The following is a 57,671-nucleotide window of genomic DNA, read 5'->3' as shown; positions in this document are numbered from 1 at the left end:
GAAAAAGCAAAAGAAGAAGCCAAAGCAGAAGAACAAGATGAAGCAGAAGAGACAGAACCTGAAGAGGAAGAACTCGAAGAAGCTAGTCCTGAAGAGGATGAAATTGCCTCCGAAGAAGTGGAAGAAGAAATAGAAGAGACAGATGTAGAAGAAGAAGAACAGGAAGAAGAAAGTTCATCGGCTGCTATCTGGGTAGTATTAGGAATAATTTTAGTTTCAACAGCAGGTTTCTTAGTATGGAAATTCAAATTTTAAAAATAAATATTTATGTTGAAAGGGAGACAATAAAATGAGTAATAAGCTTAAAAAACTTTTATTTACTTTAGTAATTACTTTATTAGCTTTACCTTCTTTTGGAGGTAGTGTGTTAGCAGCAGATAGTGAAGAAATCAACTTTATTATTTTAAAAGATAAAGAAAATGATACTTCATCAATGAGTACCTATCTTTCTGCACCAGCTACTATATCAACAATAGATGGGATTACAAAAGTAGAATTTAACTTTACTGGTGCCAGTATGATTAAAGAACTTAGTGTTCAGGATTATGATTCTAAGATTTCAAGAAATGAAGATGGAAAAACTGGAACTCTTGAACTAACTGTAGATGGTGAATTACCAGAGTATAGTTATATGGATATGGTAATTGATACAGGTAGTTTTGGACCAGGTGTAATGGAACACACTGTAAGAGTATTCTTTGGCGTTGAAGATATTTCAGAAGTTTCTCCAGAACTACTTGAGTCTACACTCGTACTGAATAATGAAACCGAAACTCCAAAAGAAGAACCAAAAGAAGAAGAAAATGAAGACAAAGATCCAGTAGAAGAATCTACTGTAGTTAGCCTGCCAGACAACGCTACTTTTATCAAACTAGTTTCAAAATCACCAGCAGTTAGTCGTCAGTTTGACAACCCTGCGATTGTCTTTGAACATGATGGAAAAACAATGATTCAAATGAGTGGTACAGGTGGACAATTTATTGAGTCACTTACTATTAATGGAGAGGAAGTAACATGGGGAGATAAGAATAAAGATGGTTCTTTCTTTTTCCAATTCGAACATCCTGGTAACCTTTCTAAAGCATTAGATTTTGGAATGGTAATTGTGCCTCCATTTGGAGACAAAATGGAACATGAAGTCGATTTAGCATTTGATGAAAATATAAAAAGAGATTTTCGTAAACCAGAAGTAATCGAAGTATCACTGGGAGTTAAAGCACCTGTAAAATACTTAGACACTGTTAATATTAATAATGGAGATGCTGTGTTATCCCTTCCATATGAATTACCTGAAGGTGTTGAATTAAAAGTAACTTCTCAAGATCCAACTAATATCGGTAATTTAGAAGTTGCTGGTGGAGTATATGAATTTGATTTTACTAATCTTGGAAATTTCAAAGGTCAATTTTCACTAGTAATGGATTATGATGCAGAGAAATTTAAAGATAGAGATATTGATATTTATTACTATGATGAATCAGATAAGACTTGGAAAAAACAAAATGCTACTGCTAGAAATGGAAAAATTTCATTTAACCCAACTCATTTCTCAACTTACGGTGTGTTTGCTCCCCCAGTTGAAGAAGAGTCTGAGTCAGATAATGATTTAGTCCCAGATAAAGCGACTCAGATTGAATACACTATCTTACAAAGCAACAGTGATGAAGTATCTGCTTCAATGAACTTTATGGATAGTACTGCTGTTCTTTTAGAAAAGAACGGAGTTAAATATCTTCAAATCAGTACAGAAGCACAAAGTGGACAGTATATTAAATCACTTAGAGTTAAATTAGGAGATAGCTACCAAGAGATGGTAGTTGTTGAAAGAACAGATGATGGCCGAACTATTTTCCAATTGAAAGTAGAAGGGGAATTATCAGATGTTATTTTGCTAGACATGATTATTGATGTTAAAGGTGTATATGAAAACCAACATCACTATGCTCGTTTAATATTAGATCCTGAAACTTCAGTTGAGCTAGATGCAAGTAACTATCTATTAGTTGCTTCAACAAACGATAATGGACCAGACGGTGAAAACGCAGTTGATCCAGAAGCAGCTGTGAAAGATTTAAATGGAACTGAAGAAGGGGGCGACCAAAATACAGATGTACCAGAAGTTGATGAAACTCCAGTACCAACTGTAATTGATGGTAACCCAACGAATAACCCACAAACGGGTGAAAATTCAAATCTATTATTATTAACTTTATTATTAATAGGTTCAGGTTCTGTAATAGCATATACAGTTAGAAAACGCTTGGTAGCATAATTAAATAAACAATGTGAGTCTTACTGTTCCTTAGAACAGTAAGGCTCCACATTTTATTTCAAAATCTCACCTCTTAAAAACAAATTCTTCAATCTAACCCTTCAAGCCTAACCGCAATTTTAGTATTTTATTGGCGCCTTGAGAAGGAAATATAATATACTTCTATATAAATTAAATACTTACATATTTGAAAGGGGGATTATCATGAAAAAGAACTTATTTTTATTACTCTTAGCATGTATGCTTATTATCTTAACTGCTTGTGGTTCTGATGATAATTCAGGAGACACTGAAACGAAAGTAGAGTCAACGGACAGTGAAGTTGTTGAATTAGAGGCTGAAACAGACGCAGACATCATCGCAACAACAGTAGCGCTTGTGGAAATCATGGATGCTTTAGAATTAGATTTAGTTGGAATTCCAACATCTTATAAAGACATGCCAGAGCGCTATGAAGGACTTCCGGAAGTCGGACTAGCGATGGAGCCAGATTTAGAACTAATCATGTCACTTAAACCAGACGAAGTTTTAACAGTAACAACACTAACAGAATTCGTTGAGGAAAAATATGCACGTACAGATTTACCAGTCACATATCATGATTTTGAAAGTGTGGAAGGTATGTATGAAGGAATCAATATCTTAGGTGAAAAATACAATCGAGTAGAACAGGCTGAAAAATTAACAACAGCTTTTGATGAAAAGATGACAGAAATTGAAGCAAAAATTGAGGGGCTAGATTCACCAAAAGTACTTATTTTACTAGGAGTACCAGGTAGTTACCTTGTTGGTACAGAGAACTCATATGTTGGTGATCTTGTAAAAAGAGCTGGTGGTGTGAATGCAATAGAGGATTCTGATGTCGAATTCGTTGCAGCAAATACAGAGAACCTCCAACAGGCAGAAGCAGACGTAATCTTACGTATGGCTCATGGTATGCCTGAAGCAGTTGTAGAAATGTTTGACCGTGAATTCCAAGAGAATGATATTTGGAAACATTTTAAAGCTGTCCAAAATGACAGAGTTTATGATTTAGAAGAAACACGATTTGGAACAACGGCAAACTTAGCTGTGGTCGAAGCAATGCAAGAATTAGTGGAAATTCTCTATCCTGAACTAACAGAGTAAACGATGACGAAAGAGGTTTTTAATGATGTATAAAAAGTTAATAAGTTTTATCGTCGTCATTGCTTTACTATTTATCGTAACGATTTATTCGATGATTACAGGGAGTATTGATGTCACTGCCTGGGAACTTATCAAAGGACTATTCACTGGGACAAATGATAATGTAGAAATAATAAAAGATTTACGCTTACCACGAATCGTAATTGCACTATTTGCTGGTGCGGCACTTTCCGTTTCTGGTGTGCTTTTACAAGCAGTTATGCGTAATCCACTTGCAGAACCAGGGATCATCGGTGTATCTTCAGGTGCAGGGTTCATGTCGATTATCGTTGTCACATTTTTCCCGACACTGTATTTCTATACGCCATTATTTTCATTTATTGGTGGGGCATTTGCCTTCTTGCTCGTTTATATGTTCTCATGGAAATCCGGCCTCAATCCGCTACGAATGATCTTAATAGGTGTGGCAATCAACGCGCTATTTACTGGATTAAGTGAATTAGTTAGCTCAATGAATGCAAGTAGCATGATGTCAGGTGTTTCTGTGACTACATCAACATTAACGATGAAGACATGGAATGACGTACAAATTATTGTAATCTATGGATCGATTGGTTTAATCCTTAGCATGCTTATCTATGCTTGGTGTAACCATCTTGGCTTACGTGATAAAACTTTACGAAATTTAGGGTTTAACGTAAACCGCGCACGCTTCATTATTTCGATTGTAGCAGTACTACTTGCATCAGTCGCAACAGCAATTGTTGGTATGTTTACGTTTGTTGGATTACTTGTCCCACATATTGGTCGCTCACTTGTGGGGAATGATCATAAATTACTTATCCCATTTTCAGCTCTTGCCGGTGCATTACTAATTATTACGGCAGATACGTTAGGTCGTACAATTCTTTCTCCAATTGAAATTCCAGCATCGATTATTGTTGCTGTGATCGGTGGACCATTCCTAATCTTCCTACTTAGAAAGAGTGATCGCATTTATGGAAATTAAAGATATATCGTTTTCCTATCAGGATAAAGTACAACGCCTACATGATATTGCAGCTGATATTCGTGAAGGCGAAATTACGACGATAATTGGTCCGAATGGTTGTGGAAAATCAACACTGCTCGGAGTTCTTACAAATAATTTAAGACCTCAAGCTGGTAGTGTTATTTTGGATGGGAAAGCGATTCACCAATATAAACCAAAAGAGCTTGCTAAGCGACTTGGTGTGGTACATCAGCAGAACTCGGCGCCAGCAGATATGACAGTAGAAAAACTTGTTCATTATGGAAGACTGCCACATAAATCAACTTTTGCTGCAGATACAGAGGAAGATGAGAAAAAAGTTAAATGGGCGATGGAACGTACAGGCGTTTATGAAAAACGTCATGAACCGATTGATACGTTATCAGGTGGGCAACAACAACGTGTGTGGATTGCAATGGCACTTGCGCAAGATACGCCTTATCTATTTTTAGATGAGCCTACTTCCAATTTAGATATTTATTTTCAATATGAAATTCTAGAATTAGTGAAACAGTTATGTGAAGAGCATGGACTTACGATTGTTATGGTCCTTCATGATATAAATCAAGCGATACAATATAGTCATCAAGTAATTGCAATGAAAGCAGGAAAAGTCGTTGCGAATGGTAATCCAAAAGAAATTGTTACAAATGAGTTAATCCAAGAAGTTTACGGTGTCAATGTTGTCGTGAAAAACGATGCAGATGTTGGCACATATATTGTTCCAATCGGGATATAATCGAATCAGAAGGAACGGGGTGAATTTTCATGAGTAATAAAGCAAAAAGAATTTTATCTACCGTCATTACAGTGATTTGTTTAGGGGTATTTATTTATGCAGGGTATGGACTTGTAACAACAATACTCGATTACTCAAAAAACGATCGCCTAGTATCTGATCTTCAAGATACATTCTATAACAGTGTGGCCGATGAGCCGACAACAGATGCAAATGGTAAAAAGAATATTCGCTCTGGATTTGATGCTTTATTAAATGAAAATGATGAGCTTGTTGGTTGGTTAACTATCGAGGGTACCGCAATTGATTATCCAATTGTTCAAACTGATAATAATCATGATTATTTACAACGAGACTTTTATAAAAATGATAATATTTTAGGTAGTATCTTTATGGACTTTCGTAATGATATTGAAGATACAGATGATAGAAACACAATTATTTACGGGCACCGGACAAAAAACGGTACGATGTTTGAAGGATTAACTAAATATCTAGACCAAGCATTTCTTGACGAACATCCGACATTTACTTTTGATACGTTATATGACAGTTATGAGGCTGAAGTCTTTGCTGTTTATAATACACTGACTGATTTTAATTATATACAAACGGATTTTGCAAATACGGAAGACTATGATTCCTTACTAAGTAATATTAAAAGTCACTCACTAGTAGAAACAGATGTAGAAGTTGGTCCAGACGATCGAATTATTACTTTATCAACTTGTGATTATGCACTAGATGATAATGATGGAAGACTAGTAGTTCAAGCAAAACTAGTGAAGAAAGGTCAATCAAAACAAAATGATTTGGCTAATGCTGAAAATTAATACTCCAAACGCGCATGATTTTGTGCGCTTTGGGGTATTTTATTTATAATCTATTTGAAGTTAGTTAGCAAATGACAGAATATTCAACGGAATAACTTGTATTATGTCGCCAAAAATGATATAATCGATTAGTTGTTATTTTGTGAAGTTAAACACAAATAACTCGATTATAATATGGAATAGGGGTTGGTATTTATGGGATCTGTGAAAGAGGCAGATCGTAGTGTAGAAGATATGGGTGATGATTATTCATTAGGTAGTGTACCTCGTCACAAAAGAAATATGGGTTGGTTGAGTATAACAAACATCACGTTTGGTATTGCAACTGCCATCTTCTATTTTCAAATGGGAAGTGTAATGGCACTTCAATTTGGTGCAATTAATGCAATTATTTCTGCTGTCTATGCAACAGTAGTTGCTGGAATCTTAGGAACATTTATTGCTTACTTATCAGCTAAGTCAGGAATGAATGTGAACTTACTTTCCAGAGGCGGAGGTTTTGGTTACATTGGTGCATCCTTAACTTCATTTATTTATGCCACGAATTTTATTATGTACTGTGCACTAGAAGGTATGATTCTAGTGGCAGCTGTCCACGCATTTTTTCCGTCTATCCCTTTATGGGTATTAATTATTTTCTTCGGAACGCTTGTTATTCCACTTAACTGGTTTGGAATTAAACAACTAGACAAGCTACAAAAGTGGTCTTTACCACTATTTTTCATTTTCTTAGTAGCTGCAATCGTAATGGCTGCACTTACACCATCAGAATATGATGGCGCATTCTGGACATATATGCCTGAAGGGGTCCAATTTGGTGGAACAGCATTACTATTATGTATTGGTATGCAACATGGAATTATGGGCTTAACTCCACTATTAGCATCAGACTATGCACGTTTTTTAAAGCCTAGACATATGAAGTATGGTATCTTTGCTATCGGATTTATCCCACAAATATTCTGTTTTGGTGTTATGGGTGGTTTAGGTATTTGGTTTGGTGTTCGTTTAGGTGAGCCAAATCCAGGTGTTTATATTGTACTATTGCTTGGTGTTTGGGGCGTCTTGTTCACAATGCTTACTCAAGTTCGTATCAATATTACAAATATCTATAGTGGATCATTATCGTTAGCGAATTTCTTTGAGAATGTCTTCAAATTTAAACCTGGTCGTCGTTTCTGGGTAGTTGTTACAGGTGTTGCGGCAATTATCTTAATGCTTATCAATATCGTTGAACACTTAGATACAGTTATGACATTCCAAGGGGTCTTCCTGATGACTTGGGCTTCTATTCTAGTAACAGATGCTCTCGTTGTTAAACGTTGGCTGAAAATTGGTCCAGGCTATTATGAATCGAGCCAGCGCAATCTTTATAAATGGAATCCAGTTGGAGTTGTCTCTCTAATTGTAGCAAGTGGACTCGGAACTATAGCAGCTCTAGGTGCCTTTGGTGAATTCCTACAAAGCACAGCAGCATTCTTTGCATTAATCCTAGCAGCGATTCTAACAGTAGTACTCGCAATCGCAACAAAAGGAAAATACTACGTAAGAAGAGAAAACAAAGACATAGACAAACGAGATTATATCGTTTAAAACTTTGCAACATGGGGACGGTTCTCGTGTTGCAGTGTAAAAATTAAGAAAACCCCTGCTTCCAATAAGGAAGCAGGGGTTTTTAAGTTATAATTATTGTAATAAAGCACCACTTGGTTGTGGTAACTCATCGATATCAATCAGGTTCATCTTGCAGAAATGTACAAAGAATTCTTCAGCAAGCTTTGCTTCTTCTGGATCTTTTTTCAAACCAGCAATATCTCGCAACATTTGTGCAGTCCAGATATTATCGAAGTAACGATATTTACCAGTGTTCCAAGTCATACGGTGTGGATATTTTTCGTTAATATAATAGTTCCAGAAAAGAATTTGTTCAGATTCTTCTTCTGTTAATTTTAATTTGAATTTAGCGTGAGACGGAACAATTCCATCTTCGGAAAGTTTCCCAATAAATGTTTCACTCACCATGTAAAGACCGAGTACGCGTCTCTCACCTTCGTCTTGATCAGCATCACGCTCTGTAAGTACAACAGCACTGTTTTGATGTAGTCGAACTGGCTTATTAGGCTGTCCTTCGTTCTTACCACTCTTAATTTCACCAGTGTATACTTCCCAGTCAGTAAAGACATTCTGATCCTCTTCATCAAGCCAGAAAACAAACTGCGAGCTCGGATGGAGTTTATGATTTTTCATTAATTTCTTATGTTCATCGCGACGTTTCTGTTCAAGGATTTGAATTTCTCTTTCCTTTTCAGCTTCTTCTTCAAGACGGGCTTTTTCATCTTCAATTTCAGTAATAACTACTTTTAAAGTTTCTGCAGCTTCTCTGTCTTTTAACGTCAAAAATTTACCAAATGCATCTGGATAAACAAATTTCTTGCTCTCTGTTTCAAAGTTAATCGTTATAAAAGAGTCGTCTTGATCGACAATACTACCCTTACCAAAGCTTTTATGCTCGACTTCTTTATCAATTAAATTCACCATAACACTCTCCTTGTTATACTAACAATGATAGGTTCGAATCCGATTTTATCGCATAAGTTCCAGATGTTTTTCCAAAGTCTGATATGATGACTGGATACATTTTGTAGAGAACGATAAATTAAAAAGCTTTAATCATGAATAAAAAAACCGCCCCATATTCTAAGTGCAAAGAAAATGCGCCGGAAACCATATATTGTCGTAAAATTATTAGTAATGCTATTATATCATTAAAGTTGAGAAAAGACAAGTTTGCTATTGACATTGCTAAATTTGCTGTTGTATAATTAGGCGTTTGTTTTAATATGTTAAGCTACGGACGAAAGAATTCACGTATCTCTTACTTCAACTCGCGCATGTCCAGCAACAATCCGAGCGCTCCCAACGTCAATTAACGCGTCCTCAACCCTAACCCGAGCACCACTAGCCCCAATTCACGCACCTATTTCCCAATCCCGTAAACACCTTGATTAATTAACCCTGTAATGAACTCCGCCATTTGTCTAGGCGATTTTTCCGTTTCTCCATTTAACCATTGTTTAATAACTTGCACACTGCCACTGATAATAAACGTACTCAAGTAATTTGATAGTTCTTCATCTAATTGACCATAAACATTCCATTCTTTCGTAATGAATCCTTTGGCAACTTCCATTACCTTCAATTGAAAAGAAGAGTCTCCACTCACATTTAATAGAACCTGAACTTCATCTTTTTTCGTCGAAAGATACTCAATAAGTTTTTCCGTCATGAGCAACACTTCATCTTTTTCATTAAAATCATAGGCACTCAAATAATTATTCAAATCACTAATCATTTCTTCCTCTATTTCTTCAAGTAGATGATATTGATCTGTATAGTGCGCATAAAATGTAGAGCGATTTATATCTGCATGCTCACAGATTTCCTTCACCGTCACATTTGAGAACTGCTTTTCTTTCAATAATTGTAAGAGACTCGCTTTTAACGCCATTTGAGAATATCTAATTCTCCGGTCAATTTTCTTAGAAGTCATTTTTAATCCTCCTCTTTCTATGATTTCCAACGTTTTTATGAATAATGTATAAAATGCTACTTTTTTTAAAGAACTGTCTGTTGATAAACCAACACCGTGTCTTATATAATGATATAGTGATATTTTAGATTTGTCGAGACTTCTAATAAGAGTTTTTAAAACGAGCTAATACATTCATAGTTTACGAAATGAAAGGATGAACGAAGATAGATATTGCAGCAAGAATTATTAAACATAGAAAAAAAGTAGTCATCGGTTTCTTTGCGATTGCTTTCATTAGTGTGATTGCGCAGTTCTTCGTATCTGTTAATTATAATATGGTCGATTACTTACCTGAAAGTGCACAATCTACGGAGGCACTGGAAGTAATGGAGGATGAATTTACAGGTACAGTTCCAAATACAAATGCGTTAATTTATGACGTGACGATTCAAGAAGCATTGGATTATAAAGAACAGATTGCTAGTATCGATGGAATTGAGGAGATTCTTTGGCTTGATGATGTGATCGACTTAACCATTCCAATTGAAATGGCTGATCCCGATACAGTAGAAACCTATTATAAAAATAACCATGCACTTTTTTCTTTTACTGTAGCAGATGAAAAAGAGGGGCCAGTGACAGATGAAATCTATGAATTAATTGGGGAAGAGAATGCAATGGCTGGAGCGGCTGTTGATACGGCTACTCAGCAAAATATGGCATTTACAGAAACAATGTATGCAGCCGCATTGCTTATACCAATTATTATCATAATACTAGTTTTATCTACCTCATCATGGATAGAGCCAGTCTTTTTCCTAACGGCAATCGGAGTATCTGTACTCATTAACTTAGGAACGAATATTTTTATCGGGGAAATTTCTTTTGTAACCCAATCTGTAGCGCCGATTTTACAATTGGCTGTTTCACTAGATTATGCGATTTTCTTACTTCATAGTTTCTCAGATTACAGAGAGAAGGTTGCAGATCCAAAAGAAGCCATGCGCTTAGCAATGAAGCGTTCCTTCCCAGCAATTATGGTTAGTGCATCGACGACATTCTTCGGTTTTATTGCACTAAGTTTCATGGAGTTTGAAATTGGATCTGATTTAGGATTTAACTTAGTAAAAGGTATTGTCTTTAGTTTTATTAGTGTCATGGTATTCTTACCAGCACTAACGATTATGTTCTATAAATGGATGGATAAAACAAAGCATCGTCCATTCATTCCGAAGTTTAATAGAATTGGTAAAGGTATCATGAAGATTAGAATTCCAATTACTTTACTAGTCTTTATTATTATTGTTCCAGCATTTCTTGCCCAAAGTGAGACGGATTTTATTTATGGTATCGGAGAACAGCCTGAGAACACTAGAACTGGCAGTGACATTGTAAAAATTTCGAATGAATTTGGAGAGAATACGCAGCTGGTTCTGCTCCTGCCAAAAGGTGATGTTGGGAAGGAAGAACAACTTGTTCAAGAATTAGAAAGGAAGCCAGAAGTGAAAAGCATTATGGCTTATGTGAACACAGTTGGTGCTGCTATCCCACCTGAATATCTTGATCCATCGATTGTGGAACAATTCTATTCAGAAAACTACAGTCGCCTTATTTTAAACACATCGACAGCTCCCGAGGGAGAAGAGGCATTTGGGTTTATTGAAGAGGTTTATGACACAGTAGAAAATTATTATCCAGATTTTTATGCTTTAGGTGAAAGTATTACATTATATGATATGCGAAATGTGATACAGGAAGATAATACGAGAGTAAATATAATAACAATTGTTACAATTGCGCTTGCATTACTTATCGCTTTTAAGTCGCTCTCATTCCCGATTGTACTATTACTAACTATTCAAGCAGCTGTATGGATAAACCTGTCCATACCATATTTCACAGATTCGCCACTCGTGTTTGTCGGTTATTTAATCGTCAGCACGGTGCAGCTTGCAGCAACAATTGACTACGGAATATTACTAACAGAAGATTACACACATAACCGGAAGCAAATGCCAGCATTACAAGCTGTCAAAAAATCATTAAATGATAAGTTTTTCTCAATTCTTATTTCGGCTTCCATCTTATCGAGTGTCGGATTTATTTTATGGTTAACATCAACAAATCCAATCGTATCTTCCATTGGATTATTGCTTGGTCGAGGTGCATTATTAGCGTTTATTCTAGTTATCGTGTTTCTTCCAGCATTACTCGTGATTTTTGATAAAGTAATAGAAAAAACAACTTGGAAACCAAATTACTATAAGGAGAAATGATAGGAGTATGAAAAAAATAACGATTATTAGTCTTTGTCTATTGTTAATCCTGCCGTCATTTCTAACATTTGCGGCTACTGGTTCAGATGATGAGGCAGTAGTAGCAAATACAAAGGAAGGGTCAGTTGCTTCAAAGGATGAAGTTGTTTATGCAACATTAAATCCAGATGGCAGCAGGGAAGAACTCTATATTGTGAATGCTTTAGAAGTTACAGAAGCAGGAATAGTAGAAGATTTTGGAGACTACACAAGTCTGAAAAATTTAACTGATTTATCACCCATCAACAAGACAGGGGAAAAGATAGAAGTAATTGCAGAAGAAGGTAGATTTTATTACCAAGGAAATATGGATACCGAGCTTTTGCCGTGGGATTTTAATATTGAGTATTTACTTGATGGAAAAGTAGTTGCGCTTGAAGAGTTAGCAGGAGTCGATGGAAACGTCGAAATTAAAATTAATTCTTCAGCAAATGAAGCAGTTGACGCCCGTTTCTTTGAAAACTATCTTTTACAAATATCGCTTTTACTAGATGCAGAAAAAACGATGAATATTCAAACTGAGGATGGAATGTTAGCGAACGCAGGTAAGGATTTTCAAATTACTTTTACAGTAATGCCTGAAGAAGAGGGAAATGTCTCTGTCTCTGCTGATGTCCAGGACTTTGAATTTAATGGTATTGATATTGCAGCTATACCTTCTAGCATGAGTATCGATCCGCCAGATACAGATGAATTAACAACAGAAATGCGTACACTAAGTGATGCAATTTCAGAAATTAATAATGGTGTAAGTGAAATGAAGGATGGAGCAGCCGAACTTCATCAAGGTACAAGTGAGCTTCGTGAGGGTTCAAAAGAATATCATAATGGAATTCTTGCCTTAGATAGCGGTTCAGATGAACTTGTTAGTGGTTCAGCAGCTATCAATGATGCACTAGAATTGATGAGTGATTCTCTTTCAACTGTGGATGACATTGATCTAAGTCAGTTAGGTTTAGTTATCGATGGTCTAAATGAAATCTCTGATGGCTTGAGAGAAGTAAGTGGTGGGCTAACTCAATTATTAACGGGTTATAATGAAGCTTACAGTGCACTGAATGGCGCGATGAATGCTATTCCGAACCATCAAATTACTGAGGAAGAAATTGGTGCTTTATACCTTAGTGGTGCAGATAAACAGACAATAGATCGATTGGTTGAAGTTTATTCAGCAGCATTAGTTGCAAAAGGTACTTATGATCAGGTGAAAGAAGCTTTCCAAGCAATAGACAGCACATTAGCAACAATCATCCCTAATCTAAATCAAATGGCAGATGGAATGGACCAAATCACTAGAGAATTTTCTACTGCCACTGAAGGATTGGATATTTCAGGTGGCATGCAAGAACTTACAGAGGGAATTGCCACACTCTCAACCGAGTATAAAACATTTAACCAAGGCATCATGGCGTATACGAATGGTGTAAGCCAATTAGCAACTAATTATCAACAGCTAGATGGTGGGATTGCTGAACTCAACAATGGAACTGGAGAGTTTGCTAATGGATTAAGTGAACTACATGATGGAACATCTGAGCTCGATGAAGCAACAAATAATATTCCGGAACAAATGACTGAGGAAATCGATAAAATAATTTCTGAATTTGATAAATCAGACTTTGAGGCCGTTTCCTTTGTTTCTGAGCAAAACGAAAACGTAAATTCTGTTCAGTTTGTTTTAACAACAAAAGGGATAGAGAATGGTGAAACGGAAGAAGTAGTGGATGTTAAGGAAGAAAAAAGCTTTTGGCAAAAGTTTTTAGATTTGTTTAGGTAAGTAATTTTGAAGTTTACTCGAAAATAAAAAGATGCGGTTCAATGAAAAAATTGGATCGTATCTTTTTTATACAAAATGGTAATTAAATTGTGTTCTACGTATAGATAAATGCGTTCTATGGAATAATAATGGAGATATCGTAAATGATAAAAGAAATAGAAAGTTTAAGGTCAAAGCTAATTCATTGACAGGTTACTATTAATAACTTAATATTAGTTTGTAACATAAAATTAACGAAAAGGATGTTGACTAATGACAAAAGTAGGTATCGTAGTAGGAAGTATTAGAAAGAACTCATTTTCAGAAAGTCTAGCAAAAAATATCGTTGAATTATTACCGGAAGGATTTGAAGCAGAATTCATCGAAATTGCTAATTTACCTTTATACAATCAGGATTCAGATGAAAATATTCCAGAAGTTTATACATCATTCCGTAACACAGTAAAAGCTCTTGATGCTGTTATCTTTGTAACACCTGAACATAACCGTTCAATTCCAGCAGCACTTAAAAACGCGCTTGATGTAGGTTCACGTCCGTATGGTTCTAACGTTTGGGATGGCAAGCCAACATTAATTGCGAGTCAATCACCAAGTAACTTGAGTGGATTCGGTGCTAACCACCACTTACGTCAAGTACTAGCATTCTTGAATATGCCAGTTGTACAGCAACCAGAAGTATATATTGCAAACATTCATGAGCTACTAGATGACAATGGAAAAATCTCGAATGAAGATACTGTTGGATTCCTTCAATCTGCAGTAGACACATTTGTTGACCTTGTAAAAAAATATTAAATCATAGCCAGTAGGGAGATTATTCTTCCTGCTGGTTTTTTAACTTTTAATATTGTCTAAGATTAGACACAAAAGATGAAATTTTAAGCGACAACGGAGTAATAATTTCTTACTTTTTTTTGTGAATGTGATAAAATGATCATTAGACTTTGAATTAAAGTAGGTGATTGTTATGAGTAAAGTGAAACGTTCGTTATATATAGTCCTAGGCTTGATTTCATTTGGAATCGGAGTTGCTGGAACAATCTTACCTGTGTTGCCTGGAGGTCCATTTTTCTTATTTGCATCCTATTGTTTTACAAAGAGTTCTGAGCGTCTAGATCGTTGGTTCAAGGGAACTTCATTTTATAAACAATACGTAGATAGATACTTTATTAAGAAGTATATGACAAAATGGGAAAAGATCCGCATCAACATTATTGCAGACTTCTTTATTATCTTATCTATATTTATGGTTGATATTCTTTTTGTACGAATTATGATGATAACTTTAATGCTAATTAAACATTACTACTTTATCTATAAAATCAAGACGATTAAGCCTGAGGAAATTGATTTGGTTTTAGCAGGTAAAAGTGTAAGTAATGTTGCAAAATAAAAACCATGGACAGCCGATTATTTTCGGTGTTACCATGGTTCTTTTATTTTAGTTTTTCGTCTAGCTCCAATGCCCAGCAACTATCAAACTTCACACTCCTCCATTACGATAAGTCAACATCGATTCAAGTTGAGGGCGCCCGACTAAGAACGGGCAAGTCCAACGTCGGATACCCATTCCATGGGCATGTTTCCTTTATCTCATTGCGAGAAGGAAGCTCAACTAAGAACGCCACATCACGTGGCAACGTTGAACCACCCCACGTCCTGTGGGGCGCAGTTTGGACGTTGCTAAACGGGCATTTTCGCTTTTGGGTTTAAAAAGCTGCTGTCCAACCACCATCAACAGTTAGGACTGTTCCGTTTACAAAGCTTGAATCCTCAGATGCTAAGAAAAGTGCAGCGTTTGCGATTTCTTCAGCTTCGCCTACGCGTGGGATTACTCCTTGTACAACTTTTGTACGTCCCATTCCGAATTCATTAATATTCTTCATAGAAGCAGAAATATTTGTTTTCACTGCTCCTGGTGCGATTGCGTTACAACGTATGCCACTTTGCGCATACATATAACCTGTGTTTTTAGTTAAACCTACAACTGCATGTTTTGAAGCGCCATATGTTGCTCCTGCATGGGCACCGTTTAAACCACCAGTAGATGCGATGTTTACGATATTTCCATGCCCTTGTTCTAAGAATAAAGGAATCGCTTTACGCATTGCACGCATAACACCCTTCGTATTTACATCAAAAATTAAATCCCAACGCTCGTCTGTTATATCTGCGACTGGTTCAAATCCATCCATAATACCAGCATTATTAACTAAAACATCTAATTTACCATATGTCTCTACAGCGGTATTAATCATCGCATCTACATCTTCTTGTTTTGCAACGTTTGCAGCAACAGCTTTAGCCACTCCACCGTTCTCTGTAATTTCTTTCACTACCGCTTCTGCACCTTCAAGGTTTAAATCAGCTACAACAACTTTTGCCCCTTCAGTTGCATAAAGTTTAGCAATTGCTCTTCCCATACCCGAAGCAGCACCTGTTACAACCGCAACTTTGTCTTGTAATTTCATAAAAATCTCCTCCTATTATTGATAAAGATAATGAACACATGTACAATAAAATTATACTAATAATAAATGTAGAACACAATCAACAGAAAATCTCTAGATGCCGAGTAATCATCATTTATCTTAAAAACGTCAAATAAAGGATGTAAAAAATGAAAAAAGATTTACGAATTATTAAAACAGAAGAGAGTTTGCGTAAAGCTTTACTAGAATTGTTGAAAACAAAGACACTTGAAACCATTTCCATTTCGGAGCTATGTAGATTAGCGCAAATTAATCGCGGAACATTCTATTTACATTACAAGGATATACATGGTGTATTTAGACATTATTTTGAAGTAATTGTAGATGATTTACGTAAGGCATACGAAGAACCATATTTGCGAACAAATTTTCAACTTAATCGAATGTCACCAGATATGATTAAGATATTTTCTCATGTGAAAAAGTATCAAGCCTTTTATCAAATTGTTTTCGAGGAAAGAATACCGATGACGTATTATTATTTGATATTTGATACCCTGCGTAAATTTATGGGGGAATCACTAGAAAAGAATGGGGAAATAGATAAAAATAAAGATGAACTTAAATTTCACATTAGCTACCATACAAACGCAATTATCGGGATTCTTGTGGAGTGGAACCGGGAAAGTTATCAAACAGAGATAGAAGACTTAAATGCATTATTAATCGAGCTTGTCACTACAACAGTGACTTTTAAAGAGGAAAAGGAGTAATATATGAATACAACGAGAACCGAAAAGCCAAAAATATTGATCTTAGGAACTTTTCATATGGGAGAAACAACAGATTTAATTAAAAGCGAAGTAGATAATCTTCTTTCTGATCACCGACAAAAAGAAATAATAAGTTTTACCGAGCAAATAGCGAAATTTAAACCAACAAAACTCGCAGTAGAAATGGAAAAGAAACATGATGAGGAATTAAATAAACAGTATAGGGATTACTTACTCGGAAGTATTCAATTACCATTAAACGAAGTATACCAACTAGGGTTTCGTATCGCTAAAATGCAGAATCACAAAGAGATATATTGCGTAGACTGGATGGAGGAAGGAGTTTCTACAAAATCAATAGGTGAGGTGTATAACTGGGCGAGAGATAATCAACCAGCTTTATTCAATGAAATATTTAAACGTTTAGAAGACGATGTCGCATCTTCTAAAAAAGGAAAACAAAGTATTTTAGAAATGTTTCGGGAACAAAATGAGTCAACTTTTATCAGAAAAATCCACCAAAGTCATCTAAATATCGCAAGGATACAAGGCGTCACAGAATACATTGGAATAGACTGGCTAATTTGGTGGTACCAACGAAATTTAATTTTGTTTTCAAACCTCTCTAATCTTGCATCTTCAAATAATGAGCGTATCTTATTTATTGTCGGTAGTGGACATGTTGAAATTCTAACAAATTTCTTTACTGAGAGTGAAGTTTTTCAAGTGGAATCGGTTGATAAATATCTATATGAATAGAATGAGGGAAGTCTATGGTAAGAAAGCTAATTTTAAAAATCACTTCAACCCTATTTTTACTAGGATTGGTAAGAGTGCTTATAGATACAAATTCATTTAGGGTAAATAACGTTCGTATGGAAACGAAGAAATTATCAACTGGAGAAAGCCTCAAAATTCTTCAGATAAGTGATGTTCACCATAAAAGAAAAAAAGTAATGTATAAACAAGTTATAAAAAAGGTGGATGAGTTAAAACCCGACATTCTCGTGCTCACAGGGGATCTTATCGATAGAAAAACAAGGAGTTTTTCCTCACTATTTTCATTTGTCGATCGTTTGATATCAACAGAAGTACCAATATACTATGTTGCAGGTAATCATGAATGGGATAATCCAGCAAAAGATTTATTTTTTACTGAATTACGTAAAAGAAATATTACGATATTAAATAACGATTCGATTACAGTAAAAATTAAAGGTGATATCGTAAATTTGGTAGGTATAGATGATGCATCAACTGAACGTGAGGATATTGGAAAAGCATTCTCGATAGTGAATGAGAAAAACTATACGGTGTTACTTTCGCACTCTCCTTATGTTCTAATAAAATATCCCGATTTGCCAGTAGATCTTGTTATAAGTGGTCATACACATGGAGGACAAATTCGCTTGCCTATAATAGGTGCAGTTGCGTCACCTGGAGAAGGGTATTTTCCTGTTTATGATAAGGGTGTATTCGAATGGAATACAGGGCAAACGTTATACATTGACAGTGGTTTAGGAACGACTTTCCTTCCGATTCGTTTTCTAAACCAAAGCCAGATAAGCTTAATAACGATTAATGGGACAAACCAGAAGTAAATCTAGTTTGTCCCATTTTTATTTTTAAATTATTCTTCTACTCTCTCGGCAAGCTTACTCGCAATCCAGCGTTCTGCAATTTCCTTCTCAATAGAATATATTTTTCCTGCTCGCAAAAGTTCACCATGATAAGACGTTTGCACATTCATTTTTACCTTAATCAACTCTCGTCACCTCTATCGTTAGTCTATCATTTGTATTGCAGCTTCTGCGAAAGCCTCACAGCGGTCAATGTCCTCATTAGAAGGTGTTAAATCAACCATTAAGCGTTCCGGAACAAGCTTTGCTCCTTGGAATTTTAATTTGTCTCCCATTAAATCGACCGACAAACAAAATTCGTCATAAGCAGTGTCACCAGAACCAAAGACACCAAACAACCTATCATTTAAATCAACGTCATCTAGTTCTTCGTAGAAATCTTCAGCTTCAAAAGGTATTTCTCCATCATCATTAGAATGTGTACCAATTAAAACGAGATCATAATCAAATAATTCCTCGACATCAATTGGGTCGAAGTCAAAAGTTTTAATAACAACATCATGTTGATTATATTCCAGATAACCAGCAATCGCTTCTGCCATTATCTCGGTGTTTCCAGTTGTAGATATATAAAGCATGAGCACTTTAGCCATGCAATTCCTCCTTTATTTAAATCATAAATAATTACCTGTACTGTTTTTCCTTTATTTAAAAAAATTGAGGAAAACTATCTATGAAAGTATAGTATAATGTGGATATTAGTTTTTCTATTACATAATAGTAGTTCTCAAGATTTAGGTCTAAACTCTTGTTTGAATTTAATAAATGACTTAAAATTATTGAGAATGTGCCGATATATATATAGTACATAAAAATGTCGTGTATTGCTATTGATGTACATAAGAATTCAGGGGTAAGCAAATTAGTTTATTAAATTACATATAGAAGAGAGAGAGAAGCAATGAAGAAAAAACCAATCAAACAGAAACAGGTGAGACAGAAAAAACAAAAGAAGGAAAAGAGTAAAAAGAAATTATTTAACAATGGCTTGCGTATGCAAATCACGCTTCCTTTTATTATTTTAATTATTTTTGCGATTGGAATTGTCGCCTTTGTAAGTTATACATTTAGTGTTCGCACAACAACTGAGGAACTATCAAATAGTGTTGAAAACCAAATAGTGAGTGTAAATGATACATTTAATCTTTACTTTACGAATATGGAAAATCATCTAACTCGGATGGGGAATTCTTCTACTTTGAGGCATTATACTGGGGAAACTTTCAATGATGTATACTCTGCTTTACAAGAGACAATTGATACAGACCCATATATTAAGACTGCCTACGCAGGATATGAGCAAGATGGAGAAGTTATTATGTATCCATATAACAGTGGGGCGGATGGATTGTATGCAATCGAAGAAGAATGGTATCAGAAAGCAGTAGCGGCAGAAGGTCAAATTATTTGGGATGAACCATTCATCGATGAACAAACAGGAAGATACTTTGTAACTGCGGCAAAAGCATTCTATGTTTCAGATGGGCTTGTTGGTGTTGCAGCAATAGACATTGAGACACATGCTCTTTTGCAAATTATGAATAACATTGCGATTGGTGACGAAGGGTATACAGTTACCGTTGACCAAGCTGGAAATTATATTACAAACCCAGTGGAATCCTTAATAGGTACGAATATTAGCGAAGAAAATTATTACCAAGAAATACAAACAGCTGGTGAACGGGGTGTCATCGAAACTTCTGTAGATGGGGAAGAAATCATTATTGGATTTATCCAAAATGACACAACGGATTGGATGCTTGGCGGAATTATACATAAATCAGAGTTTACGAGTAAGGCTAATGTAATTCTAATTCCAATCGCGATTGCATTAATTGGAGTAATTATTATTGCGCTTATTGCTGCAATGCTAATTTCTAAACGAATTATTAAACCAATTCACAAGCTACAAACGACAATGAAGCAAGTGGAAGATGGCGATTTAACAGCAAAAGTAGAGCATCAGCGTAATGACGAGGTCGGCGAGCTTGGTCGAAGTTTTGAAAATATGCTCATGCAAATGCGTCACATGATGAAACAAATCTCTGGTGTCTCCTATAAAGTATCTGATGCTGCACAAAATCTAGTAGCAAGCTCAGAACAAAATACTGCATCAGCAAATGAAGTTGCCAAAACCATGGAAGGAATTGCAACAGATGCTAGTAACCAATTTGATATCACGGAACAAAATCGTACAGCTTTTGAAGAATTAAATGAAATGATGACAGATATAAGTGATAAGAATAAACAAATGCAAGATAAAGCAATCGAAATGGACCGCTTATCAACCGATGGTGTGAGAAAAGTTCAAGATTTAGCTGTATCTTCTGCAGGAACATCAGAAATGGCATCTAAAGTTATGAATGCGATCCAACAACTAAATGAAAAATCAGCAAATATCCATTCAATCGTGGATAAAATAGCTAATATTGCGAGCCAGACAAACCTACTTGCACTGAATGCTTCTATTGAAGCGGCAAGAGCTGGTGAACACGGACAAGGTTTTTCAGTAGTTGCCAATGAAGTTGGTAAACTAGCAGAACAAACAACAGATGCATTGAAGGATGTAGCAAGCATTATCACTGAAATGCAGGATGAAACAGAGAACTCTGTGACATTAGTAAAAGGTACCATGGATCAATTTGAGCAACAGTCAGAAAGTGTTGGAGAAACAGGTGAAGCATTCCTGGCGATCTCAAGCTCAGTTAATGAAAATAATAAAATGATTGAGCAAATTATGTCATTAACTGATAAAATAGTAGCTAGTGAAAAGAAACTAATGGAGAATACGCTAAGGTTTGCTAGAATCAGTGAAGATACTGCAGCTGGAACAGAAGAAATCTCTGCTTCGATTGAAGAACAAACGGCTTCTATGGAACAGCTTACTCATCTAGCAACAGACTTAGAGTCATTTGCTATACGCATGCAAGAAGAGATAGATAAATTTAGAATTGAATAGATTAAAAAGAATACGAGTAGCTGTGAAAGGACGTGTCAAATGGAAACAAATCAATATTTGGATGTATTCCTTGATGAGAGTAGAGAGCATCTTCAAAGTGTAAACGATAATATTTTAGTCTTAGAAAAAAATCCAGAAGACCTTGCCCTCGTGAATGAAATATTTCGTTCTGCCCACACTTTAAAAGGAATGGCAGCAACGATGGGATACGTAGATATCGCTTCATTAACGCATAAAATGGAAAATGTTTTAGACTTAATTCGCAATAAAAACCTTAAAGTTACTACTGATGTCATTGATATTATTTTTGTTTGTATTGAATATTTAGAAGAAATGGTTGAAGATATTGGCGCTGGGAATGATGGAAAAAAAGATGTGAGTGCAGTTGTAGAAAGACTTGACCGCATTGAAAAAGGTGAAATCAGTCAGCCCAATAATGCGCAGGCAGAATCAGCAGCTACTGTAATAGATTCAGAGAAAAACGCTATTTCTATCGATCTTGATGAATTTCAAATGACGATCGTTGAACAAGCAGAAGAACAAGGTTTTCATGCTTATCAAATGATTGTACGTCTATCTGAAGATAGTATCTTAAAAGGTGCAAGAGCGTTTATGGTATTCGAAGCACTTGATGGGAAAGGCGATATTATCAAAACAAACCCAGCTACTGAGGAAATCGAAGAAGGTAATTTTGAAAAGGAATTCGAACTTATATTTTTAACAAAAGAACCAACAGAACAACTGAAGAAAAAAATCCTATCCATCTCTGAAATTACAGATGTCGTGATGGAGAATGTAAGTTTCCGTTCCAAAAATGGAGAGCGCTTAGAGGAAAAACCTTCAGATACAGAAAATACAAACGTTCCTAATCAAGATACTACACCAGCTACATCTACAAGCACTGAGAGTAAATCGAATGGTCATCAAGCCGCAAAAACAATTCGAGTGAATCTAGAGAGAATTGACGATTTACTAAATCTATTTGAAGAAGTGGTTATTGACCAAAGTAGATTAGATGTAATTTCAAATGATCTAAAACATGCTGAGCTTAGAGAAACAGTTGAACATATGAACCGTGTATCTAGTGATATGCAAAGTTTAATTCTTGCGATGCGCATGGTACCAGTTGAACAAGTGTTTAACAGATTCCCACGTATGATTCGTGGACTCGCACGTGATTTAAACAAGCAAATCAATCTTGAAATTCTCGGTGCAGATACCGAGCTAGATCGAACGGTAATCGATGAAATTGGTGATCCACTAGTGCATCTAATCCGTAACTCAGTGGACCATGGTATTGAAAGCCCTGAAAAACGTTTGGAAGCAGGAAAGCCTGCAGAAGGAAATATCATCTTACGTGCCTTCCACAGTGGAAACCATGTATTTATTGAGATTGAAGATGATGGTGCTGGAATTAATATCGATAAAGTCCGATCAAAAGCGATTGAAAATGGCGTGGTAACTCCAGAAGTTGCAGCTAACTTAACGGAAGCTGAGGTTGCAGAATTAATTTTAGCTTCAGGTTTTAGTACGGCTGACACCATCTCCAGTGTTTCTGGACGCGGAGTAGGACTAGACGTTGTTAAAAGTACAATAGAGTCATTAGGTGGCTCGATCTCTATAGAATCAAAACAAGGTATTGGTAGTATTTTCTCTATTCAATTGCCACTAACGCTTTCCATCATTTCGACACTGCTTATCGAATGTCGTGAGGAAACGTATGCTGTTCCGCTTTCTTCTATCATTGAAACAGTCTTACTTGATGATCATGAAGTAATGTATACACATGGTCAAAAGGTAATGGACTTCCGAGGACAAATTGTACCTCTACTTGAATTACAGAAGGTGCTCAATATTCCTGAGGACGAAAACGATGAAAACAGACAGAATGCTGTTGTCGTAATGAAAAAAGGCGAGAAGCTTACAGGACTTGTAGTTGATAAGTTCCTTGGCCAACAAGAACTCGTTCTTAAATCTTTAGGTGATTACTTAGGTGATGTCTTTGCAATTTCTGGAGCAACCATTCTAGGTGACGGACAAGTTGCTTTAATTATTGATCCGAATGCACTGATTAAATAAGTATAGGAGTTGTAAAAATGACAAATCCAATTAAATATATTTTATTTGAACTAGCGGAGCAGACATTTGCAGTAGAAGTACAACAAATTATTTCTATTGAAAAAATGCAACATATTACGTCTGTGCCCCGCACTTCAGATTTTATCAAGGGTGTCACGGAAATTCGAAATCAAACAACAGGAATTATTGATCTAAAAGAACGCTTGCATATGACGCCTACAGAGCAGACCGATCATACAAGAATCTTAGTGATTTCACTTGAAGATGTCCAAGTCGGTTTGATTGTAGACGCTGCAACAGAAGTGAAAGACATTGAATCTGAATTTATTGAAGCTGCACCACCACTCATTTCAGGAGTTCGTGATACATTCCTAAAAGGTGTCGCAAAAGTCGATGATAGATTAATTCTCATCCTTGATATTGAAAGAATCTTAGACTTAGAAGAAACTAATGAAATAAAAGAAGTACTAATTAATTAATATAAAAATACTCGAACCTGCTCAAAGCATAGGGTTCGAGTATTTTATTTTACCGCAGATTTTACTTTTACTCATAAAAATTAATATGTATATGCTCGGAGCAGTTCACGCACAAGAAAACTCCATATGCATTATTTCTTCAAACAGCTAAACATAGCGGAAGGAAAAACGTACGAAGACTCCAACGGGAATAGCATGAGGTGAAGACCCCGCAGCGAAGCGAGGCAGACTAAGTACGCCACGTCCTGTGGCAACGTCTGCATTAGCACGTCCTGTGCGTCGAGGCTGAGGTCATGCCCGTGGAAAGCGTAGTATGTTTTTCCCCGAGCGATGGTTTTGCACAAAACATATTACTGCGAAACTATCTAATCAACAATATACATAAATTATGAATTTAAGATATGCTGTAGATTAGTAATCAAGGTATTTAAGTATTGAACTTTTTCAAGTAATTAAATCTTAACTCTACAATTGCATCAGCACACAATCTGGCATATAATAGGTAGGGTGAACAATGTTATAAAATACTAAAGTAGGTTGATGGAATGCCAAAAGCAATTTGGTTGTTAGTAATTGCAACAGCAATAAACGTTACTGGTGGTTCTTTTTTATGGCCGCTAAATACAATATATATGCACCACGAGCTCGGACAAACATTAGCCTTTGCTGGGTTCGTTTTAATGTTGAATCAAGGAGCAGCAGTAGTCGGTAACTTGATTGGAGGCGCTCTTTATGATAGATTCAGCGCCTATAAATCTATTCTATCTTCAACTTTTATTGCGTTAACCGCAGCTATGATTCTTACATTCAATCATAGCTTGGTTCCTTATATCATTCTTTTAATCATCATAGGGTTTGCCAATGGGATGACTTGGCCCATCATGTTTGCGATGGCTGGTTCCGTTTGGCCGGATGGTGGAAGGAAAGCTTTTAATGCTGTATATGTCGCATAAAATCTTGGTGTAGCAATTGGTGCTACAACTAGTGGATTTGTGGCAAGTATTTCATTTGATTATATATTTGCAGCGAATGCTTTTTTTATCGCTACATTCTTTTTACTCGTTTTATTAACCTTTAAAAAAATGGATAGCTATAAAAATCCGCAAATGAATACATCCGTTATTGAACAAAAAGGGAAATTCAAATTATCACCAACATTGATCGCTTTACTAATTTTATGTAGTGGATTTCTCTTTGTCCATGTTTCGTATTCACAATGGATGACAACGATCGCGTCTTATACACAAGATATTGGAATTCCACTAGAGCACTATAGTACACTTTGGGCAGTTAATGGTTTCCTTATTCTTTTGTTTCAACCTTTGGTACAATGGTTTACGAACAGAGTTACCAATGCGAAACATCATATTTATATAGGAACGGCAATTCTTATGATTTCCTTCCTCGTTGTTTTAAAAGCAGAAGCATTTACGATGTTTGTTGTGGCGATGGTTATTTTAACAATAGGGGAAGTTATTATGTGGCCGGCATTTCCAACATTGGCAAATGAACTTGCACCAGCTGCACGAAAAGGCTTTTATCAAGGCTTGGTCAATAGTATCGCAACGATAGGAAGAATGTTAGGGCCAATCTTTGGTGGATTTATCGTTGATTACTATAATATTCAAATTCTATTCTTTGTTATACTGGGATTGTTGTTCATTCCATTTATAACAACAACACTTTTTGATAAAAATTTAAAAAAAGAATCAGATGTTGAAGGAGGATTATAATGGCTGAAATTAAGCTAATTGCACTTGATATGGATGGAACTTTACTTAATGACGAACACGAGGTTACCGAAGAAAATAAGTTAGCGATTGAGAAGGCTTTAGAGAAAGATGTTCATGTCGTTCTTAGTACGGGGAGAAGTTTAGAGCTTTGTTACTCTTATGCACAAGATTTAAAATTAACATCTTATATTATCCCTGCAAACGGTGCGGAAATTTACACAATGGATAAAGAATTACTACAACGCACAACAATAGATTCTGAAATAATGGAAAAGCTTTATAATATCGCGACTCAAGTAGATGTAGGTATGTGGATGATTTCAACGGAGGGGCTATATGGTGCATTCCGCGATGAGGCACCTGAGGATTTCTATGCACATGAATGGTTGAAATTTGGTTGCTACACGACAGACCAAAAAAAATTAGATCTTCTAGTAGAAGAATTCTCAAAATTTGATGCACTTGAATTATCGAACTCATTACCAACAAACATTGAAGTAAACGCTAAAGATGTAAGTAAAGCTCGTGCACTTCGCTATGTTTGTGAAAAACTTGGAATCACAATGGAAAACGTAATGGCATGTGGAGATAGTTTAAACGATATTAAGATGATTCAAGAAGCTGGTGTTGGTGTTGCGATGGCTAATGCCCAGCAAGCGATTAAAAATGTTGCGGATTATGAAACGACAGACAACAATAATAGTGGAGTAGCGAAAGCAATTGAGAAATTTGTGTTATAATACTTTCCTATTCTATAAGTAATGATAGATAAAAATTTGAAATTCTATTGGGGGGTTTATCATGGTTTCAACGAAAAAAGCCAGAGCTACTACAATGCTTGGAAGCAAGATAACGACAAAACAACTTACAATTACAGCTGGACTAATTGCAATAAATTTAGTGTTGAACCAATTTACCCTTTCGTTTGGGCCTCTATTAGAAGTTGGATTCGCATTTTTACCGATTGCCGTCCTAGCTTATTTATATGGACCACTTAACGCTGGTATTGCTTCCGTTGTGGCAGACACACTTGGATTTGTTCTAAGACCAGCAGGGTTTTTCTTTCCAGGTTTCACTTTAAGTGCTTTACTAATGGGGATCATTTATGGTCTATTTTTCTATAAAAAGGAAATTACACTTTTAAGGGTTGCCTTAGCTCTCCTAGTAACATCGATTGTATTTAGTCTAATACTTACACCGATTTGGTTAAATATTATGTTCGGAAGTGCATTAGTTGCTGTACCAAGAATTATTAAAACACTTTTATTATATCCAATAGAAGTAGGTTTATTGTTTGCGTTATTGAAGGGCATGCGTCCTCTAAAAGATAGATTAAATTAAGCGCCAACCGTATATTTTTATCACTTGTCATGCATGCTAGACATATTCTAAAGAAGAAGTTTTTTTGAGGGATGTGTTGATTTACAAATGAAAAAATATTATATGACGGGTCATACTGCGCAAGGGCAAGTCCAGCTACATGAGTCAAATATTCAAGGATTAAAAATAATAAATTTACCTTATGAGTCCTTAACTTTTAATACGTTGCTTCTTGAGCGCTTCATTGAAGAATATAAAGAAGAGACCAGCATTGAAGTGTTAAAGAGCTCTCTAAGTAATAAATTTCTTGAAGGAATAATCTTAAGAGACAAAGGCGTAGCACTTATATCAAAAGAGCAGCCCAAAATCTTAGAAGCATATCATGCGTTTGCGAAAGGATTAAAAGTGCATGATGATTTAGAAGCAATTTATATTAAAGAAATGCACTTTCACCTTGCAGATCAACGAGCAGAAAATCTTATCCATGAATTATTAAAAGATACGCCAAAAAAGAAACGCGATGCTTACACTTTTCGTAGATTCTTTGGTACGAATACAATGGAAGGTGTCGTAAATGAGGTTCCGAATCTGATTGCACCTCTAACTACTGTTTATCATATTAAAGGTCGAGCAGGCACTGGTAAATCAACTTTTATGAAAAAAATCGCAAAAGCGTGTTTGGTTCACGGTCTAGATGTTGAGCTTTATCACTGTAGTTTTGACTTTAATAGTATAGATATGGTTCTTGTACCAGAATTAAAGGTTTGCTTATTTGATAGTACTGATCCACATGAGTTTCATCCTGTAGATTTAGAACGTGAAAAAGTAATCGACCTTTATGAAATTGCAGTTACACCTGGAACAGATGAAAAATATGCGCAAAAAATTGATGAACTAACGAAAAGTTATAAGAGCTTTATGAAAAAAGGGATAGAAGAAATCAAAAATTATGGAGCAGCAATTGTTAGTAAGGAAGAAAAATTAAATTTTTCCGACGAAGAAATCGAGCAAGCTTTTCAAAAGCTCTTAAAGCAAATTATATAGTACACAAATGCTATAAACTTGTGATTCTTAATTAGAATCTGGTTTATAGCTTTTTTTATGTAAAAATATAACAATTACCTAATTTCTTTTCTTTTGTAAGTGTATAAACGATTTGAATTGGGAAAAGTAATGAAAACAAGAAAGTTGGAGGTTAAGATGACTGATAAAATAAATAGTTTTCCAAAGTCCTATTGGTTGGAAGCATTGCAACTTGAAGAATTCCCACAGCTTACTGAAGATATTGAAGTAGATGTCGCGATAGTTGGCGGAGGAATCACCGGAATTGCCGCAGCTTATTTCCTAAAAGAAGCTGGATTAAAACTTGCGTTATTAGATGCGAGCAGACTAATGAACGGAGCAACAGGTCATACAACTGCAAAAATCACAACACAGCACGATCTCATTTACGACGAGTTAATTTCAAACATTGGTGAAGAGGAAGCAAAATTATACTACGAGGCAAATAATGAAGCGTTAGAAAAAATGAAGAGGATTATAGAGGAAGAGAACATTTCATGTGATTTTCAAGAGGAACCGGCAATCATCTATTCCACCTCAGCAGAATACGAAAAGAAAATTAAAGATGAAGCAGCAGCATACAAAAAGTTAGGAATTCCAGGTAAGTTGTCAGACCGTATATTATTAGACATTGAGATTAAAAATGCCTTATATTTGGAAAAGCAAGCACAGTTTCACCCGGTAAAATATCTGCAACATTTAGTAGAACAGCTTCAGAAAACAGATATTCAAATTTATGAAAATACAACAGCACTAAAAATTGAAACGGGCGATGAGCCTATTGTAGTTACTCGAGGTGGAGTAAAAGTAAAAAGTAAATTTGTATTAATCTGTTCTCATTTTCCTTTTTATGAAGGAGTGGGACTCTATTCAAATAGAATGCATCCAGAGCGTTCCTATGCTTTAACTGCCAAGACGAAAAAGAAATATCCTGGTGGTATGTATTTAAGTGCAGATAAACCTACACATTCGTTAAGAAGTATTGCAATCGATAACGAAGAACAAGTTCTTTTCGGTGGTTATTCTCATAAAACAGGGAAAAAGGAAAATACAAAAGAAAAGTATCATGCAGTAGAATTATTTGCGGATGAAAAATTTGGAATAGAGGAATTAACATATCATTGGTCTACGCAAGATTTAACAACCTTGGATAAAGTCCCATACATCGGACCACTAACTTCTGGCAATCAAAATATACTAGTTGCTACTGGGTTTAGAAAATGGGGCATGACGACGAGCCATGTAGCTGCGCAAATCTTCCATGATATTATTTTTGGTAAAGAGAATAAGTATCTGGACTTATTTACGCCAAGTCGCTTTAATGTGAAAGCAAGTATTCCTACGCTTGCCAAAGTAACTGCAGGTGTTGTTACTGATTTAACAAAAGGAAAATTAGAGAAACCTGATGTAAGTAAGACTGATTTAGGAATTGATGAAGGCGCTGTGATTACAGTTGAAGGAAAGAGAAAGGGTGCATATCGCGATGTAGATGGCACTGTTCATGTTGTCGATACGACTTGTACACATGCAGGCTGTGAAGTAAATTGGAATAATGCAGAGCGTTCATGGGATTGTCCTTGTCACGGTTCAAGATTCTCATATGACGGGGAAGTTTTAGAAGGCCCAGCAGAAAAACCATTGAAAAAACATGATTATAAAATGATTGAAAACTTTATAAGCGATGAATCGGGTTATTAATTACACCTAAAAATGTTTTACATTTTACGATTATGGGTAGATAATACTATTCTCTCTTTGTCTGTTATCTAATTATAAATGACTAAATTTTAAAATATTTTGCAATAACACTTGTATTTTAAGTTAAAATCGGTTAAAATTAATTAACTGAAAATTAAGATATGTAAACTAACAAAAAGGGTGGTGAAGATATGGTGACATTAAAGATGCTAAAACCTTATTACATCAAGACAGAGAAGGATTACGTAAGAATTATTTTAGCATATCAATATTTTTCGGTGGTAATTAAGAACAAGGTGTTTCAGTTCATCCCAGTCGAAGCAAATGAGATTCGTTTAAATCGTCAGACGGAAAAAATTGAGAATATCGATGCAATTTTTGCCTTTCAAAACGGGAAAGATATTGTAAATGTACCAATGGTGAAACTAATTACGCTGCCTGAATTTCTAGAGCAGATCCATGAAATTGGTAAGCCATATTACTTCAAAGCCACTCCAGAACTGCCAGTAACTACAGATGATAGTACTGATGAGGTTATGAATGAATTAGAGCATGCAAATCTTATGCGATTAATAGATCAATCGCTAGATGATAAAGATGAAAAATCATTTATGGAACTAACTGCTTTACTTCATAAAAATGATAATTAAATAAAAACTCCTCCAATTCGGAGGAGTTTTTTGTGAGATGATATTTTCTATTCCGAATCTGTTTCTTCATCTTCGGAAGGATGCAAGTAATTAACGATTTCTACAAATTTTCCAACAGCAATGCCGCTCTCCTTATTCTCTGTATCTTCAACTAATATAGCAATTAGAATATCTTGGCTGTCATAAGGGTAACCAACAAAGGTGCTGTTTACAGAACCATCAACATCAGCGCTTAACTTTAGTTCAACTGTCCCCGTTTTTCCTGCAACTGGAACATTTGCCTCACGTTCTGCGCGTCCAGCAGTTCCATCAGTAACAACCGCTCGTAACATTTCATGAATTAAACGTGCTTCCTCACTAGAAATGAGGTTTTCTTTCCATATTTGTCCAGTTTCTTCGTTAGCTAATAATGTGGGTTTTATCATATTCCCGTCATTCAAGAAAGTTGTATACGCACTAGCTAAATGAATGCCACTCATTTCAAGTTGACCTTGTCCATAACTTGAATTCACTAGAAGAACCTCGTCATTTAATTCGCCATCATTGGAAATCGTGGAAGTCGTGATCGGATATTCATATGGAAGCTCTTCAGCAAATCCGAACTCCTCAAATCCATCAACAAATGCGTCACTTTGCATTTCAACTGCTTGCATTGCAAAGTAAATATTATCAGATCGAACAATTGCATCTTCTAAATCCACAGGTCCATCTGAAAGAGAAACTCTAGACACTTCATAATTCCCCCAACTTTCACCTTTTCCCCACTGATAGCCTTCAATTGTGAAGCCTTCATTAGGGTCCAATGTTCCATGACGCATTCCAACAGCAGCAGTAATTGGTTTAATGACAGATCCTGGTGCAAACTTGGCAGCAAAGCGATTAATCAATGGTGTTTGTTCGTTATTTTCATACTTTGCCCAGACATTTCCTGAAGTACCGTAAAGGATTTCATTTGGGTCAAAAGCAGGTGCACTTACAAGCGCTAGGGTTTCACCAGTTTTGGGATCAATCGCAGCTGCATTTCCAGCATCCTCACCAAAGCTGTTAAAAATTCTTTCTTGGATATTTATATCTATCGTAAGAACAATGTTTTCTCCATTTTCTACAGGCTTTTCAGCAATCAAGACTTCTTCATCATTATCTTTTTTAACTGAAATTTTCATGCCTTTTTTTCCTTTTAACCTTTCTTCAAATTGTTGCTCAAGTCCTCTAATACCAACTTTATCATTTGGACCGTATTCATCGCTCTCCGTTTTTTCTAGAAACTCTGCAGTAATATTTCCAATATAGCCGATTAAATGTGCAGTAGCTTCGCCGCCAGGATATACTCTACCACTAATTTCTTTACGTTGTACTCCTGGAATACTCATGAGTTCACGATAAACTTCTTCATTTTCAGGAAGAATTGTTGTGATTGGTACGAATAGATTATCAGCTACCCATCCAGCACTAAGTGCGTTATTTATACTATCTACACTTATATTTAAAATGTTCGCAATTTGCGATTTAGCTTGCTCAGCGTTTTCTCCTAATTCACCTGGAACAATTCCTATTTCATAAATAATATCATTTAAGGCTAATGGCATTTGATTACGATCTAGAATTTCACCACGAGTTGGAGTAGTGCTTGTAATACTTATTTGTCCGCCATCTGCTAACTCCGGATGAATAAACCCAGGATTCCATTCTACATACCAATTAAGTTCTGCGTCTTCTTCGCTACTTTCAGGTTCTTCCGTTAATGTAGCTTCATATTCATATACAATCGGTCCGCCGATTGACTCCATTTCAACAGTAAATGGATAAGTAATAGATAAACGTGCCTCATCATCTTCTCGGTTTTTGAATAACTCTTCAATTTCTTCATCCGAAAATTCTTCGAAAGATACATTCAAATTTTCAATAGATAAATCTCCATATATTTTTTTATAACGTTCAACGGAATCTTCTACTGTAATATTTTCTTTCATAGGTGTAGCAAACATTTCATACATTTCTTCAAATTCCTCGTTATTCCAGTGAGAAACGAATTCATTAAATCTTTCGTTAGGGGAGACATGATCGTCATTTGAACATGCGGCTAGAAAAAGTAGTAGAAATAGAAGTATAATCAATCGTTTCATCTAATCGCCTCCAACGTAATCTCTATTAATATTAACACTTTTATTTCTTCGATTATAGTAATATTGTTTATATCTAGTAAAATGCCATGTTCTTGGAGAACATGGCAATGAGTTATTTTTGCATATGTGTCGTAATCTCTGAAGTAATTCTGTTAAATTCAGAATCTGGTACAACGTAATACCAAATACCATTAATAGTTGACCCTGAACCGCTTATTTCCATAGTTTGAATATTACTTCTCGTGCCTAGGTAACCAGTGAATAACGTCTGTGCACGTTTCATATCAACATCTGTTTGTACATTTCCACCAAGAATATCGAGGACCTCACCAAATTTTGTAATACTGGAGAAGCTCGCTGCTTTGTTCATTGCAGCAGTAATTACTGCACGTTGACGTTCGTTACGTCCCATATCACTGCGTGGATCTTGTTTACGCATTCGGATGTAGTCTAAAGCTTGTGTCCCATTTAACTGAATTGGTCCCTCGGAAAAAGTTGAACCACCTTGTGAAAAGCTTTGAGTGTTATTTACAGTCACCCCACCAATTGCATCAATACCCTGTTTGAAACCTTCCATATTTACTCTTGCATATAAATGGACAGGTACGTTAAATGCTTCTTCAACTGTTTGTACAGCTAATTCTACTCCCCCAAATGCATATGCGTGGTTTATTTTATCAATTCCACGACCAGGAATATTAACATAAGTATCACGTGGGATACTAAGCATAACCATCGAATCAGTACGAGGATTAAGTGACATTAGTATCATCGTATCAGAACGTCCACGATCCCCAGGCCGTTCGTCTACTCCAAGTAAAAGCATATTTAAAGATTCTTTTTCATCAAAAATTTCTTTAATTTGCTTTTGACGCTCCGGATCTTGATCTCTTGCAAGCGGTGTATGCATTGTATCAAGTGTGTTGCCAAGCTGACTGTATACATAAAATACGAGTCCGCCACCAATTAATATAAAAAATAAGATAATTCCCCCAACCCAAAATGGCCATCTTCTCTTTTTGTTTTTTGATTGTCTTCTAGATACCAAATCAAATTTCTCCTCTTATGTATAATAATCCCTTGAAAAAGGGTGTAGCTACTACATTTTTTCTATGAACCTGGATAAATTATAGCCGAAATAGTCATTTACGTCCATTATAATTTGTACTATTTAATTGGAACTTGTTGAAAATTATCGAAAAAAATCAATGGAATATTATTGATCCCATTGATTATTATTAATTTATTCATTTTTGCTTACAGGGTAGGCATATATAATATAGCGGTCAGGTGCATTACCTACAAGTGAAAAAGGATAACAGGTTGTTAATGTCAGCACTTCTTCATCATGTGGAACAATTATTGTTAGGTCGTCCGCGCTTACAATCTTTGTCTCCGTGATTTCATAAGTAAAATCTCCGTATTTGAGCTGCAATGTAAGTTGATCCCCAATCTCAAGCTCTCCAGTCCTACGAAAAACAGTATCTCGATGCCCGGAAAGGACAATCTGATCTTCTTGTAAAGGATATGCCGTTCCATAGTAGTGACCAACACCGCGAGAAAGCTCATCTGGATCTGTTCCTTCTATAATAGGAAGTTCAGCATCGATTTTGGGAATAAGAAGATTTCCTACTGTCTCTCCATGTACAGGGTTAAAATTTTTTGCTAAATCTTTAGCATCTGGTGCTTGCAAAGCTTTCTCTCTGTCCTTTATCAAGGTTTTAGCTTCAGCGGCAGCTTGATTTTGGGCGCCCGTTGAAGAAAGCCATTGATAGCCCCCGAAAGCTAATAATACAATCCCTATTGTAATAAAAATATAAGATAGTACTTTCATTTTAAACACCCCACAATTACTCTCTTCCCATAGTATAACCTCTCTAAGGAGTTAGGAAAAGTCATATGTAAATGGCTCTCACGAGTAACTTTAAAAATACCCACACCTATAGTATATAGCAGATTTTCATTATTGAGAACTAAATATTATATTAATTTGAAATTCTTAGTAAAGTAAAGATAATAAAAGGAAAACAAAGATAAGCATGCGTTATATAGAATATTTGAGTGTTTTTAAGGTTTTACAACCGTTAGAAATCAAGTATACTACAAGTAAGTTGTTCGTTATAAAGAACGTAAATATTCAAACAAGAACGGCGAACAAACTTACATAGAGAGGAGTGGCTTATGAGATAAGGGGATCATAATACACATGCACATGTCAACTTTGTCGGGGGATTTAACAAAAAACAATTAAAATTGGGAGGAATTACAATGAATTTAAAAAAGAAATTAACTTCAGGTATTGCAACAGCACTTCTAGGGATGGCATTAATTGGTGGAGGAACGTTTGCTTACTTTAGTGACACTGCAGAGCAGAATAATACATTTGCATCTGGGACACTTTCATTAAAGTCAGTTCCTGATGTAGTTGTAAATTTAGATGACCTAAAACCTGGAGATACAATATATAGAGAGTTTGGCTTGCTGAATGATGGCTCTTTAGATATTGGAAGTATTACATTAAAGACAGACTATACCGTAAGAAATGCTTCAAACAACATGCCAGTAGATGGTGATATTGCAGAGGCATATGGTGACGCAATGATGGTTCAATTCTTAAGAAATACTGGTGGAGATGAACCGTTTGAAGTTGTTTTCGAACTTACAGTTAATCAACTTGCAAACATGACTGAAGATGATATTGATGAATTATTGACACAAGTAGATATTGAGACTATATCTCAGTGGATTCCATTATTTCCTTGGCCTTTCGATTGGATCGGATACTTTGAGGAAAATGATATAGCTACAGAAGATATTAAAGTACTAGAGTCAGGTGACACTGCACCATTTGATGTTAAGTTTGAATTTGTTGAATCAGGTGAACCTCAAAATGAGCTTCAAAATCTTAAACTGGATCTAAAATGGACTTTCGAAGGTTTCCAAACTGATGGAGAAGAAAGATAATAAGATACACCTATAAATAAAAGGCGAGTATATCTCGCCTTTTATATACATACTCAAGTTTAGGAGGTGGTATCTACATGAATTTAAAAAAGAATATTGTAGTTGGGATGGTTGCAGGGTTATTAGGGGTCGCACTGATAAGCGGAGGAACGTTTGCTTATTTTAGTGACAGTGTAACTACAGAACATCAAATAAAATCTGGAATAATAGATTTAGATGTTCGAAGTCAGCAGGGTAATTATGTAGATGATGGAGGCTTACTATTAGAATTTGAAAATATAAAGCCCGGGGATCCTCCGTTTGGTTATAGTTTTCATATAAGAAATACTGGCACATTAAACATAGGAAGTGTGCACTTAACTTCCGAACATACAATTTTAGATAGTAATAACACAGTGGTTAATAACGGTTTTGATGGGCAGATATTTATAACAGAACTAATGGTTAACGGAGAAAACAAACTAGCACAGCCAATAACTTTGGAAGAATTGAATAGCCGAACTAGGGTTGAACCAATTTTATTAGTTGAAGATATAAAAGCAGATACGGAGGATGAAATGTTCGGTTTAATCCCAGTCTCCGTTGAATTTGTATTTATGGGCGGAGAAGAACAAAATATCTTTCAAGGAAACACGATTGAATTAGAATGGAGCTTTGAAGCCATGCAGGAGAATGAGTGATGGTCTTATTTTAAAAAGAGGTGGAGAATAGAATGAATAAAAACCCTAAAAAGAATAGACCCTCATACAGATTGTTTTTCTTTATAAGTAAGTTAATGCTCATTTGGTATCTTGTCTTTTTTACAGGTGTTTATCTCTTTTCACCGACAGATGCAGTTTTTACTAAAACATATACAGTTGAAAGTAGAGTTCATGTGGATTGGGTAATAGAAGAACCTGAAGAGTCGGAAGAGGAATCAGATGAAGAAACTACTGGTGAAGATGCCGATGAAGAAGAGCAAACAAATGAGGAAACTAATGATAACGAGACAGAGGAAAATACAAATTCGAATGAAGCGTCTGAAGCTGATGAGAACGAAGAAGAGGTAAACGAAGAAGATAAATCAGTTGAAGATGAGAATATAGATGAAGCAACAGATAATGTAGAAGAAGAAAATGATAAAGAACCAGAAACTCAAGTAGAGGAGGAGCAATCTGATGAAGTTGAAGAAGGTATTTAAATGGGTTAACCATTTAGTATCTACCCTTTTAATCATAGTTTTAGTAGGTGTTGCAGGAATTGTTTTAATGACTAAGTTCTCTGGAGGAGAGCCAGAAGTTTTTGGCTATCAAATCAAAACGGTTCTATCAGGATCAATGGAGCCAGAAATACAAACTGGATCTATCATTGCAGTGAGGCCACTTGAGTCAGAGGAAAAACAAAATTTACAGGTCGATGATGTCATTACTTTCATGGAAACGAAGGATAAGCTTGTAACACACCGGATTATTGATGTAAAAGAAACTGGTGAAGGAGCAATTTATACAACAAAAGGAGATAATAATAACGGACCAGATCGTCAGCCTGTACTTGCTGATAATGTAGTTGCAAGTTATGAAGGGTTCACTGTCCCATACGCAGGGTATGTGGCTAGTTTTGCTCAATCAAAAAATGGTGTATTAGTTCTGTTAATTATTCCAGGAATTCTAATGATAGGTTATTCTGTTGTTACAATATTGCTTGCAATTCGGAAGATAGATGTAAAACAAGAGGATAAGGCTGCTGATCCACAGTAAATTCAGTTAGACAAGGGGAAGGTGCTTATGAAAAAGGAGAAGAATATTCTATATATCATTGCACTGTTCTCGTTTTTATTCGTTGGCTTTCTAATTTTACCAAATCACGTGGAAGCTGACGATGCAACGGAGGAGATTGTGATTGATCGTTTTCCGAGTGAAGAATTATTTTATGTGGAGAACGCCAAACCGGGGGACTATGCCTATCGTCCGCTTTTAATTCAGAACAACCACGATATTGATATTTTGTATTCGATGCATATAAGAAATGATGGAGAAACAAAATTATTTGATGAATTGCTACTCCAAGTTACATTTTTTGATGAAATTGTTTTCGATGGAAAATTAAAAGACTACGAAGGATATACGGATTATCCAATTGGAGCGAACAAAGAAGTAGAAACGGGTTTTAAACTAATGTTTCCAGCAGAACTTGGAAATGAGTTTCAAAATAAAAAAGCGGAATTTACACTTGTTTTTCAAGCGGTAGCTAAAGAAGCACCAAGTTTCGTGGGAGGTATTTCAACCGAAGTTGGAAGCGGGGATTCTTCGACTGTTAAAGGAATTTCTACTAATGAAGGCAGCACCTTACCAAAGACAGCAACCAACATCTTTACCTACATTTTAATTGGGGGATTATTAATTGCACTTGGTGCTTCCGTAAGTTATTTAAGCAAGAGAGAGAATGCGTTCCCTTTAGCCTTCAGCAAGATAAAGTCATTTATTAAATTTAAGTATTAACTTCCGAGTTTTTTTGATACACACTAGCATGATATGACACTGGATCTGACAAAGGAAGTCAATTTATTCAGCCAATAATCAGGTATAATAGATGAGGGAGGAGTAAGCGATTGTAGGGGTCGTTTATTTATCTATAGATACCAATAATAGTAGATTCAAATTGATTGGTTGAATGTAATGGGGGGCGGCAGTGTGGAAAATACAAGTAGTATGGTAACACTAGATCTCGAATGGCTCGTATTAATCTTGCAAGCTAAAGGGATAGGCTTGAATCCAGAAGAAGTACGCTATTTCCTACGGGAGGAAGAGAAAAAAAGTTAGCGGATTTTACATCTAATAATAGAAGCCTCACCTATATTATGATATAATTTCTAATGAAAGTAGGTGAGTGGGTTTGCTCGGCGAACGTATTAAAGAACTCAGACAAGAACAAGATATGACAATATCAGATTTAGCAGAAAAAGCTGGGGTAGCAAAATCCTATTTAAGTTCCATTGAAAGAAACAAACAAACAAACCCATCCATTCAATTTATTGAAAAAGTTAGCGAGGCGTTGGGTATTTCAATGAATGATATTCTTTATCATCAAGATGATATTGAAATTGCCGATCTCGATAAAGAATGGCTTGAAATTGTTATGGAAGCAATGGAATCTGGTGTATCAAAAAAAGACTTTAAAGAATACCTAGAATTTAATAAATGGAAAAAAGAAAAAGATGATTAATCTCCTTAAACCGTAGTGAATGATACTATGGTTTTTTTATTTTGCTTTAATGTAACTTTTTCGATTCTCAATCGTTTTAATAAATGAGGGGGTGGGAGTTTCACTTGAAAAAATACATATTTCAATCATTATTCGAGGGGTATCAGCTCCCGCTCTATCGTTATTTACTACAGATGACACGAAACAAGGAGCAAGCGGAGGAATTACTTCAGGAAACATTTTATCGAGCACTCATTTCTTTAAAAGTGAAAGATGTTACCTCAGCACGTGCTTGGCTTTTTAAAGTCGCTAGGAATTTATATATTGATTCGGTTAGAAAATCTAGTACAGAGGCAAAATTGCTTGAGCAAATGAAGATTCAATACAGAGAATCAAAATTCAGGTTACCTGAAGATGAAGTAATTCTTAAATCAAGGCAAGAAGAGTTAGAAGAACGGTTGAATCAATTACCTGAAAGAATGCGTTCGGTTTTATATCTACGAGAAGTTCAAGGATTGTCTTATAAAGAACTTGAAGTAACTTTAAGTCTTACAAATGCCCAAGTGAAATCAACATTGTTCCGTGCGAGAGCAAAATTCCGTGAGCTAGAAATAGAAAAAAGAAAGGGTGAACCGTCAGATGGATAAAGAAGAAAACGTACTAGAAGGATGGCAGGATGAGGATGAAAAGTTAGATGATAAAGCTGCAAAAAAGATTGTTAGAAAGACAAGACTGTCTTTAATCTTTACAGTATTAAGAACGTTGATAGGTGTCTTTCTAATCTTTACTTTTTATATGATTGCTATAGGCACTTACTTTCAATTTTCGGGTGGTAAAGATAAGTTTGAAAGATTTGTAACTACCGTTGTCGAAACAAGATATCATGGGATGTCAGTAGAAAAACATGCACATCATGAAACCGAAATCACCCCACTCTTTACAAAGAAAACGAGTCTTCCACTCTATCGCCAAGTTGGTAGCTGGAATGTTATTGTCGGTAACGTTGAAGCGAAGAAAAGCCTATTTGGGAATTTACGCTTAAAATTTAACTATAATAATAAATATTTGGATGAACCAATGACTCATACTTATGCAATATCACCAGATTTATTAGGAGACGAAGTTAGAGAAACGGGAGAAGAAAAGTATTTACTGGATCAACTAAATAAAATATCCGATGGCTTTGTTACTCAGATGCATTTTTCACTAAAAGAAAGTATGTCGCCACAAGATTTACTAGAAATCCTTGATGCATATGATGTGTCGGTTTTAGAAATGCCATTATATACTGGAGAATTATCGGAAGGTATGGATATGTTTCATTATTATACTGGTGATAATTATTATTTTGCATCAACATTAAAATTAAGACCGATTGTATATTATGACGGTGATCGCTTATCAGGCAGTGTATCTGCTTTAAGTGGAGAAGGGGTTTTAGAGGATTCTCTTGAAAAAATAGAAGAAGATTTAGAGTGGTTGGTTGACCATGGAGGTTACCATGACGAGGATCTAGATAAAAAACGTCTAAAATATTTTAGAGATAACGAAACGAGGGTCATTGGTGCTGTTGTAACTGGACCGATCCGAGAAATCGAAAGACTTGTAGAAGAGAATGACTTCCATCAGCATGAACTAGGTGGGATAGAAGTTTGGAATTGGTACTAAATATATGATTATTTGCTTTGAATGAGTGATAAGCGAAATTAAAAATCTGATTTCATAGTGAAAATAATAGCGTACATCTTTGAAATTAATACCGGTGCTATTATATAAAGCGTATAATAGTTTGAGATTGTATAAAAGTGGGGATTAAATGAGTAAGAAATATTTCTATTGGTTACTTCCAATTGGTTGGATGGGAATTATCTTCCGTTCGTCATCAACACCTTACGAGCAACAGGATATTAAGCCATTACTTGGACAATATATTGATTTGACTTTTCTTGAGCCATATTTGGACTGGATATATTTCACGTATAATGGTTCTCCAGTCAGTATTGCGACACATGGAGCGGATGGATTTATTGAATTCTTGATCCGCAAAGGTGCACATGTATTTGTGTTCTTTATCCTGTGCTGTCTCTTTAAGTTTGCATTAGAGAAAACTGCAACTTTAACGCTGAAAAAGCAGCTCGCATATTCCTTTTTCTTCACAGTTGCATATGCTGTAATGGATGAAATTAATCAGGGATTCACACCAAACCGTACGGCGTATTTTGGTGATGTTATTCTAGATAGTATCGGAGCATTGTTGGCAATTATCTTTATCTATTTGAAATCAATTTACTACAAAACATGATAGTTATTTCCTAAATAGTTGCAGATAATCTGATAATCTACTTTCTTTTTTATAAAAAAGCGTGTATTTTAATAGATAGAGTTATATAATGTATCAATGATTATAAAACCTTGTCGAAATACGTAAATTATAAATGGAGTAAGTAAAGGCGGGAAATGCAATGGTTGAGCAAGAACAGTATAAGAAATTACTAAGAGAAGTAATCGACGCAACAGAAAACAATAAAATTCAAACATCTGAAGAGTTAATTAAAACTTTAGTAAATAAAATATCAACAAATTATATATTTAAAGCAAAGCATTTATAAACAAGCAAAGCTACTACCTATTAAAAGGATAGTAGCTTTTTAATTTTATTCCGACGTCGATTCCACATCAATTTCTAAATATTTTTCATCTGTAGATTTAATTTTTGCTTGATCACTTGTTAAATTTACCATCCACTCTTGAAAGGCTGCTTCTTCACTAGATTGAACGTAAACAATAAATTCTACGTGTTCAAGATAATTAATCGTCTCAATAATATATTCCGAGTTACGTAAGGCGTTTTCTATCTTACCTAGTAGTCCGTAGTCGACGGTTACGGAAAAACCTTGCATTAATTGACGCTTTACGATTCCAGTTGCTTTTATTGCTTGACTTGTTGCGCTACCATAAGCACGTATGAGTCCGCCTGCACCAAGCTTCATCCCACCAAAGTACCGTGTAACAACTACTGCAGTATCTTTTAAATCTTGTTTTTTTAGAACTTCTAGCATTGGAACACCAGCAGTCCCACTTGGTTCTCCATCATCATTTGCTTTTTGAATCTGGTTAGTTTCCCCTATCATATAGCAGGAGCAGTTATGAGTCGCATCATGATGCTTTTTTTTAATTTCTTGAATGAAATCTAGGGCTTCTGCTTCAGACTCTACTCTGCGCACATATCCGATAAATCTTGATTTCTGTATGATAAGCTCTTCCTGCCCTTGATGTTTTACTGTATAATATTGAGTAAGCATAAATTCACTCCTAAAATAAATCATTGGGGCAATTTATCCACATAACTTCATTAAAAAGTATTATATAATCATTTAAATAGGATAAATTAAGTATGAATTAGAATGTTGACCCCATGAAATTCGAAATACTGTACGTATATTATAGCATAGGTTGGTGTTGTGTATGTTGTTACAAAACGGTGAGAAGGCAATGGACCGTGTGATAGAAGACATGTTAAGTGCCGTTCAACATAGTAAAGATGAGATATTTAATATTAGTGAGGACTCAAAGCGAGAGTATGAACTCCTACAAAATGAGCTTCAGGACACAAAACAACTCGTGCTAGATTATATAGAGCAAGGAGATCTGTTGGAGAAAAAAGTTAGAGATTCCAGGAAGCGCTTAGCTGAAGTTAGTAGGAACTTTGATAAATACTCTGAAAAAGATATCCATGATGTGTATGAAAATACCCATAATTTACAATCAGAACTTATTCGACTAAGAGATAAAGAACATTACCTAAGAAGAAAACGTGATGAAATTGAACGAAGACTACTACGAATATCGAAAACAATCGATAGAGCAGAAGGCCTAGTTAGTAAAATCTCTGTCATTGAAAATTATTTACAGGTTGATTTCTATCAAGTGAATGAAATGATTGAATCAGCAAAAGAAAAACAAGAGTTTGGATTAAAAATTATCGAAGCCCAAGAAGAAGAAAGACGCAGACTCTCAAGAGAAATTCATGATGGACCAGCACAAATGCTTGCAAATATCCTCCTGCGTTCAGAAATTATTGAACGTACCCTTAAGGAAAAATCAACAGAAATTGCAATTGAAGAACTTAGAAAGACGCGCGAAATGGTTCGTTCTTCCCTATATGAAGTGAGAAGAATTATTTACGATCTGAGACCAATGGCACTTGACGATTTAGGACTAATTCCTACAATTAAAAAGTACATAGATAATTTATCGGATTTCCATAAAATATCTATTGATTTTGTTGTTTTAGGTGAAGACAAGCGCTTGCAATCTAAATATGAGGTTGCGCTATTTCGTCTTTTGCAAGAGTCGGTACAAAATGCTGTCAAACATGCAGACCCATCAGAAATCCAAATTAAAATACAAGTGGAAAGTAACTTTATTGTCTTAGTAGTCAAAGATAATGGAAAGGGATTTGACGTAACTATAAAAAAGGAAAATTCATTTGGTTTAATTGGTATGAGAGAGAGAGTACAGATGCTTAACGGGGAATTAGATATCCATTCTCAACCTAATGCAGGGACAACAGTTATTATTAAGTTACCGTATTTATATGACGAAGATTAATTATAGCAACTAAAGCAATTAACTTACCTTAATTTTAAAATTTTAGTCAAAGCTGTTTACTGGGAGGAAGCAAAGATGGATAAAGAGAAAGAAATAAAAGTAGTATTAATTGACGATCATAAATTATTTCGCGAGGGTGTAAAACGCATTTTAGAGTTTGAACCTCAGTTTAAAGTTGTTGCTGAAGGGGACGATGGTACGGAAGCTTCTAAACTGGTGAAGGAAAATAATCCTGACGTCGTATTAATGGATATTAATATGCCGAATATCAATGGAATTGAAGCGACCGCTGATCTTGTACGTTATTTTCCAGACACAAAAATTATTATCTTATCAATTCATGATGATGAAAGTTATGTAACACATGCGCTTAAGACAGGTGCTCAAGGATATCTTTTGAAAGAGATGGATTCCGATTCTCTTATCGAAGCAATTCGTGTAGTAAGTGAAGGTGGTTCTTATTTACATCCTAAAGTTACACATAACTTAGTGAAAGAATATCGTCGTTTAGCTTCAGAAAGTGGTTCAGGAAAAAATGAACGTACAGTAGAATATCGTAAACCACTTCACCTCCTAACAAAACGTGAGTGCCAAGTGTTACAACTATTAGCTGACGGTAAAAGTAACCGTGCCGTTGCCGAAACATTATATATTAGTGAAAAAACAGTTAAAAACCATGTAAGTAATATTTTACAGAAAATGAATGTGAACGACCGCACACAAGCAGTAGTAACTGCGATTCGTAATGGTTGGGTAGAAGTAATGTAACGGTTTAAGTATATGAAATAAACAACTGCTTTGGATATTCATGATGCCAAAGCAGTTCTTTATATAATTTTATAGTAAATGATGAATTTTCTATAGACTTCATGTAAAATATAAATGGAAGTCTATTTTTTTTTGCTATTATCTTATATATTTTTTTTGAACAAAAATAAATGCTTGGAAATGATTTAAGAATGAAGGAGAAGAAAATATGAAAATTGCTGTAATGACAGACAGTACGGCTTACATTCCTAAAAACGTCCGTGACGAACATAATATTCATATGGTTCCATTGAGTGTTGTGTTTGGTGAGGAAACATATCAAGAAGAAATTGATATTACCTCGGAGGAATTTTATAAAAAGCTCAAGGAAATTAAAATGCTTCCTACCACCTCACAGCCTTCTATTGGCTATGTAACGAAAAAGTTAGAACAACTAGCAGAAGATTATGATGCGGTTATTTCAATTCATCTTTCGAGTGGAGTTAGTGGCACGTATGAAACAGTTACTAGTGCTGGAACAATGGTTGATGGAATTGATTTGTATACGTTTGATTCCGAAGTTAGTTGTTATGTACAAGCATTTTACGCACTTGAAGCGGTACAAATGGTGAAAGACAACAAAACCCCTGAAGAAATTATGGAACGATTAAATACTATTAAAAAAGACATGAAAGCATATTTCATGGTTGATGATTTAACGAATCTGGTACGTGGAGGCAGACTATCAAACGCACAAGCACTGGTAGGCAGTTTACTTCAAGTAAAACCAATTCTACACTTTGTAGACAAAAAAATCGTACCTTTTGAAAAAATTCGTACACGTAAAAAAGCGATTAACCGAATCATAGGAATGCTAGAAGAAGATGCGGCAGCAGGCAAGGATCTAAAAGTTACCTTTATCCATGCAAATAATGAAGCATCAGCAAAAGAGGTAGAAGCCGCATTTAAAGAGAAATACCCACATATTGAAACGGTTGTTTCATACTTCGGGCCAGTAATCGGCACACATCTTGGTGAAGATGCTGTAGGAGTCGGCTGGTATGAAAAATAAAGCTACATATCATCATTACAGAATGCTAATTCAAAAGATTTGCATTCTGTAATTTTTATATAAATATAGAAGGGAGCAATTCATATTGGAAGATTTAATACCCCATGAAATCTCAAAAACGCTAAGCAGAAAGCTTTTAAGAAAAGAAGAAATCCCTCTCGAGTCTCATACCATCAACAAACTCCTAGAAATGAAATACCTCCGAGAAACACCAGCTATAAAAAAACACCTATTCTTTCCACATTGTGTACGCTGCAATAATGTAAACCCCCAACTGTTTGGAAAAATCCCTTGTGGAATTTGTAATAAGACACATTTTTACTGTAGAAAATGCATTGAAATGGGTAGAATCATGGAATGTGAATATTTATATGCTTGGTCTGGACCAGAATTTGAGTGGCCAAAACGTGCAAACTCTTGCACTTGGCAAGGGGAATTAACAGCTGGACAAGAGGATGCTAGTGAAAAAATAAAAATGGCTATATTTCAGCAACAAGAAGAGCTTCTCATCTGGGCGGTTACTGGCGCGGGGAAAACAGAGATGCTTTTTCATGGAGTAGCTTTAGCCTTAGAACAAGGTAAGCGTGTTTGCCTAGCAACACCAAGAGCTGATGTTGTTCGCGAATTGAAACCAAGATTTGAACAAGCTTTTGCAGGGACACCGATTGCTGCACTTTACGGAGGAAGCAAGGATAAACATACAGACGCTCAATTGATATTATCTACCACACATCAACTTCTTCGTTTCCAACATGCCTTTGATGTGATGATTATTGATGAGATCGATGCGTTCCCGTATCACAAAGATCCCATGCTCGTATTTGCAGCCAATAGAGCTTGTAAACCGACCAATTCCAAAATTTACCTCACAGCTACCCCTCGAAAAGAACAAAAAATAAAGATGAAAAACAAGAAATTACCCTTTCATTTTGTCCCAACACGCTACCACGGACATGCCTTACCTGTTCCTAAAATGAGACTGAGTTTAGCTTTAATAAAGGATTTAAAAGCAAAAAAGGTTCCCCGGAGTTTTATTACTTGGTTTATGAATCGAAAAGTCCCAAAACGACAACTTCTCATATTTACCCCAACGATTACAATGGCTAAAGAGTTGAATGCTGTTTTCAAAGAGTATTTCCTAGAAAATGGATTTATCTCAAATAAGACAGAAATAACATCTGTTCATTCTGAAGATTCCAAACGAGAAGAAAAAGTTCAAGCTTTTAGAGAAAAGAAACTCAAAATCATGCTTACTACTACAATCCTTGAAAGAGGGGTTACATTCCCATCCGTAGATGTTGCGATATTAGATGCGGGACACCAAGTATTTGATGAAGCAGCGCTTGTCCAAATTGCGGGTCGTGCTGGCAGAAGTGCAACAGATCCAGATGGAGAAGTGATCTTTTTTCATGAAGGTAAAACAGAAGCAATGGTTTCAGCAATTTATATGATTAAAGATATGAATAAACGAGGTGGATTTTAATAGATGAATTGCTTGTGGTGTAATGAAGCTAATCAAACCGAAATTGACTGGAGTAATTTTATATATCCGAGAACAACAACAACAACTTTATGTGATAGTTGTAGTGACAACCTTCAATTTCTAAAAGGTAATAGGTGCAGAAAATGTAGCAGAGAAACGAAGTTATATATATGTTACGATTGTAAGTGGTGGGAGCAGGGGTCTGCAGGAGATCCATTAGATAGTAACTTTTCTGTTTTTCATTATAATGACTTCATGCAAGAAATGATTGCGCGGTGGAAATATCGGGGAGATTATATCCTGGTAGATGCTTTTAAACCATACGTAGAAAAGGAATTCATGAAGATTTATAAAAGAGTATTACGTGAAGCGTTGATTACACCAATTCCTTTGAGTAATGAAAGATTGAAAGAAAGAGCATTCAATCAAGCGGAAGCACTTGCTAATATTATGCCTGGAAAGAAAATCCAACTCCTTAATCGAAAACATGCAGAAAAACAGTCTAAACTGACACGAGAAGAAAGAATTCAGGCCGAAAATCCATTTACTTTGCATCAAACTATTAACAAACCAGTGATTTTAGTCGATGATATATATACAACAGGTACAACATTAAGACGCGCAGCCCAAGTTTTAAAAGAAAGTGGCTGTCCCGCTGTCTATTCATTTACATTAATCCGTGGATAAAAAATATGATAATCGATAAAAGAGGGGAAGACCTATGGCAGAACTAGCAAATTGCGCTCGATGTGAGGCTGTGTTTGTTAAGACAATTCGAGATATTTGTCAAAATTGCTACCGCGAAGAAGAAGATGCTTTTCAGAAGGTATATGAATTCTTGAGAATTAGAAAAAATAGAGAAGCGACGATAACTGAAATTGTAGAAGCGACAGAAGTAGAGGAAGAACTAATTATTAAATTTGTAAAAGAAAAAAGATTAACACCGAAAGACTTTCCAATGTTAGCTTACCCTTGTGAAAGATGTGGCGCTGATATAAATAAAGGAAAGCTTTGCAGCAATTGCTCAGACGAACTAAAAAAAGATCTGTCACAGTTTGAAGAAGATGAAAAGAAAATGAAAGAGCGTGCAGAGCAGGAAAGAAAAAATGTTTATTTTACAATGAGTAAACGCGATAAATAAATTTTCCTTTATAATTATGAAAAATAGCCGATAATATAATATATAACAGATAAAGAATTGAATATGAAAATATATAAAACAATCTATAGTCCGTAAAAAAGGGCATGTATAAAAAGGTGAGAGGAGAAAGTTATATGAAGATTAATGGACCAAATCAAACAAATTTTAATCCTTATAAACAGCAAATTCAAAAACAAGTAGATCTTAAAAAGTCTAGCCATAAGTCAGATGAACTACAAATCTCCAAAGAGGCGTTGAAACTTCAAGAGAATAAGCCACCACTTGCAAAGCGAGCGGCATATGTGGAAGAGATAAAACAGCAAGTAGACTCTGGTCAATACAAAGTTGATTACGAACAAACGGCTCAAAAGATGATCGACTTTTGGAGGAAATAAAGGAGGATTATTCCATCCATGAATGAAATTATTAATTCGCTTGAGAAATTAGTAGCTTTACATGAAGAATTACTCCTATTTTCTGAGCAAAAAACAGAGATTATAAAAGAAGGCTCGATTGAAAAAATTCAAAAACTGATTGTTAAAGAAAGAAAACTAATTCGCCAAGTAGAACAAGCGGAAAACGAACGAAGAGAAGTTGTGAAAGCTTGGTATATAGCTAATAACGATTCAGTTGAAGATGCTAGTGTAACAGACATATTAGAAAAATTAACAGATAAACAAGAAAAGGAAGCATTGGAACAAGTAACGATTAAGCTGACAAAAGCAATCACGAATTTGAAAGCAAATGAACAGCTTAATATGGCATTGATAAACCAATCGATGCAATTTGTCCAGGTTTCATTAGATTTACTAAGCCCAAGTCTAAAGAATCTCAATTATGGAGATCAATCTGATTTAGAGGAACCAGGAAGATCGGTTTTTGATTCCAAGGCTTAAGTAGAATTTAGTTTAGAAATAAAGTTAAAATGCATAAGTACTTTTGACTTTGAAAAAGGAGTAAAACGATATGAGTAGTTTTCACGGTTTAGAATTAGCTAAGCGAGCACTGTTCACGCAACAGTCTGCTTTATATACAACAGGACATAATATTGCAAACGCAAATACAGAAGGATATTCACGCCAACGTGTGAACTTTGAAGCTGACATTGCTTATCCAGCAGCAGCTAGAAATAGACCTGGGATTCCTGGACAGATTGGAACTGGTGTTGAGGCCGGTTCTATTCAACGTATTCGAGATGAATTTCTAGATTTACAATTCCGCGGAGAAAACAGTCTTGCGGGCTATTGGGAAAAACGTGCAGATGCTTTAGGACGTATGGAAAACTTAATGAACGAACTAAATGATACAGGTCTTTCAGCAACAATGGATCAATTCTGGAATTCACTACAGGATCTAGCTGTAAACCCAACGAATGCAGGTGCTAGATCTGTTGTTGTTCAAAGAGGGATTGCTCTAGCAGATACATTTAACTATTATAATGAATCACTTACTCAAATAAGAACAGACTTGAAGAAAGAACTAGATACAACTGTAGACCGTGCAAACACTATCTTAGAAAACGTTCACGAATTGAACGACCAAATTAAAAAATTAGAAATTAACGGTTATTTACCTAATGACTTATACGATCGCCGTGATTCACTAATCAACCAGTTATCACAAATGATTGATATTGAAGTTGAAGTGTCAGCATCGAGTCCGACTACTCAGGCAATGGCAGAGGGATTGGTAACGATCAGGACAGGAGGAGAGGTTCTTGTTGAAGGAAGAATGGACCAAACTCATGGATATAATCAGTTGTCTTTAGAGTATGGAACCGGTATTAATCCACCACCTTTATCTACGCTACAAATATATGCAGAGTTAACAGAGAATGGAGATCCAGTTGGTACACCCTTAGGTGGAGTTAACATAACGGAAGGTTTACAAAGAGGCACCATACATTCTTTAATTCAAACATATGGATATGAGGTAGACCAAGGTGGAACTACAGTTGTTAATGGCGACTATATAGAAATGTTGGGTACTTTAAAAAATATAGCAGATGTTTTAACAGTCAGATTTAATGAGGTTCAAACCAATTATGGTAACCCTATTAATTCTGTTACTTACCCTCCATTTTTTGAAATTGATGAAGATACCGGAGAAATTTCTGTGAATACTGTGATACAAGGTAATCCAAGTTTAATTAGAGCTACTGAAGATGGTACTGGTGGAGATGGGTCGAGCGCATTAGAGCTTGCAAAAGTCTTTGAGGAAATTCTTGACTTTGCAAACGGAAGTACTTCAGTTAAAGATTATTATGGATCAGTCATCGGAAATCTTGCTGTTAAAATGGAGGATTCTTTAAGAATGAGCGAGAACACAGGCGTTTTGCTCTCACAGATCAGTAGACAAAGAGATTCAATCTCTTCCGTTTCTTTAGATGAAGAAATGACTAACATGATTAAGTTTCAACATGCATACAATGCTGCGGCAAGAAGTATGACTGCGACAGATGAATTATTAGATCGTATTATAAATAATATGGGTCTTGTAGGAAGGTAGGTTTAAATAATGCGTGTAACACAAAGTATGATTTCCACTAATTTATTAAAGAATTTAAACAAAAGTTACGGTGAACTTGATAAATATATGGATCAATTGAATACAGGTAAGAAGATAAATCGACCTTCAGATGACCCAGTTGCTGCAATGAACGGAATGAATTATCGTACTGAACTTGCAAAGGTTGAACAATATCAAAGAAATACAAACGAAGTTCATAACTGGTTCGATAATTCTGATGCTGCAATGGAACAGATGACAAGAGGTCTAGATAGAATCCGTTATTTAGCGGTACAGGCTAGTAACGGAACTTATTCTGGAACGGAACTTAAAAATATTGCTGAAGAAGTAAAGCAAATAAAATTAGACTTAGTTGATTTAGCTAATACAAATGTAAATGGTAAGTATATTTTTAACGGAACTGATACAGATGTTGCACCAATTAAGTTAGATGACGATGGGAACATAATTTATGCAACTGTTGATGAAGATGGAACTGTAACTTCAACCAACCATTCGTCATTTAATCAAAATAATGTTTCAATTGAAGTTTCAAGTGGAACTCATTTCGATGTAAATGTGCGTGGGAGTGAACTCTTTGGTGGGATGGAAACAATTTTAGAAAATGGCGAAGTAGTACCAGTAGATGATATGTTTTCAACAATTCAAAACTTTATTGATAATTTAGAGAGTGAGACACCAGAAAACATAGACCAGGGTATTACAAACATAGATAAATATATTGATAAGGTCATTAACACTAGAGCAGACCTCGGCGCAAGAATGAATCGCTTAGAACTAGTTGAAAACCGTTTGAGTCATCAAAAAGTGATCGCAACGGCTACATTATCTAAGAACGAAGATGTAAACTACGCTGAAGCAATTACAAATCTAATCACACAACAAAGTATTCACCGTGCGGCACTATCAAGTGGTTCACAAATTATTCAACCAACATTATTAGATTTTCTGAGATAATGGCAGGAACGACCCTTGTCCCCGAAATGGATCAAGGGTTTTCTGCATAATAACGATAAGTAATAGGGGTGAAGGGCATGCGTGTTCCACAAATACGGATGGAGTCGCAGTTTGCAAAAATCCAAATTAACCAGACAGATGCAAAAGTACATATAAAACAAGAATTACCAAAAATGCAGATTCAACAACCACATGCCGAGGTTTCAATAAGGACAACACCTTCAAAGCTATCCATCGATCAAACAAGAGCTTGGGAAGATATGGATCTCATGTCCATTCTCAGAAGAAATGATAAGTTTGCTGCTGAGGGAATGCAGGCTGTTAAAGAAGGAACTGCAAGAGTTGCAAGAGAAGGTAGAGAAATGATGTCTATTGAAAACGGTGGAAATCCATTTGCTGCGCAAGCAAAGAGGATTAATTTAGAGCCGATGAAAGAACTAGGGATTAAATTTATCCCATCTCATTTTTCAGTCAAAACAGATTACCAACCTTCAGAGGTTCACATAAATGTAGAAACAAAGAAACCGATTATCCAAGCACAAACGTTTAAACCGCAATTTAATTATGAAGCTGGTGGAGTGGAAACGAGCTTATTGCAAAAGAACTATTTGAACATTTCATTTGAAAATATATAAAAAACTGCAATTAGAGAGGAAGAAACCGATTGAATCTTGAAACAAAATACCTTGGCGAAGTACAAATAGATGAGGACAAAATTATCCGTTTTTCTAAAGGACTTCCAGGTTTTCCTGATGAATCTTCTTTTATCATTTTAGATTTACCAGACAATAACGCCTTTCAAATTCTACAATCCGTAAATACAAGCTCTCTAGCGTTTGTTATCACAAATCCTTATCTTTTTTATACGGACTATTCATTAAAATTAGATGATGAGCTACTTCAACAGTTAGAAATTGAAAAACAAGAAGAGGTAGCAGTTTATACCATTGTTACTTTAAAGCAGCCTTTTTCTGAGAGTACTATTAATCTTCGGGCGCCGATTGTACTCAATACTAGAACTTTAAAGGGAAAGCAATATATCTTGAATGACAATGACTATTCGTCTAAAGCAAGCCTCACAACTCAAGGAACGGAGGCCAAATAATGCTAGTACTTACACGAAAAAATAATGAATCTATTCAAATTGGTGACGACATTGAAATTAAGGTACTCGCAATTGAAGGGGAGCAAATTAAAATTGGCATCTCAGCTCCTAAATCTGTCGATATTTATCGAAAAGAATTATATGTAGATATCCAAGAACAGAATAGCGCCGCTGCAAACGTTACACTTGATTTATTAAAACTAATGAACCAAAAGACCGAGGATAAATAAATTCAAATAACCCTTTACATTATGGTTTATTTGCCGATATAAAGAACAGAACAAGTGAAACTTCATTCACGTAGGGGCGAGTTTTCCATTGAATGTTAGTTGAACGAATCGGGCGATTATCGGCTGTTGGGCCTTACAAGTATTTTTTTACCATTAGTTATAAAAGTAGGGTTAGCACAGCTAGTTAATCTACGATAATAGGTGGAAGGGAATGGGGAAGATGGCAATAGATAAATTGGGAGGATCGCAAGTCTTTTTTAGGAATGATGTGAAATCTACACCTAAAGTAGAAGCGGATCAATCTATTCAAACATCAAGCGAGAAAGTTACAGTAGAAAGTAAATTATATGAGAAATATCCAGATGTTAAAATTCGTAAAGAAGACCTTTTTGATGCAATTGAAAAAATGAATGACTTTTTGGAGCCGACTCGTCGGAATCTAAAATTTGAACTCCACGATAAACTTAATAAATATTATGTATCTGTCGTTGATTCAGAAACTGATGAAATAATTAAAGAAATACCACCAAAGAAATTCCTTGATATGTATGCAGCAATGGCAGAATTCATGGGACTTCTTGTAGATCAAAAAATCTAAGGACGTGAATGGAATGCGTATAGGAGGATTAGCTAGTGGAATTGATACAGAAAATATTATCCGTGAATTAATGGCTGCGGAACGAATTCCACTAGATAAACTAGAGCAAAACAGAACGAAAATGGAATGGCAACGTGATGCTTTCCGTGACGTTAACAAGCAAATATCAGAACTTGAACGTATGATTACAGACATGCGACTAAATAGTAATGTTATCAATCCAAAAACAGTGACATCAACAATGCCTGGGGCAATTACTGCCACTGGATCATCTTCAGCGAATGAAGGGTCTTATAAGATTGCTGTGACACAGCTAGCGTCGACTGCGATTAATGTCGGTAATACAGGCAATAATAAATTAAGTACCGATGAACTTAACCAAGAAATCAAAGCATTAGCTAATCAAAAAATTAGTTTTTATACTTACGGTGAAGCAAACCAAGAGAAAGGTTTAGAAGCTGGAATGCAACAGCGCTCCTTTACAATTACTGCTGACGATACAATAGATTCAGTTATTAAGAAAATTAACGAATCAGATAAAAATATTCGAGCATTCTACGATGAAGTATCTGGTCAATTTGTAATGGAAACCAAAAGGTCTGGTGATTATAATCCAAAAGAAGGTCCATTCGAAGGTGCAGAAATTGGTTTTAAGACCGGAGAAAGTTCCTTATTCACTAACGTACTCGGCATGAGACATTCTGTTGAAAGTGGTGGAGATGATGCTGTCTTTAAATATAATGACTCAGTCGAACTCACATCCAAAAACAACCGCTACACACTAAACGGAATGACCTTTACATTCAATGACGTTACTGGACCAGAAGGCGCAACACTTTCAGTAGCAAATGATATTGATAAATCAGTTGAAAACATCACAAAATTCGTCGACAAATACAACGAACTAATCGAAACGCTAAACGGTTCACAAAACGAACCTGTCTACCGTGATTTTCCTCCATTAACAGAAGCTCAAATGGAAGAGATGAGTGAAAAGCAAATCGAGTTATGGGAAGAGAAAGCGAAAAGTGGTTTGTTAAAAGGTGAATCACTAATTCCGAGTGCGTTAACAAGTATGCGATCAATTTGGTCTACAAGTGTTGATAATAGCAGTAGTTTTAACATTCTAAGTCAAATTGGAATTTCAACTACGAGAGATTATATGGATGGCGGAAAGCTTGAAATAAATGAAGCTGACCTCAGAAAAGCACTTGAAGATGATTCAGAAGGTGTTCGTAATCTCTTATTGAATAGTGCTGAAGGTTCCGAGCGTGGACTATTAAATCGTGTAGAAGATTCCCTTGAAAACACAATAAAACGTATCGAAGACCGTGCTGGTAAAGGTTCATTCACAAATGAAATGTACACAATGGGTCGCGAGCTTAAAACGATGGAAAATCGTATTAGTGCATTTGAAGATCGTATGAAGCAAGTGGAAGATCGTTACTGGAGACAATTTACAGCTATGGAACGTGCAATTTCCATGATGAATAATCAATCAGCAATGTTAATGGGCTTCGGCGGCAACCAGATGTAATGAAGGAGTGAAAAGAATAAATGTCAGTGAATAATGCTTACAAAACTTATCAGAACAACTCAGTAAATACTGCCTCAGGTGGGGAACTTACATTAATGCTTTATAATGGATGTATTAAGTTCATTAAACAAGCAATTAAAAATGTAGATGCTAAGGATTTTGAAAGTAAAAATACAAATATCCAAAAAGCACAAAATATTATTCGCGAGCTGTTAATCACTCTGGATCCAAAAGTTGAAATTTCAAAGCAATTTCAACCGCTCTATGAGTTTATGTTGACGCAGCTTATGCAAGCGAATATAGACAATGATAAACAGAAGCTTGAAGAAGTATTAGGACTAGTTACTGAATTCCGTGATACTTGGAAGCAGGTATTAATTACGCATCGCAAACAGCAATTCGCTCAAGGCGCAGGCGTATGAATGAACGAATAAAAAAGGTATATGAGATAACGGTGGATATTAGTAAGCTATTAGAGCAAGATATCTCATCGAAAAACCGTGAAGAGGTTATCGAGGATTTAAACGAAAAGATAACCGAACGTGGAAAATGGATGGAATTATTGAAACCGCCATATACGAAAGAAGAACAAACTTTAGGTGAGGAAATTTATCGTCTAAATATATCGATAGAAGAAGAGATGCAGAAACTTTTTTCTGATTTGAAGCAAGAGATGCAACATGTTCAAAAACAGAAAAAATCTCAAGCTTCCTATACAAATCCATATAAATCTGTCCAAGTTTCTGATGGAACATATTTAGACAGTAAAAACTAATTAAAAAAGCATTGTGTTTAAATCACATTGCTTTTTCTTATTTTCGACACTTTTCGATGATTTTTACAGAAAAATATTAATAATTGTAAAGTTTATTTTCTTAATGTAAATCTCTAACCATTGATTCCATAAGGTTTAACATATGAAACTCTTTTTCCTGTAAAGAAAACCAAAGTTTATAGAGGTAAAGGAAGGGAAATAGTAGTATAATATAATTATAAAGAAAAAAGGAGGACACTTTTATGAAATTTAACATTCGAGGCGAAAATATTGAGGTGACCGGGGCTATTAAAGAGTACGTGGAAAAGAAAATTAGCAAACTTGAGCGCTATTTCGATTCTACCCCTACATCTGATGTTCATGTAAATTTAAGTGTCTATAATGAAGAACAGCGTATTGAGGTTACAATTCCAATGACAAACCTGCTTTTAAGAGGGGAAGTTCAGCACGTTGATCTTTACGCAGCTGTTGACCTAGTTGTGGATAAGCTTGAGCGCCAAATTCGTAAGTATAAAACAAAAGTAAATCGTAAATCACGTCAAGGTGGAGCTGCAAAGCACGCATTTGCAGAAATGGAAAAAGAAGCAGCTGACAAACAGCTTGCTGAGGATTCAGATGAACTGGAAATTGTACGTACAAAACGTTTTAATTTGAAACCAATGGATTCTGAAGAAGCAATCCTACAGATGGACATGCTAGGACACTCATTCTTTGTATTTACAAATGATGTTTCTGGTGAAACAAACGTTGTTTACCGTCGTAACGATGGCAAATACGGACTAATTGAACCAACATTATAATATTTAAAATGTACGATAAGACGATTCTCATTAGAATCGTCTTTTTTTATGTACTAAACCTGACGATTTCCTAGATAAAAGTCTGCTATAGGGTGTAAATCATTTACCGATTAAATAATCAAAATCATTTTACAGAGAGCCGAACAAGTTGCAGTGTTTTTCTGACATAATTGCACGATAGTTTATTTTCTATAAATATTTTTACGTTTTCATCAAACATTCACAAAGAACGCGTAAAATAAGAAATTAGAAATTATAGAAGGAGTAAATAATATAATGAAACTTAAAATGACAGATCGCGGGAATATGATGGAAACGGAATATGGTGAATTAAGCAATCTCTTCTAATTCTTCTCATGGCTTTCGACCTTATCAGTTGATGATTGCTTCTATTGCAGGTTGTAGCTCTTCTGCATTCAAGGTTGTGATGAATAAAATGCGGATTGAATTTACGGATATAGATATATCTGTTCAAATAGTGCGGAATGTAGCAGAAGCAAACCGAATCGAAAAGATGCATCTTCATTTTACTGTGACAGGAGAAAATCTTAACAAAGAAAAAATTGAAAAGGCTGGAGTAATTGCCCGTAAAAATTGTTCGATGGTTCAATCTGTAGAGAAGAGTATAGATATTACAGGAACCTATGAAATTAAAACAAGGCGAATGAAACAGAAAGCCTTGTTTTTTTATTGAACTCATTATATTCATGAAAGTTTCATACTCGAGATTTATGATGGCTTGAGTAGAGAAATAGTTTATCAATATAAAAGGAGGTAAGAAAGTGAAAAAGTGGATCGTTATCGTTGTATTATTTGTTGCAGTTGGCTGGGTAATAACTGACTATATTATAAGTGGAAATTCGAAAGATGAAATGACCGAAAAGATGGAAAGTACTGGGTTAGATAATGACTCAAACCTTGAAACGGGATTAAAATCTGGTATGTTGGCGCCAGACTTTGAGCTAAAGATGATGGATGGTGAGATATTAAGATTATCGGATCTTCGTGGGGAAAAAGTTTTGTTGAACTTCTGGGCTACTTGGTGTCCTCCATGCCGTGCAGAAATGCCGGATATGCAACGTTATTATGACGAAGTAGGCGATGGTGTTATTGTGGCTGTCAATCTACTTGAGACAGAAACAAATATGGCAGATGTGGAAGACTTTCTTAATGAATTCAATGTTTCATTTCCCATACCACTTGATGAATCGACGAATATAACGGCAAACTATGAAGCATTTGCTCTGCCAACTTCATATTTTATCAATACAGATGGAACAATTGATGCAATGGCAATAGGTGCACTCAATTATGACATGTTAGTTGAACAATTTGATTCAATGGATTAGTTATTTTGAAGAGGTGTAT

64 protein-coding genes (1 of these 64 running past the window's edge) are annotated in these 57,671 nt (G+C 35.5%); 55 read left to right on the top strand and 9 right to left on the bottom strand.

Going from position 1 to position 57,671, the window contains the following annotated elements:
- The 7 genes from ACXYMZ_RS10750 to ACXYMZ_RS10720 form a co-directional block, all read left to right on the top strand.
- A protein-coding gene (locus ACXYMZ_RS10750) for an NEAT domain-containing protein (RefSeq protein ID WP_458948404.1) crosses the window boundary here: on the top strand, positions 1–255 show its end. 642 nt of this gene lie to the left of the window's left edge; only the last 255 of its 897 coding nucleotides appear in the window; its start codon lies off the left edge, out of view; it ends in the stop codon at positions 253–255.
- 34 nt (positions 256–289) lie between these two features.
- On the top strand, positions 290–2,272 hold the full coding sequence (locus ACXYMZ_RS10745) for an NEAT domain-containing protein (RefSeq protein ID WP_458948403.1): 1,983 nt from the start codon (positions 290–292) through the stop codon (positions 2,270–2,272).
- Positions 2,273–2,476: 204 nt separating this feature from the next.
- Entirely contained in the window at positions 2,477–3,400 is a 924-nt protein-coding gene (isdE, locus tag ACXYMZ_RS10740; protein WP_458948402.1) for a heme ABC transporter substrate-binding protein IsdE, read from the top strand.
- A gap of 25 nt (positions 3,401–3,425) precedes the next feature.
- Complete coding sequence (locus tag ACXYMZ_RS10735) at positions 3,426–4,409, top strand: FecCD family ABC transporter permease (protein WP_458948401.1); 984 nt, start codon at positions 3,426–3,428, stop codon at positions 4,407–4,409.
- The gene (locus ACXYMZ_RS10730; RefSeq protein WP_458948400.1) at positions 4,399–5,169 is read left to right on the top strand and encodes an ABC transporter ATP-binding protein; all 771 of its coding nucleotides are present in this window, start codon (positions 4,399–4,401) and stop codon (positions 5,167–5,169) included. Before ACXYMZ_RS10735 ends, ACXYMZ_RS10730 begins: the two co-directional genes overlap by 11 nt.
- Before the next feature lie 29 nt (positions 5,170–5,198).
- Positions 5,199–6,002 carry a class B sortase gene (srtB, locus tag ACXYMZ_RS10725; RefSeq protein ID WP_458948399.1) on the top strand — a complete coding sequence of 268 codons (804 nt, stop codon included), beginning with the start codon at positions 5,199–5,201 and terminating at the stop codon, positions 6,000–6,002.
- Positions 6,003–6,197: 195 nt separating this feature from the next.
- Positions 6,198–7,595: a purine-cytosine permease family protein gene (locus ACXYMZ_RS10720; protein WP_458948398.1), complete on the top strand. Its 1,398-nt coding sequence runs from the start codon at positions 6,198–6,200 to the stop codon at positions 7,593–7,595.
- A 93-nt stretch (positions 7,596–7,688) separates the two neighbouring features.
- Here ACXYMZ_RS10720 and ACXYMZ_RS10715 read toward each other — a convergent pair whose 3' ends face one another.
- Positions 7,689–8,537 carry a malate synthase gene (locus tag ACXYMZ_RS10715; RefSeq protein WP_458948397.1) on the bottom strand — a complete coding sequence of 283 codons (849 nt, stop codon included), beginning with the start codon at positions 8,535–8,537 and terminating at the stop codon, positions 7,689–7,691.
- A 442-nt stretch (positions 8,538–8,979) separates the two neighbouring features.
- Complete coding sequence (locus tag ACXYMZ_RS10710; protein WP_458948396.1) at positions 8,980–9,552, bottom strand: TetR/AcrR family transcriptional regulator; 573 nt, start codon at positions 9,550–9,552, stop codon at positions 8,980–8,982.
- Positions 9,553–9,869: 317 nt separating this feature from the next.
- Here ACXYMZ_RS10710 and ACXYMZ_RS10705 point away from each other — a divergent pair, with 317 nt between their 5' ends.
- The 4 genes from ACXYMZ_RS10705 (at position 9,870) to ACXYMZ_RS10690 (ending at position 15,019) form a co-directional block, all read left to right on the top strand.
- Positions 9,870–11,810 carry an efflux RND transporter permease subunit gene (locus ACXYMZ_RS10705; protein WP_458948493.1) on the top strand — a complete coding sequence of 647 codons (1,941 nt, stop codon included), beginning with the start codon at positions 9,870–9,872 and terminating at the stop codon, positions 11,808–11,810.
- A 7-nt stretch (positions 11,811–11,817) separates the two neighbouring features.
- Entirely contained in the window at positions 11,818–13,626 is a 1,809-nt protein-coding gene (locus ACXYMZ_RS10700) for a YhgE/Pip domain-containing protein (RefSeq protein WP_458948395.1), read from the top strand.
- 252 nt (positions 13,627–13,878) lie between these two features.
- A complete protein-coding gene (locus ACXYMZ_RS10695) occupies positions 13,879–14,421 on the top strand; it encodes an NADPH-dependent FMN reductase (RefSeq protein WP_458948394.1) in 543 nt (180 codons plus the stop codon).
- A 172-nt stretch (positions 14,422–14,593) separates the two neighbouring features.
- Entirely contained in the window at positions 14,594–15,019 is a 426-nt protein-coding gene (locus ACXYMZ_RS10690) for a YbaN family protein (RefSeq protein ID WP_458948393.1), read from the top strand.
- Positions 15,020–15,335: 316 nt separating this feature from the next.
- Here the strand turns inward: ACXYMZ_RS10690 and ACXYMZ_RS10685 are convergent, their stop codons facing one another.
- Positions 15,336–16,097 (bottom strand): SDR family oxidoreductase, encoded by a 762-nt coding sequence (locus tag ACXYMZ_RS10685; RefSeq protein WP_458948392.1) that lies wholly within the window; start codon positions 16,095–16,097, stop codon positions 15,336–15,338.
- A 149-nt stretch (positions 16,098–16,246) separates the two neighbouring features.
- Between ACXYMZ_RS10685 and ACXYMZ_RS10680 the strand changes: the two genes are divergently transcribed.
- The 3 genes from ACXYMZ_RS10680 to ACXYMZ_RS10670 are packed head-to-tail and all read left to right on the top strand — an operon-like array spanning position 16,247 to position 18,432.
- Positions 16,247–16,831 (top strand): TetR/AcrR family transcriptional regulator, encoded by a 585-nt coding sequence (locus tag ACXYMZ_RS10680; protein WP_458948391.1) that lies wholly within the window; start codon positions 16,247–16,249, stop codon positions 16,829–16,831.
- A gap of 3 nt (positions 16,832–16,834) precedes the next feature.
- Positions 16,835–17,590: a DUF5694 domain-containing protein gene (locus ACXYMZ_RS10675; protein ID WP_458948390.1), complete on the top strand. Its 756-nt coding sequence runs from the start codon at positions 16,835–16,837 to the stop codon at positions 17,588–17,590.
- 14 nt (positions 17,591–17,604) lie between these two features.
- Positions 17,605–18,432, top strand: coding sequence for a metallophosphoesterase (locus ACXYMZ_RS10670; protein WP_458948389.1), 828 nt, complete (start codon positions 17,605–17,607; stop codon positions 18,430–18,432).
- Positions 18,433–18,461: 29 nt separating this feature from the next.
- Here the strand turns inward: ACXYMZ_RS10670 and ACXYMZ_RS10665 are convergent, their stop codons facing one another.
- Positions 18,462–18,596 (bottom strand): hypothetical protein, encoded by a 135-nt coding sequence (locus ACXYMZ_RS10665; RefSeq protein WP_458948388.1) that lies wholly within the window; start codon positions 18,594–18,596, stop codon positions 18,462–18,464.
- Positions 18,597–18,614: 18 nt separating this feature from the next.
- A complete protein-coding gene (locus ACXYMZ_RS10660) occupies positions 18,615–19,064 on the bottom strand; it encodes a flavodoxin (RefSeq protein WP_458948387.1) in 450 nt (149 codons plus the stop codon).
- A 308-nt stretch (positions 19,065–19,372) separates the two neighbouring features.
- Between ACXYMZ_RS10660 and ACXYMZ_RS10655 the strand changes: the two genes are divergently transcribed.
- The 10 genes from ACXYMZ_RS10655 to ACXYMZ_RS10610 all read left to right on the top strand — a co-directional run bounded on the left by ACXYMZ_RS10655 (position 19,373) and on the right by ACXYMZ_RS10610 (position 30,451).
- The gene (locus ACXYMZ_RS10655) at positions 19,373–21,430 is read left to right on the top strand and encodes a methyl-accepting chemotaxis protein (protein WP_458948386.1); all 2,058 of its coding nucleotides are present in this window, start codon (positions 19,373–19,375) and stop codon (positions 21,428–21,430) included.
- A 39-nt stretch (positions 21,431–21,469) separates the two neighbouring features.
- Positions 21,470–23,509 carry a chemotaxis protein CheW gene (locus tag ACXYMZ_RS10650; RefSeq protein WP_458948385.1) on the top strand — a complete coding sequence of 680 codons (2,040 nt, stop codon included), beginning with the start codon at positions 21,470–21,472 and terminating at the stop codon, positions 23,507–23,509.
- A gap of 17 nt (positions 23,510–23,526) precedes the next feature.
- Entirely contained in the window at positions 23,527–23,988 is a 462-nt protein-coding gene (locus ACXYMZ_RS10645) for a chemotaxis protein CheW (RefSeq protein ID WP_458948384.1), read from the top strand.
- 545 nt (positions 23,989–24,533) lie between these two features.
- Positions 24,534–24,941 carry an MFS transporter gene (locus ACXYMZ_RS10640; RefSeq protein ID WP_458948383.1) on the top strand — a complete coding sequence of 136 codons (408 nt, stop codon included), beginning with the start codon at positions 24,534–24,536 and terminating at the stop codon, positions 24,939–24,941.
- A gap of 15 nt (positions 24,942–24,956) precedes the next feature.
- Positions 24,957–25,721 carry an MFS transporter gene (locus tag ACXYMZ_RS10635; RefSeq protein WP_458948492.1) on the top strand — a complete coding sequence of 255 codons (765 nt, stop codon included), beginning with the start codon at positions 24,957–24,959 and terminating at the stop codon, positions 25,719–25,721.
- Complete coding sequence (locus ACXYMZ_RS10630) at positions 25,721–26,461, top strand: Cof-type HAD-IIB family hydrolase (RefSeq protein ID WP_458948382.1); 741 nt, start codon at positions 25,721–25,723, stop codon at positions 26,459–26,461. The genes ACXYMZ_RS10635 and ACXYMZ_RS10630 overlap by 1 nt, the downstream gene beginning before the upstream one ends.
- 61 nt (positions 26,462–26,522) lie before the next feature.
- Positions 26,523–27,062, top strand: a complete 540-nt coding sequence (locus tag ACXYMZ_RS10625) for a folate family ECF transporter S component (protein WP_458948381.1) — start codon at positions 26,523–26,525, stop codon at positions 27,060–27,062.
- A gap of 87 nt (positions 27,063–27,149) precedes the next feature.
- The gene (locus ACXYMZ_RS10620) at positions 27,150–28,085 is read left to right on the top strand and encodes a hypothetical protein (protein ID WP_458948380.1); all 936 of its coding nucleotides are present in this window, start codon (positions 27,150–27,152) and stop codon (positions 28,083–28,085) included.
- Positions 28,086–28,241: 156 nt separating this feature from the next.
- The gene (locus tag ACXYMZ_RS10615; RefSeq protein ID WP_458948379.1) at positions 28,242–29,801 is read left to right on the top strand and encodes an FAD-dependent oxidoreductase; all 1,560 of its coding nucleotides are present in this window, start codon (positions 28,242–28,244) and stop codon (positions 29,799–29,801) included.
- Positions 29,802–29,992: 191 nt separating this feature from the next.
- The gene (locus tag ACXYMZ_RS10610; RefSeq protein ID WP_458948378.1) at positions 29,993–30,451 is read left to right on the top strand and encodes an IDEAL domain-containing protein; all 459 of its coding nucleotides are present in this window, start codon (positions 29,993–29,995) and stop codon (positions 30,449–30,451) included.
- 47 nt (positions 30,452–30,498) lie between these two features.
- Here ACXYMZ_RS10610 and ACXYMZ_RS10605 read toward each other — a convergent pair whose 3' ends face one another.
- The 3 genes from ACXYMZ_RS10605 to ACXYMZ_RS10595 all read right to left on the bottom strand — a co-directional run bounded on the left by ACXYMZ_RS10605 (position 30,499) and on the right by ACXYMZ_RS10595 (position 34,408).
- A complete protein-coding gene (locus ACXYMZ_RS10605) occupies positions 30,499–32,574 on the bottom strand; it encodes a penicillin-binding transpeptidase domain-containing protein (protein WP_458948377.1) in 2,076 nt (691 codons plus the stop codon).
- 112 nt (positions 32,575–32,686) lie between these two features.
- On the bottom strand, positions 32,687–33,622 hold the full coding sequence (locus ACXYMZ_RS10600) for an LCP family glycopolymer transferase (protein WP_458948376.1): 936 nt from the start codon (positions 33,620–33,622) through the stop codon (positions 32,687–32,689).
- A gap of 195 nt (positions 33,623–33,817) precedes the next feature.
- Entirely contained in the window at positions 33,818–34,408 is a 591-nt protein-coding gene (locus tag ACXYMZ_RS10595; RefSeq protein WP_458948375.1) for a class D sortase, read from the bottom strand.
- Positions 34,409–34,842: 434 nt separating this feature from the next.
- Between ACXYMZ_RS10595 and ACXYMZ_RS10590 the strand changes: the two genes are divergently transcribed.
- From ACXYMZ_RS10590 to ACXYMZ_RS10540, 11 genes are all read left to right on the top strand, one after another.
- Entirely contained in the window at positions 34,843–35,538 is a 696-nt protein-coding gene (locus ACXYMZ_RS10590; RefSeq protein WP_458948374.1) for a TasA family protein, read from the top strand.
- A gap of 77 nt (positions 35,539–35,615) precedes the next feature.
- Positions 35,616–36,218 carry a TasA family protein gene (locus ACXYMZ_RS10585; protein WP_458948373.1) on the top strand — a complete coding sequence of 201 codons (603 nt, stop codon included), beginning with the start codon at positions 35,616–35,618 and terminating at the stop codon, positions 36,216–36,218.
- A 32-nt stretch (positions 36,219–36,250) separates the two neighbouring features.
- Positions 36,251–36,718, top strand: coding sequence for a hypothetical protein (locus ACXYMZ_RS10580; RefSeq protein ID WP_458948372.1), 468 nt, complete (start codon positions 36,251–36,253; stop codon positions 36,716–36,718).
- On the top strand, positions 36,696–37,274 hold the full coding sequence (sipW, locus tag ACXYMZ_RS10575; protein WP_458948371.1) for a signal peptidase I SipW: 579 nt from the start codon (positions 36,696–36,698) through the stop codon (positions 37,272–37,274). The genes ACXYMZ_RS10580 and sipW overlap by 23 nt, the downstream gene beginning before the upstream one ends.
- 27 nt (positions 37,275–37,301) lie before the next feature.
- On the top strand, positions 37,302–38,015 hold the full coding sequence (locus ACXYMZ_RS10570; protein ID WP_458948370.1) for an LPXTG cell wall anchor domain-containing protein: 714 nt from the start codon (positions 37,302–37,304) through the stop codon (positions 38,013–38,015).
- Between the two features lie 192 nt (positions 38,016–38,207).
- Positions 38,208–38,336, top strand: a complete 129-nt coding sequence (gene sinI / locus ACXYMZ_RS10565) for a DNA-binding anti-repressor SinI (protein ID WP_458948369.1) — start codon at positions 38,208–38,210, stop codon at positions 38,334–38,336.
- Positions 38,337–38,409: 73 nt separating this feature from the next.
- Positions 38,410–38,739, top strand: a complete 330-nt coding sequence (locus tag ACXYMZ_RS10560; protein ID WP_458948368.1) for a helix-turn-helix domain-containing protein — start codon at positions 38,410–38,412, stop codon at positions 38,737–38,739.
- A gap of 83 nt (positions 38,740–38,822) precedes the next feature.
- Positions 38,823–39,365 (top strand): RNA polymerase sigma factor, encoded by a 543-nt coding sequence (locus ACXYMZ_RS10555; RefSeq protein ID WP_458948367.1) that lies wholly within the window; start codon positions 38,823–38,825, stop codon positions 39,363–39,365.
- The gene (locus ACXYMZ_RS10550) at positions 39,358–40,386 is read left to right on the top strand and encodes an anti sigma factor C-terminal domain-containing protein (protein ID WP_458948366.1); all 1,029 of its coding nucleotides are present in this window, start codon (positions 39,358–39,360) and stop codon (positions 40,384–40,386) included. Before ACXYMZ_RS10555 ends, ACXYMZ_RS10550 begins: the two co-directional genes overlap by 8 nt.
- 148 nt (positions 40,387–40,534) lie before the next feature.
- Positions 40,535–41,020, top strand: a complete 486-nt coding sequence (locus ACXYMZ_RS10545) for a VanZ family protein (protein WP_458948365.1) — start codon at positions 40,535–40,537, stop codon at positions 41,018–41,020.
- A gap of 160 nt (positions 41,021–41,180) precedes the next feature.
- Positions 41,181–41,327: a hypothetical protein gene (locus ACXYMZ_RS10540; RefSeq protein ID WP_458948364.1), complete on the top strand. Its 147-nt coding sequence runs from the start codon at positions 41,181–41,183 to the stop codon at positions 41,325–41,327.
- 45 nt (positions 41,328–41,372) lie between these two features.
- On the opposite strand, the gene ACXYMZ_RS10535 is transcribed toward ACXYMZ_RS10540, so the two are convergent.
- Entirely contained in the window at positions 41,373–42,020 is a 648-nt protein-coding gene (locus ACXYMZ_RS10535; protein WP_458948363.1) for a YigZ family protein, read from the bottom strand.
- Positions 42,021–42,183: 163 nt separating this feature from the next.
- Here ACXYMZ_RS10535 and ACXYMZ_RS10530 point away from each other — a divergent pair, with 163 nt between their 5' ends.
- The 20 genes from ACXYMZ_RS10530 to ACXYMZ_RS10435 all read left to right on the top strand — a co-directional run bounded on the left by ACXYMZ_RS10530 (position 42,184) and on the right by ACXYMZ_RS10435 (position 57,652).
- Positions 42,184–43,329 (top strand): sensor histidine kinase, encoded by a 1,146-nt coding sequence (locus ACXYMZ_RS10530; protein ID WP_458948362.1) that lies wholly within the window; start codon positions 42,184–42,186, stop codon positions 43,327–43,329.
- A gap of 75 nt (positions 43,330–43,404) precedes the next feature.
- Complete coding sequence (locus tag ACXYMZ_RS10525) at positions 43,405–44,097, top strand: response regulator (protein WP_458948361.1); 693 nt, start codon at positions 43,405–43,407, stop codon at positions 44,095–44,097.
- A 208-nt stretch (positions 44,098–44,305) separates the two neighbouring features.
- Positions 44,306–45,148, top strand: a complete 843-nt coding sequence (locus tag ACXYMZ_RS10520) for a DegV family protein (RefSeq protein ID WP_458948360.1) — start codon at positions 44,306–44,308, stop codon at positions 45,146–45,148.
- A gap of 352 nt (positions 45,149–45,500) precedes the next feature.
- Positions 45,501–46,631 carry a DEAD/DEAH box helicase gene (locus ACXYMZ_RS10515; protein ID WP_458948359.1) on the top strand — a complete coding sequence of 377 codons (1,131 nt, stop codon included), beginning with the start codon at positions 45,501–45,503 and terminating at the stop codon, positions 46,629–46,631.
- 3 nt (positions 46,632–46,634) lie between these two features.
- Positions 46,635–47,318, top strand: coding sequence for a ComF family protein (locus tag ACXYMZ_RS10510; RefSeq protein ID WP_458948358.1), 684 nt, complete (start codon positions 46,635–46,637; stop codon positions 47,316–47,318).
- Between the two features lie 34 nt (positions 47,319–47,352).
- The gene (locus ACXYMZ_RS10505) at positions 47,353–47,772 is read left to right on the top strand and encodes a TIGR03826 family flagellar region protein (protein WP_458948357.1); all 420 of its coding nucleotides are present in this window, start codon (positions 47,353–47,355) and stop codon (positions 47,770–47,772) included.
- Between the two features lie 134 nt (positions 47,773–47,906).
- On the top strand, positions 47,907–48,167 hold the full coding sequence (gene flgM / locus ACXYMZ_RS10500) for a flagellar biosynthesis anti-sigma factor FlgM (RefSeq protein WP_458948356.1): 261 nt from the start codon (positions 47,907–47,909) through the stop codon (positions 48,165–48,167).
- 18 nt (positions 48,168–48,185) lie between these two features.
- Positions 48,186–48,668 (top strand): flagellar protein FlgN, encoded by a 483-nt coding sequence (locus ACXYMZ_RS10495; protein ID WP_458948355.1) that lies wholly within the window; start codon positions 48,186–48,188, stop codon positions 48,666–48,668.
- Positions 48,669–48,738: 70 nt separating this feature from the next.
- On the top strand, positions 48,739–50,280 hold the full coding sequence (gene flgK, locus ACXYMZ_RS10490; protein WP_458948354.1) for a flagellar hook-associated protein FlgK: 1,542 nt from the start codon (positions 48,739–48,741) through the stop codon (positions 50,278–50,280).
- 9 nt (positions 50,281–50,289) lie between these two features.
- Positions 50,290–51,258 carry a flagellar hook-associated protein FlgL gene (gene flgL / locus ACXYMZ_RS10485; RefSeq protein ID WP_458948353.1) on the top strand — a complete coding sequence of 323 codons (969 nt, stop codon included), beginning with the start codon at positions 50,290–50,292 and terminating at the stop codon, positions 51,256–51,258.
- Positions 51,259–51,335: 77 nt separating this feature from the next.
- Positions 51,336–51,893 carry a DUF6470 family protein gene (locus ACXYMZ_RS10480; RefSeq protein ID WP_458948352.1) on the top strand — a complete coding sequence of 186 codons (558 nt, stop codon included), beginning with the start codon at positions 51,336–51,338 and terminating at the stop codon, positions 51,891–51,893.
- 29 nt (positions 51,894–51,922) lie between these two features.
- The gene (gene fliW, locus ACXYMZ_RS10475) at positions 51,923–52,363 is read left to right on the top strand and encodes a flagellar assembly protein FliW (protein WP_458948351.1); all 441 of its coding nucleotides are present in this window, start codon (positions 51,923–51,925) and stop codon (positions 52,361–52,363) included.
- Positions 52,363–52,593 carry a carbon storage regulator CsrA gene (gene csrA / locus ACXYMZ_RS10470; RefSeq protein ID WP_458948350.1) on the top strand — a complete coding sequence of 77 codons (231 nt, stop codon included), beginning with the start codon at positions 52,363–52,365 and terminating at the stop codon, positions 52,591–52,593. The genes fliW and csrA overlap by 1 nt, the downstream gene beginning before the upstream one ends.
- Positions 52,594–52,804: 211 nt before the next feature.
- Complete coding sequence (gene flaG, locus ACXYMZ_RS10465) at positions 52,805–53,191, top strand: flagellar protein FlaG (RefSeq protein ID WP_458948349.1); 387 nt, start codon at positions 52,805–52,807, stop codon at positions 53,189–53,191.
- Positions 53,192–53,204: 13 nt separating this feature from the next.
- On the top strand, positions 53,205–54,728 hold the full coding sequence (fliD, locus tag ACXYMZ_RS10460) for a flagellar filament capping protein FliD (protein ID WP_458948348.1): 1,524 nt from the start codon (positions 53,205–53,207) through the stop codon (positions 54,726–54,728).
- A 20-nt stretch (positions 54,729–54,748) separates the two neighbouring features.
- Entirely contained in the window at positions 54,749–55,150 is a 402-nt protein-coding gene (gene fliS / locus ACXYMZ_RS10455) for a flagellar export chaperone FliS (RefSeq protein ID WP_458948347.1), read from the top strand.
- The gene (locus ACXYMZ_RS10450) at positions 55,147–55,503 is read left to right on the top strand and encodes a flagellar protein FliT (RefSeq protein ID WP_458948346.1); all 357 of its coding nucleotides are present in this window, start codon (positions 55,147–55,149) and stop codon (positions 55,501–55,503) included. Before fliS ends, ACXYMZ_RS10450 begins: the two co-directional genes overlap by 4 nt.
- A 242-nt stretch (positions 55,504–55,745) precedes the next feature.
- Positions 55,746–56,303: a ribosome hibernation-promoting factor, HPF/YfiA family gene (hpf, locus tag ACXYMZ_RS10445; RefSeq protein ID WP_458948345.1), complete on the top strand. Its 558-nt coding sequence runs from the start codon at positions 55,746–55,748 to the stop codon at positions 56,301–56,303.
- 379 nt (positions 56,304–56,682) lie between these two features.
- Entirely contained in the window at positions 56,683–56,997 is a 315-nt protein-coding gene (locus tag ACXYMZ_RS10440; protein WP_458948344.1) for an OsmC family protein, read from the top strand.
- Positions 56,998–57,085: 88 nt separating this feature from the next.
- Positions 57,086–57,652 carry a TlpA family protein disulfide reductase gene (locus tag ACXYMZ_RS10435; RefSeq protein WP_458948343.1) on the top strand — a complete coding sequence of 189 codons (567 nt, stop codon included), beginning with the start codon at positions 57,086–57,088 and terminating at the stop codon, positions 57,650–57,652.
- The last annotated feature ends 19 nt before the right edge of the window (positions 57,653–57,671 follow it).

The sequence above is a fragment of the Oceanobacillus sp. CAU 1775 genome, assembly GCF_054482815.1.
Note: the sequence above shows the minus strand (reverse complement) of the source record. Positions and strands in the feature narration are given on the sequence as shown.

Excerpts from the sequence above, each read along its gene's own strand:
- ACXYMZ_RS10685 (WP_458948392.1), bottom strand. The coding sequence starts at position 16,097 with ATGAAATTACAAGACAAAGTTGCGGTTGTAACAGGTGCTGCTTCGGGT.
- ACXYMZ_RS10580 (WP_458948372.1), top strand. The coding sequence starts at position 36,251 with ATGAATAAAAACCCTAAAAAGAATAGACCCTCATACAGATTGTTTTTC.
- ACXYMZ_RS10675 (WP_458948390.1), top strand. The coding sequence starts at position 16,835 with ATGAATACAACGAGAACCGAAAAGCCAAAAATATTGATCTTAGGAACT.
- flgL (WP_458948353.1), top strand. The coding sequence starts at position 50,290 with ATGCGTGTAACACAAAGTATGATTTCCACTAATTTATTAAAGAATTTA.
- ACXYMZ_RS10660 (WP_458948387.1), bottom strand. The coding sequence starts at position 19,064 with ATGGCTAAAGTGCTCATGCTTTATATATCTACAACTGGAAACACCGAG.
- ACXYMZ_RS10640 (WP_458948383.1), top strand. The coding sequence starts at position 24,534 with ATGCCAAAAGCAATTTGGTTGTTAGTAATTGCAACAGCAATAAACGTT.
- ACXYMZ_RS10540 (WP_458948364.1), top strand. The coding sequence starts at position 41,181 with ATGGTTGAGCAAGAACAGTATAAGAAATTACTAAGAGAAGTAATCGAC.
- ACXYMZ_RS10745 (WP_458948403.1), top strand. The coding sequence starts at position 290 with ATGAGTAATAAGCTTAAAAAACTTTTATTTACTTTAGTAATTACTTTA.
- fliS (WP_458948347.1), top strand. The coding sequence starts at position 54,749 with ATGTCAGTGAATAATGCTTACAAAACTTATCAGAACAACTCAGTAAAT.
- ACXYMZ_RS10515 (WP_458948359.1), top strand. The coding sequence starts at position 45,501 with ATGGAATGTGAATATTTATATGCTTGGTCTGGACCAGAATTTGAGTGG.
- ACXYMZ_RS10555 (WP_458948367.1), top strand. The coding sequence starts at position 38,823 with ATGAGGGGGTGGGAGTTTCACTTGAAAAAATACATATTTCAATCATTA.
- ACXYMZ_RS10710 (WP_458948396.1), bottom strand. The coding sequence starts at position 9,552 with ATGACTTCTAAGAAAATTGACCGGAGAATTAGATATTCTCAAATGGCG.
- ACXYMZ_RS10570 (WP_458948370.1), top strand. The coding sequence starts at position 37,302 with ATGAAAAAGGAGAAGAATATTCTATATATCATTGCACTGTTCTCGTTT.
- ACXYMZ_RS10610 (WP_458948378.1), top strand. The coding sequence starts at position 29,993 with ATGGTGACATTAAAGATGCTAAAACCTTATTACATCAAGACAGAGAAG.
- ACXYMZ_RS10590 (WP_458948374.1), top strand. The coding sequence starts at position 34,843 with ATGAATTTAAAAAAGAAATTAACTTCAGGTATTGCAACAGCACTTCTA.
- sipW (WP_458948371.1), top strand. The coding sequence starts at position 36,696 with ATGAAGTTGAAGAAGGTATTTAAATGGGTTAACCATTTAGTATCTACC.
- ACXYMZ_RS10700 (WP_458948395.1), top strand. The coding sequence starts at position 11,818 with ATGAAAAAAATAACGATTATTAGTCTTTGTCTATTGTTAATCCTGCCG.
- ACXYMZ_RS10550 (WP_458948366.1), top strand. The coding sequence starts at position 39,358 with ATGGATAAAGAAGAAAACGTACTAGAAGGATGGCAGGATGAGGATGAA.
- ACXYMZ_RS10595 (WP_458948375.1), bottom strand. The coding sequence starts at position 34,408 with ATGAAAGTACTATCTTATATTTTTATTACAATAGGGATTGTATTATTA.
- flgM (WP_458948356.1), top strand. The coding sequence starts at position 47,907 with ATGAAGATTAATGGACCAAATCAAACAAATTTTAATCCTTATAAACAG.
- fliD (WP_458948348.1), top strand. The coding sequence starts at position 53,205 with ATGCGTATAGGAGGATTAGCTAGTGGAATTGATACAGAAAATATTATC.
- ACXYMZ_RS10525 (WP_458948361.1), top strand. The coding sequence starts at position 43,405 with ATGGATAAAGAGAAAGAAATAAAAGTAGTATTAATTGACGATCATAAA.
- ACXYMZ_RS10645 (WP_458948384.1), top strand. The coding sequence starts at position 23,527 with ATGACAAATCCAATTAAATATATTTTATTTGAACTAGCGGAGCAGACA.
- ACXYMZ_RS10735 (WP_458948401.1), top strand. The coding sequence starts at position 3,426 with ATGTATAAAAAGTTAATAAGTTTTATCGTCGTCATTGCTTTACTATTT.
- ACXYMZ_RS10615 (WP_458948379.1), top strand. The coding sequence starts at position 28,242 with ATGACTGATAAAATAAATAGTTTTCCAAAGTCCTATTGGTTGGAAGCA.
- ACXYMZ_RS10545 (WP_458948365.1), top strand. The coding sequence starts at position 40,535 with ATGAGTAAGAAATATTTCTATTGGTTACTTCCAATTGGTTGGATGGGA.
- ACXYMZ_RS10505 (WP_458948357.1), top strand. The coding sequence starts at position 47,353 with ATGGCAGAACTAGCAAATTGCGCTCGATGTGAGGCTGTGTTTGTTAAG.
- ACXYMZ_RS10530 (WP_458948362.1), top strand. The coding sequence starts at position 42,184 with ATGTTGTTACAAAACGGTGAGAAGGCAATGGACCGTGTGATAGAAGAC.
- csrA (WP_458948350.1), top strand. The coding sequence starts at position 52,363 with ATGCTAGTACTTACACGAAAAAATAATGAATCTATTCAAATTGGTGAC.
- ACXYMZ_RS10585 (WP_458948373.1), top strand. The coding sequence starts at position 35,616 with ATGAATTTAAAAAAGAATATTGTAGTTGGGATGGTTGCAGGGTTATTA.
- ACXYMZ_RS10520 (WP_458948360.1), top strand. The coding sequence starts at position 44,306 with ATGAAAATTGCTGTAATGACAGACAGTACGGCTTACATTCCTAAAAAC.
- ACXYMZ_RS10705 (WP_458948493.1), top strand. The coding sequence starts at position 9,870 with ATGGTCGATTACTTACCTGAAAGTGCACAATCTACGGAGGCACTGGAA.
- ACXYMZ_RS10695 (WP_458948394.1), top strand. The coding sequence starts at position 13,879 with ATGACAAAAGTAGGTATCGTAGTAGGAAGTATTAGAAAGAACTCATTT.
- isdE (WP_458948402.1), top strand. The coding sequence starts at position 2,477 with ATGAAAAAGAACTTATTTTTATTACTCTTAGCATGTATGCTTATTATC.
- ACXYMZ_RS10440 (WP_458948344.1), top strand. The coding sequence starts at position 56,683 with ATGATTGCTTCTATTGCAGGTTGTAGCTCTTCTGCATTCAAGGTTGTG.
- ACXYMZ_RS10480 (WP_458948352.1), top strand. The coding sequence starts at position 51,336 with ATGCGTGTTCCACAAATACGGATGGAGTCGCAGTTTGCAAAAATCCAA.
- ACXYMZ_RS10650 (WP_458948385.1), top strand. The coding sequence starts at position 21,470 with ATGGAAACAAATCAATATTTGGATGTATTCCTTGATGAGAGTAGAGAG.
- ACXYMZ_RS10655 (WP_458948386.1), top strand. The coding sequence starts at position 19,373 with ATGAAGAAAAAACCAATCAAACAGAAACAGGTGAGACAGAAAAAACAA.
- hpf (WP_458948345.1), top strand. The coding sequence starts at position 55,746 with ATGAAATTTAACATTCGAGGCGAAAATATTGAGGTGACCGGGGCTATT.
- ACXYMZ_RS10620 (WP_458948380.1), top strand. The coding sequence starts at position 27,150 with ATGAAAAAATATTATATGACGGGTCATACTGCGCAAGGGCAAGTCCAG.
- ACXYMZ_RS10450 (WP_458948346.1), top strand. The coding sequence starts at position 55,147 with ATGAATGAACGAATAAAAAAGGTATATGAGATAACGGTGGATATTAGT.
- ACXYMZ_RS10690 (WP_458948393.1), top strand. The coding sequence starts at position 14,594 with ATGAGTAAAGTGAAACGTTCGTTATATATAGTCCTAGGCTTGATTTCA.
- ACXYMZ_RS10630 (WP_458948382.1), top strand. The coding sequence starts at position 25,721 with ATGGCTGAAATTAAGCTAATTGCACTTGATATGGATGGAACTTTACTT.
- ACXYMZ_RS10680 (WP_458948391.1), top strand. The coding sequence starts at position 16,247 with ATGAAAAAAGATTTACGAATTATTAAAACAGAAGAGAGTTTGCGTAAA.
- ACXYMZ_RS10720 (WP_458948398.1), top strand. The coding sequence starts at position 6,198 with ATGGGATCTGTGAAAGAGGCAGATCGTAGTGTAGAAGATATGGGTGAT.
- ACXYMZ_RS10670 (WP_458948389.1), top strand. The coding sequence starts at position 17,605 with ATGGTAAGAAAGCTAATTTTAAAAATCACTTCAACCCTATTTTTACTA.
- srtB (WP_458948399.1), top strand. The coding sequence starts at position 5,199 with ATGAGTAATAAAGCAAAAAGAATTTTATCTACCGTCATTACAGTGATT.
- ACXYMZ_RS10605 (WP_458948377.1), bottom strand. The coding sequence starts at position 32,574 with ATGAAACGATTGATTATACTTCTATTTCTACTACTTTTTCTAGCCGCA.
- flaG (WP_458948349.1), top strand. The coding sequence starts at position 52,805 with ATGGGGAAGATGGCAATAGATAAATTGGGAGGATCGCAAGTCTTTTTT.
- ACXYMZ_RS10535 (WP_458948363.1), bottom strand. The coding sequence starts at position 42,020 with ATGCTTACTCAATATTATACAGTAAAACATCAAGGGCAGGAAGAGCTT.
- ACXYMZ_RS10730 (WP_458948400.1), top strand. The coding sequence starts at position 4,399 with ATGGAAATTAAAGATATATCGTTTTCCTATCAGGATAAAGTACAACGC.
- flgK (WP_458948354.1), top strand. The coding sequence starts at position 48,739 with ATGAGTAGTTTTCACGGTTTAGAATTAGCTAAGCGAGCACTGTTCACG.
- ACXYMZ_RS10510 (WP_458948358.1), top strand. The coding sequence starts at position 46,635 with ATGAATTGCTTGTGGTGTAATGAAGCTAATCAAACCGAAATTGACTGG.
- ACXYMZ_RS10625 (WP_458948381.1), top strand. The coding sequence starts at position 26,523 with ATGGTTTCAACGAAAAAAGCCAGAGCTACTACAATGCTTGGAAGCAAG.
- ACXYMZ_RS10495 (WP_458948355.1), top strand. The coding sequence starts at position 48,186 with ATGAATGAAATTATTAATTCGCTTGAGAAATTAGTAGCTTTACATGAA.